The organism is Streptomyces sp. TLI_053 (assembly GCF_900105395.1).
Lineage (GTDB): Bacteria > Actinomycetota > Actinomycetes > Streptomycetales > Streptomycetaceae > Kitasatospora.
In genome coordinates this window covers 7,563,943-7,621,613 of record NZ_LT629775.1, presented here as the reverse complement: position 1 = coordinate 7,621,613, position 57,671 = coordinate 7,563,943, and the positions used below count along the sequence as shown (strand labels likewise).

The 57,671-nt window shown below is 74.8% G+C and carries 37 protein-coding genes and 1 pseudogene (2 of these 38 only partly in view); 12 read left to right on the top strand and 26 right to left on the bottom strand.

Going from position 1 to position 57,671, the window contains the following annotated elements; all coding sequences use genetic code 11:
- The 3 genes from BLU95_RS41705 to BLU95_RS31845 form a co-directional block, all read left to right on the top strand.
- Positions 1-1,050 carry the 3' portion of an NB-ARC domain-containing protein gene (locus BLU95_RS41705; RefSeq protein WP_107452621.1) on the top strand. 672 nt of this gene lie to the left of the window's left edge, so the window shows 1,050 of its 1,722 coding nt (coding positions 673-1,722); its start codon lies beyond the left edge, outside the window; it ends in the stop codon at positions 1,048-1,050.
- On the top strand, positions 933-2,996 hold the full coding sequence (locus tag BLU95_RS31850) for a tetratricopeptide repeat protein (RefSeq protein ID WP_353653592.1): 2,064 nt from the start codon (positions 933-935) through the stop codon (positions 2,994-2,996). The genes BLU95_RS41705 and BLU95_RS31850 overlap by 118 nt, the downstream gene beginning before the upstream one ends.
- A 905-nt stretch (positions 2,997-3,901) precedes the next feature.
- On the top strand, positions 3,902-4,309 hold the full coding sequence (locus tag BLU95_RS31845; protein WP_093863012.1) for a hypothetical protein: 408 nt from the start codon (positions 3,902-3,904) through the stop codon (positions 4,307-4,309).
- On the opposite strand, the gene BLU95_RS45650 is transcribed toward BLU95_RS31845, so the two are convergent.
- The 3 genes from BLU95_RS45650 to BLU95_RS31835 form a co-directional block, all read right to left on the bottom strand.
- The gene (locus tag BLU95_RS45650) at positions 4,233-4,880 is read right to left on the bottom strand and encodes a DUF5958 family protein (protein ID WP_353653517.1); all 648 of its coding nucleotides are present in this window, start codon (positions 4,878-4,880) and stop codon (positions 4,233-4,235) included. The two genes, BLU95_RS31845 and BLU95_RS45650, sit on opposite strands and share 77 nt — an antisense overlap.
- A gap of 75 nt (positions 4,881-4,955) precedes the next feature.
- Entirely contained in the window at positions 4,956-6,290 is a 1,335-nt protein-coding gene (locus BLU95_RS31840; RefSeq protein ID WP_093863011.1) for a hypothetical protein, read from the bottom strand.
- 232 nt (positions 6,291-6,522) lie between these two features.
- A complete protein-coding gene (locus BLU95_RS31835) occupies positions 6,523-7,137 on the bottom strand; it encodes a TetR/AcrR family transcriptional regulator (protein ID WP_173862174.1) in 615 nt (204 codons plus the stop codon).
- A 37-nt stretch (positions 7,138-7,174) separates the two neighbouring features.
- Here BLU95_RS31835 and BLU95_RS31830 point away from each other — a divergent pair, with 37 nt between their 5' ends.
- Together BLU95_RS31830 and BLU95_RS42560 are read left to right on the top strand one after the other, a co-directional pair.
- A complete protein-coding gene (locus BLU95_RS31830; protein ID WP_093863010.1) occupies positions 7,175-7,501 on the top strand; it encodes a rhodanese-like domain-containing protein in 327 nt (108 codons plus the stop codon).
- 266 nt (positions 7,502-7,767) lie between these two features.
- Complete coding sequence (locus tag BLU95_RS42560; protein WP_159425062.1) at positions 7,768-7,920, top strand: hypothetical protein; 153 nt, start codon at positions 7,768-7,770, stop codon at positions 7,918-7,920.
- Positions 7,921-8,146: 226 nt separating this feature from the next.
- Here the strand turns inward: BLU95_RS42560 and BLU95_RS31825 are convergent, their stop codons facing one another.
- Positions 8,147-8,719 (bottom strand): DinB family protein, encoded by a 573-nt coding sequence (locus BLU95_RS31825; protein ID WP_093863009.1) that lies wholly within the window; start codon positions 8,717-8,719, stop codon positions 8,147-8,149.
- Between the two features lie 135 nt (positions 8,720-8,854).
- Complete coding sequence (locus BLU95_RS31820; protein ID WP_093863008.1) at positions 8,855-9,778, bottom strand: quinone oxidoreductase family protein; 924 nt, start codon at positions 9,776-9,778, stop codon at positions 8,855-8,857.
- Positions 9,779-9,868: 90 nt separating this feature from the next.
- On the opposite strand from BLU95_RS31820, the gene BLU95_RS31815 reads away from it, so the two are divergent.
- The 5 genes from BLU95_RS31815 (at position 9,869) to BLU95_RS31795 (ending at position 14,803) form a co-directional block, all read left to right on the top strand.
- Positions 9,869-10,366 (top strand): MarR family winged helix-turn-helix transcriptional regulator, encoded by a 498-nt coding sequence (locus BLU95_RS31815; RefSeq protein WP_093863007.1) that lies wholly within the window; start codon positions 9,869-9,871, stop codon positions 10,364-10,366.
- Positions 10,367-10,639: 273 nt separating this feature from the next.
- Positions 10,640-11,743, top strand: a complete 1,104-nt coding sequence (locus BLU95_RS31810; RefSeq protein ID WP_093865269.1) for a serine hydrolase domain-containing protein — start codon at positions 10,640-10,642, stop codon at positions 11,741-11,743.
- A gap of 64 nt (positions 11,744-11,807) precedes the next feature.
- Entirely contained in the window at positions 11,808-12,977 is a 1,170-nt protein-coding gene (locus BLU95_RS31805; RefSeq protein WP_093863006.1) for a serine hydrolase domain-containing protein, read from the top strand.
- 513 nt (positions 12,978-13,490) lie between these two features.
- On the top strand, positions 13,491-13,889 hold the full coding sequence (locus BLU95_RS31800; protein ID WP_173862172.1) for a transglycosylase family protein: 399 nt from the start codon (positions 13,491-13,493) through the stop codon (positions 13,887-13,889).
- A 155-nt stretch (positions 13,890-14,044) separates the two neighbouring features.
- Positions 14,045-14,803 (top strand): DUF6215 domain-containing protein, encoded by a 759-nt coding sequence (locus BLU95_RS31795; RefSeq protein WP_159425061.1) that lies wholly within the window; start codon positions 14,045-14,047, stop codon positions 14,801-14,803.
- A gap of 41 nt (positions 14,804-14,844) precedes the next feature.
- Here BLU95_RS31795 and BLU95_RS45885 read toward each other — a convergent pair whose 3' ends face one another.
- Entirely contained in the window at positions 14,845-15,006 is a 162-nt protein-coding gene (locus tag BLU95_RS45885; protein ID WP_159425060.1) for a nucleoside phosphorylase-I family protein, read from the bottom strand.
- 65 nt (positions 15,007-15,071) lie between these two features.
- On the opposite strand from BLU95_RS45885, the gene BLU95_RS31790 reads away from it, so the two are divergent.
- Positions 15,072-16,058: a DUF4231 domain-containing protein gene (locus BLU95_RS31790; RefSeq protein WP_093863004.1), complete on the top strand. Its 987-nt coding sequence runs from the start codon at positions 15,072-15,074 to the stop codon at positions 16,056-16,058.
- A 23-nt stretch (positions 16,059-16,081) separates the two neighbouring features.
- On the opposite strand, the gene BLU95_RS31785 is transcribed toward BLU95_RS31790, so the two are convergent.
- The 5 genes from BLU95_RS31785 to BLU95_RS31765 all read right to left on the bottom strand — a co-directional run bounded on the left by BLU95_RS31785 (position 16,082) and on the right by BLU95_RS31765 (position 20,149).
- On the bottom strand, positions 16,082-16,933 hold the full coding sequence (locus BLU95_RS31785) for a hypothetical protein (RefSeq protein WP_093863003.1): 852 nt from the start codon (positions 16,931-16,933) through the stop codon (positions 16,082-16,084).
- Positions 16,934-17,093: 160 nt separating this feature from the next.
- Positions 17,094-17,762 (bottom strand): DUF4097 family beta strand repeat-containing protein, encoded by a 669-nt coding sequence (locus tag BLU95_RS31780; protein WP_093863002.1) that lies wholly within the window; start codon positions 17,760-17,762, stop codon positions 17,094-17,096.
- 228 nt (positions 17,763-17,990) lie between these two features.
- The gene (locus BLU95_RS31775; protein ID WP_093863001.1) at positions 17,991-18,563 is read right to left on the bottom strand and encodes a TetR/AcrR family transcriptional regulator; all 573 of its coding nucleotides are present in this window, start codon (positions 18,561-18,563) and stop codon (positions 17,991-17,993) included.
- Entirely contained in the window at positions 18,560-18,928 is a 369-nt protein-coding gene (locus tag BLU95_RS31770; RefSeq protein WP_093863000.1) for a DUF1304 domain-containing protein, read from the bottom strand. Before BLU95_RS31770 ends, BLU95_RS31775 begins: the two co-directional genes overlap by 4 nt.
- Before the next feature lie 135 nt (positions 18,929-19,063).
- Positions 19,064-20,149 carry a hypothetical protein gene (locus tag BLU95_RS31765; protein ID WP_093862999.1) on the bottom strand — a complete coding sequence of 362 codons (1,086 nt, stop codon included), beginning with the start codon at positions 20,147-20,149 and terminating at the stop codon, positions 19,064-19,066.
- A 297-nt stretch (positions 20,150-20,446) separates the two neighbouring features.
- On the opposite strand from BLU95_RS31765, the gene BLU95_RS41695 reads away from it, so the two are divergent.
- The gene (locus BLU95_RS41695; RefSeq protein WP_353653516.1) at positions 20,447-23,677 is read left to right on the top strand and encodes an AfsR/SARP family transcriptional regulator; all 3,231 of its coding nucleotides are present in this window, start codon (positions 20,447-20,449) and stop codon (positions 23,675-23,677) included.
- A gap of 75 nt (positions 23,678-23,752) precedes the next feature.
- On the opposite strand, the gene BLU95_RS31750 is transcribed toward BLU95_RS41695, so the two are convergent.
- From BLU95_RS31750 to BLU95_RS31685, 15 genes and pseudogenes are all read right to left on the bottom strand, one after another.
- Positions 23,753-23,974: a hypothetical protein gene (locus tag BLU95_RS31750; RefSeq protein WP_093862997.1), complete on the bottom strand. Its 222-nt coding sequence runs from the start codon at positions 23,972-23,974 to the stop codon at positions 23,753-23,755.
- 190 nt (positions 23,975-24,164) lie between these two features.
- Positions 24,165-24,977, bottom strand: coding sequence for a dimethylargininase (ddaH, locus tag BLU95_RS31745; protein ID WP_197698642.1), 813 nt, complete (start codon positions 24,975-24,977; stop codon positions 24,165-24,167).
- 167 nt (positions 24,978-25,144) lie between these two features.
- Positions 25,145-26,440, bottom strand: coding sequence for an MFS transporter (locus tag BLU95_RS31740; RefSeq protein ID WP_093862996.1), 1,296 nt, complete (start codon positions 26,438-26,440; stop codon positions 25,145-25,147).
- Positions 26,437-39,972, bottom strand: coding sequence for a non-ribosomal peptide synthetase (locus BLU95_RS31735; RefSeq protein WP_159425059.1), 13,536 nt, complete (start codon positions 39,970-39,972; stop codon positions 26,437-26,439). Before BLU95_RS31735 ends, BLU95_RS31740 begins: the two co-directional genes overlap by 4 nt.
- Positions 39,973-40,017: 45 nt before the next feature.
- On the bottom strand, positions 40,018-41,016 hold the full coding sequence (locus tag BLU95_RS31730) for a TauD/TfdA family dioxygenase (protein WP_093865267.1): 999 nt from the start codon (positions 41,014-41,016) through the stop codon (positions 40,018-40,020).
- 8 nt (positions 41,017-41,024) lie between these two features.
- Positions 41,025-41,237 (bottom strand): MbtH family protein, encoded by a 213-nt coding sequence (locus tag BLU95_RS31725; protein WP_093862994.1) that lies wholly within the window; start codon positions 41,235-41,237, stop codon positions 41,025-41,027.
- Between the two features lie 273 nt (positions 41,238-41,510).
- Positions 41,511-42,695: a cytochrome P450 gene (locus BLU95_RS31720; protein ID WP_197698641.1), complete on the bottom strand. Its 1,185-nt coding sequence runs from the start codon at positions 42,693-42,695 to the stop codon at positions 41,511-41,513.
- Complete coding sequence (locus BLU95_RS31715) at positions 42,689-43,663, bottom strand: thioesterase II family protein (protein WP_231977927.1); 975 nt, start codon at positions 43,661-43,663, stop codon at positions 42,689-42,691. The genes BLU95_RS31720 and BLU95_RS31715 overlap by 7 nt, the downstream gene beginning before the upstream one ends.
- A gap of 59 nt (positions 43,664-43,722) precedes the next feature.
- On the bottom strand, positions 43,723-45,558 hold the full coding sequence (locus BLU95_RS31710) for a non-ribosomal peptide synthetase (protein ID WP_093862993.1): 1,836 nt from the start codon (positions 45,556-45,558) through the stop codon (positions 43,723-43,725).
- A 196-nt stretch (positions 45,559-45,754) separates the two neighbouring features.
- Positions 45,755-47,260, bottom strand: a complete 1,506-nt coding sequence (locus BLU95_RS44490; RefSeq protein WP_231977925.1) for a condensation domain-containing protein — start codon at positions 47,258-47,260, stop codon at positions 45,755-45,757.
- 179 nt (positions 47,261-47,439) lie between these two features.
- Positions 47,440-50,298, bottom strand: a pseudogene (locus BLU95_RS44485) (non-ribosomal peptide synthetase); the annotation flags it as partial.
- A complete protein-coding gene (locus BLU95_RS31700; RefSeq protein WP_231977924.1) occupies positions 50,298-55,064 on the bottom strand; it encodes a non-ribosomal peptide synthetase in 4,767 nt (1,588 codons plus the stop codon). The pseudogene BLU95_RS44485 and the gene BLU95_RS31700, both read right to left, overlap by 1 nt.
- A gap of 232 nt (positions 55,065-55,296) precedes the next feature.
- The gene (locus tag BLU95_RS31695; RefSeq protein ID WP_093862991.1) at positions 55,297-56,553 is read right to left on the bottom strand and encodes a glutamate synthase-related protein; all 1,257 of its coding nucleotides are present in this window, start codon (positions 56,551-56,553) and stop codon (positions 55,297-55,299) included.
- The gene (locus BLU95_RS31690) at positions 56,550-57,560 is read right to left on the bottom strand and encodes an asparagine synthetase A (protein ID WP_093862990.1); all 1,011 of its coding nucleotides are present in this window, start codon (positions 57,558-57,560) and stop codon (positions 56,550-56,552) included. The genes BLU95_RS31695 and BLU95_RS31690 overlap by 4 nt, the downstream gene beginning before the upstream one ends.
- A protein-coding gene (locus tag BLU95_RS31685; RefSeq protein ID WP_093862989.1) for a methylaspartate mutase crosses the window boundary here: on the bottom strand, positions 57,557-57,671 show its 3' portion. It continues 1,319 nt past the right edge of the window; only the last 115 of its 1,434 coding nucleotides appear in the window; its start codon lies off the right edge, out of view; it ends in the stop codon at positions 57,557-57,559. Before BLU95_RS31685 ends, BLU95_RS31690 begins: the two co-directional genes overlap by 4 nt.

Below are 57,671 nucleotides of genomic sequence, written 5' to 3'. Positions count from 1 at the left end.
TCACCCACCCGCCTCGAACAGTCCCTCGGCGACCTGGCCCTGAAGCTCTTCCCCGCCTGGGCCGGCACCGCCAGCCAGGACCAGCGCTCCGCATGGGCAACCACCTGGCTGCAATGGCACCCCGGCTGGCTCCTGGTCTTCGACAACGTCGAGACCCCCGCAGACCTGCACCCCTACCTCGGCGCCCTCGACGGCGGCCACCACCTGATCACCAGCCGCCGCGCCACCGGATGGCCCCGCACCATCCACACCCAGTTCCTCGGAACCCTTCACCCCGACGAGGCCGCCGACCTCATCTGCACCCACGCCATCACCAACCGCACACCCACCCCCCGCGACCGACAAGCGGCCCACGCCCTGGCCGCCGACCTCGGCCACCTCCCCCTCGCCCTCGAACAGGCCGGCGCCTACCTCGCCCAGAACCCCACCATCAGCATCGACACCTACCGCCACCGCCTGACCACCAAACTCGACAAAGCCGCCGACGGCCTCAACGCCGAACGCACCATCGCCCGCATCTGGACCCAGACCCTCCACGCCCTCACCGCACGCAACCCACTCGCCGTCGACACCCTGCACACCATCGCCTGGCTCGCCCCCGACAACATCCCCATCCTCCTCCTGGAGACCCCTGGCACCGACACCGACGACCTCGCCGAAGCACTCGGCCTCCTCGCCGCCTACAGCATGACCACCCTCACGCCGAACACCATCAGCGTCCACCGCCTCCTCCAGACCGTCCTACGCACCACCGCACCCACCAACCCGGACGGCTCGCCCGCAGGACGCCACGAAGCCGAACAAGCCCTCACCCAAGCCCTCCCCGAACCCACCACCGGCCCCGCCCCCGAATGGGACACCCTCATCCCCCACCTCACCGCCCTCGCCACCACCACACCCCCAACCACCACAACAACACCACCACGCTCTACATCACAGCAGCCGAGTACCTCTCCCGCCAGGGCCACGACGACCGCGCCATCCCCATGTACGAAACCGCTCTCACCCAGCTTGAAGAGGTTCTCGGCGACACCCACCCCAACACCCTGAGCTGCCGCAACAACCTCGGCCTCGCCTACCAAACTGCCAGAGACTTCAACCGCGCAATCTCCCTCCACGAGCGCACCCTCGCCCAGCGTGAGGAACACCTCGGCGACACCCACCCCGACACCCTCACCAGCCGCAACAACCTCGCGTACGCCTACTGGGCCGCTGGAGACCTCGACCGCGCCATCCCCCTCCACGAGCGCACCCTCGCCCAGCATGAGGAACACCTCGGCGACACCCACCCCGACACCCTCACCAGCCGCAACAACCTCGCCAACGCCTACTGGGCCGCCGGAGACCTCGACCGCGCCATCCCCCTCCACGAGACCACTCTCACCCAGTACGAGCAGACCCTCGGCAACACCCACCCCAACACCCTCACCAGCCGCAACAACCTCGCTGGCGCCTACCAGACCGCAGGCGACCTCGACCGCGCCATCCCCCTGTTCCAGCTCACCCTCACCCAACGCGAACAGACCCTCGGCAACACCCACCCCCACACCCTCACCAGCCGCTACAACCTCGCCTACGCCTACCAGGCTGCGGGCGACCTGGACCGCGCCATCCCCCTCTACGAAACCACCCTCACCCAGTATCAGGAGCACCTCGGCGACACCCACCTCTCCACCCTGAACAACCGCAACAATCTCGCCAGCGCCTACTGGGCCGCCGGGGACCTCGACCGCGCCATCCCCCTCTACGAACTCACCCTCACCCAGTATCAGGAGCACCTCGGCAACACCCACCCCAACACCCTGGCCAGCCGCAACAACCTCGCCAACGCCTACCGGGACGCAGGCGACCTCGACCGCGCCATCCCCCTCTACGAAACCACCCTCACCCAGTATCAGGAGCACCTCGGCAACACCCACCCCGACACCCTGGCCAGCCGCTACAACCTCGCCAGCGCCTACCAGGCCGCCGGGAACCTCGACCGCGCCATCCCCCTGTACGAACTCACCCTCACCCAAAGCGAACAGCACCTCGGCCACACCCACCCACAAACCCTCAGCACCCGCAACAACCTCGCCAGCGTCTACCAGGCCGCAGGCGACCTCGACCGCGCCATCCCCCTGTACGAACTCACCCTCACCCAGTACGAACAGACCCTCGGCCACACCCACCCACAAACCCTGAACTGCCGCAACAACCTCGCCAGCGCCTACCACGTCACAGGCGACCTCGACCGCGCCATCCCCCTCTACGAACTCACCCTCACCCAGTACGAACAGACCCTCGGCCACACCCACCCACAAACCCTGAACTGCCGCAACAACCTCGCCTACGCCTACCAGGCCGCAGGCGACCTCGACCGCGCCATCCCCCTCTACGAACTCACCCTCACCCAGCATCAGGAGCACCTCGGCCACACCCACCCACAAACCCTGAACTGCCGCAACAACCTCGCCAGCGCCTACCGGGACGCAGGCGACCTCGACCGCGCCATCCCCCTCTACGAACTCACCCTCACCCAACGCGAACAGACCCTCGGCCACACCCACCCCCACACCCTCACCACCCGCCACAACCTCGCCTACACCTACCGGGACGCAGGCGACCTCGACCGCGCCATCCCCCTCTACGAACTCACCCTCACCCAACGCGAACAGACCCTCGGCCACACCCACCCCGACACCCTGACCAGCCGCAACAACCTCGCCAACGCCTACCAGGACGCCGGGAACCTCAACCGCGCCATCCCCCTCCACGAGACCACCCTCACCCAGTACGAGCAGGCCCTCGGCCACACCCACCCCGACACCCTCATCAGCCGTGGCAACCTCGCCAACGCCTACCGAGCCGCCGGGGACCTGGACCGCGCCATCCCCCTGCACGAGGCCACCCTCACCCAGTGCGAACAGACCCTCGGCCACACCCACCCCCACACCCAGACGGCACGAGCGAACCTGGCCGATGCCCGCGACGCCGCACGACACCGTCAGCAGTGAATGACAGGCACACCCACCGGACAGCCACCCCAGCTGTCCGGTCACTGTCCGGCCGATTTCCCCAGATCAGACCACATGGCCGGACACCCGGACAGCCCGGACACCAGCACACCGCCGCGCTGTCCGGCCCCACACCCAAGACGGCACGCCCACCCGGACAGCGAACCAGCAGGCGCTGGACCCGACCAGCCCGACTGCTCCGCACCAGCCGGTCAAGGCACGTTGACCCACAGCTTTACAGTCTGCTCCCCACGTACGCGGGGCTGATCCCCCGAACCAGCCTCGCGAGTACGCTGACCCGGACCGCTCCCCGCGCAGGCGGACGAGGTCCGCATCCACCGGCTGTTCTCAGACATCGGGTCCGTGGCAGCGGCTCGTTCCGGGTGCAGTACATCCTGGACCACAAGGGAGCCGGAGACCTGACCGCCGAGGTCAGGTCGGCGGCCTGGTCGGCAGCCCTCACTGAGCCCCGCCCAGGTCCTGGCCTACCTCCGCCCGGTCGTCTTCGGGCCGGACGAACTGTGAGCAGCAAGGGAATCCCGTGCATCCCGCTTCGCGCGTGGGAAACGCGGACGGGTCCGGCGCCTGTGTGGCGCCGGACCCGTCCGACTGTGGAGCGCCAGGCCCGGGTTGCACGGACTCTTCCTACTGAAAGTAGGACGTGCTCTGGTAGCACCGCTGACGCCTGGCGAGGGATCATGTCCCTCGCGACATCAGGAAGATTAGCAGCTCAACGCCTATGTTCCGAATCGCGGCCGATTCAGGGCCGGGGCGGCGACGCAGGGCTTCCGGCCTGTCTCCCTTCGAGGTTCGATGCCTGGCACGAGACCGCCGGCGTGCTTCCACTGGCGAAGAACTGATATATCGACCGACGGTCGGTCCGGCCGCGAAACCTGGAAGGCAAGATGACTCGCTCCTCCACTGCTGCCCTCCTGGGTGCGATGGCCCTGATTCTGCTCGAGACGATCGCGATCGTTCTCTTCTTCTGCATTGCCATGCCGCTACTTGCGGGTGGTATCGCCTTCGAGGACGAGACGGCGGCCGCTCCGGCCTACGTGCCCTACGTGTTCCTGGTCGCGGGGATCGTCATGGTCGGGGTCAACGGTTGGGCCGCTCGGGGTCTGTGGGCGATGCAGTCGCCGCACAAGGCGTCACGTGCTTCGTCCGCCCTGGTGGGGGCGGGAGCAGCGCACGTCATGCTGCTCGGCTGCGGTCTGCTGTCGGGAGAGCACCTGTTCACACTTTTCGCGGCGGCGGTGCTGGCCCTGCTTGCCGTGCTCGTGCGGCCGGCGTTCGCGAAGCCGGCCGACTGACAGCAGCTACGTCGGAGTGGGAAGTCGGGCGCTCCGACTTCCCACTCCGACGAGCGCCCGCCTGGGGCTGTGAAGGTGGCCACCCGGCGGAATTCGGAAGACATTCGCCACGGTTGTCCCGTGACAGCCCTGGATCCACCTCTTGCTGGTCGCCCTGGGTGGGGAGGTTGTGCCACGAGTGCCCGCAGCCGCCCTTGCAGTGCGTCTGCCTGCGTCGGGTGTCGGCGACGGAGAAGGCCGCGACCAGGACACGGAACGCGTTGATGTGTTCTTCGGCCGGGAGAGTCGCGAATCCGTAGCGAGGAGGATCCATCCGGATCATCACGGAAGCGTTGGCGGTGGGCTTCACGCCGGACCGAGCCACTCCCGCGCTCCCGTCCGCAGCGGAGATGTGTGCCTGCATCGCATAGCCGGCGACTTCTGCCAGGACGGCCTTCCGCTCCACCGGAGAAAGGAGCGAGAACCAGGAAACCCCGTCCTCCAACGTGCGCAGCCCCTGGGCGACCTCGTTGACGACCCGCTCCGTCGCGGCCCTCGTGCCGCGCCGGTCCTCGCTGCTGCTCTCCGACATCTCCCGATCCTTTCACGCGGGTCCGATCGGTGCCCCTGAACCATGAGGGTGACGGTCCGCCGGCGCGGTTCCGCCCTACCCGAGGGCGTGCACGATGCCGCCCAGCAGGTGTTGGAGGGCCTCGCGCAGGGGCAGGACGAGGGGGCCCGCGAGAACAGCAACGGTCAGGGCGAGGGGCAGGCGTGGGGTCCGGCTGCGGTGCGGGAGGACGCCGAGGGTGAGCACCAGTGCGGCGATCACCAGGGGTGGCACCAGGGCCACCGCCCAGGCGGGCAGCGGGCCCAGGGTCACCGGGGACTCGAGGGCGCCGGACAGGCCCAGCCAGCCGACCGAGAGCAGCAGGCTGAGGTCGATCAGCCGGGGGACGGCCGGCGAGACCCGGACCCGGCCGTCGAGGTTGCGCCGGAACGAGAACACCATCATCAGCACCATGACGGACAGGACGGCGAGTTCGACCCGCAGGACGCCCGGGAGGTCGGGCGGGGGGAAGTGTCCGGTGCTGAAGATCCAGGTGACGGCTGCGGCGGGCACTCCGAGCAGCAGGGCCCAGAGCAGGCACATCCGCAGGACGAGGGCCGGGGCGGGCAGCCAGATGCTGCCGGCCGGCGGCCGCGCGGGCCGGTTCTGCCCCCAGGCGAGCAGTGCGGCGATCAGCTCCTCCTCGGGCCGCCCCTCGGAACCGCGCCCGGGCTCGTCGCCGGGCCTGCGGAAACTGTGCTCCAGGGCCTCGCGGCGTCGGCGCGCGATGTCGGGCCGCTGCTCGTGTCCGCGGCTGACGGCGCTGAGGTAACCGAACAGGAGGAGGACGGCACCGACCGCGAGCACCGCGGGCAGTCGGCCGGCCGGCCCGGGGCCGCTGGGCGGCGCCATCCAGGCAGCGGTGAAGGCCACGACGAAGACCGCGATCAGGGCCATGCCGCGGACCGCGTCGAACGGGGCCGTCAGGTCCGAGCGGCGGACGCCGGCGGACGCGCCGACCACCAGCCAGAGCACGGAGAGCAGCAGCCACTGGGTCGCGACGGCCATCGGCAGCAGGTCAGGCAGTTGCCCGGAGACGATGTCGCCGACGGCGTCGCCGAACGAGCGCGACTGCCCGCCCGTCCCGAAGGCGTAGGCCAGCACGAGCAGCACCAGCTGTGCCACGCCGAGCAGGCGGCCGGTGTCGTCCCAGAAGTCCCGGGAGGTGACGGCGCGTGCGATGGCTCCGGCCTGGACGCCCAGGACGACGAGCGCCAGCAGGACCGGCATCGCGATCACACCGAAGGCGGTGTCCGGGTCCATGGTGGTCAGATGGGCGGGGATGCCGAGCGCGTCGGCGACGTGCTGCCCGCCCCGGATCACCGCCCCCATCCACGCGGGTCGGGATTCGTCCGCCGTCGTGGCGGCGCCGATGGCCGTGACCGCTCCCACCTGTCCCCCTGTGCTCGCGGCCCCGGACCGCCCGGTGCGGTCCGGGATTCAGCCCAAGGATGCTGCTGCCAAGGGCAGTTGGGAACGACGATCGGGTTCCGTTCACCGAGCGGGGACCGACCTGTGACAGTGCGGCGGCATCAGTGACGCACCCGGGTACGGGCGGTGCCGCCGGTACGGGTGGTGCGGGACTCCGGCAAGAGGCCCGACCGGCGCCGCCGAGGGCCGGTCGTCACATCGCGCGCTCCGCGAGCCGGAGCAGGGCGGCGCGCAGGCGCTGTTCGCCGAGCTCGGGGAGCAGGGCCGCGACGTGGTCGGCGGCGGCGGCCGCGAGCAGGGTGTGGGCGGTGGCGTCGGGGTCGGGGCTGGTGGCGAGCAGGATCGCGACGTGGCGGTGCCAGAAGCGGTAGGCGCCGATGCGGTAGCGGGCCCCGGGGGTGGCGGTCTCGGACATCCGGACCAGGGCCAGGTGCTCCAGCAGGTAGTCGAAGTAGGCGTCGAGGAAGGCGGCCAGGCGCTCACCGGCCGGCGCGCCGGGGCCGAGCGGGGGCGGACCGTGCAGGACGGCCTCCTGGAGTACGCGTTCGCGGGTGTCCAGCAGGGCGACGGCCAGCCCCGACTTGTCGCCGAACCGGCGGAACAGGGTGCCCTTGCCGACGCCCGCGGCGGCGGCGACCTGGTCCATGGAGACCGCCTCGACACCGTGTTCGGCGAACAGCCTGGCGGCGGCGTCCAGCACCGCGATCCGGTTCCGCGCCGCGTCGGCGCGCTCCTTCGGCGGCGGCGTGCGCAGGAGTTCCAGGGGCGTTGCATAAACGGACTGCGGTCCGCTACTGTCGTGAGCCATAAGAGGACTGTAGTCCGATTCTTCTGGAGGTGGCACCATGACCGCACTCATCACCCGCGACGAACTGGCCGCGGCGATCGAGGCCGACGCCGTGACCGTCGTCGACACGCTCGGCGGCGACTACTACGCCCAGCAGCACCTTCCCGGCGCGGTGGCGCTGGTCGCGGCCGAGATCGACGCCCGGGTGTCGACCGTGCTCCCCGACCGCGACGCCGCGATCGTCACCTACTGCTCCAACCCGGCCTGCCCGAACAGCGGCCAGGTAGCCGACCGGCTCACCGCCCTCGGCTACAGCAACGTCCGCAAGTACCGCGAGGGGATCCAGGACTGGGTCGAGGCCGGCCTGCCGGTCGAATCCGCCTGACATCCGCCGGGCGGCACGAAGGAAGGGGGCGGGCTCCGACGGGAACCCGCCCCCCGCCGGACCAGCACCGGAAGGCAGGCGGCCACGCCCGGCACACCCAATGCTCACCAACCGACGAACCTTCAAACACCAGGACAACAGCCCGCCTCGACTCCGAAATTACGATCCGGTCTCGAAAAATGGTGTAGAATCGAAAGCGCAAGGGGGCCTTGGGGCTGATGCCGAAGCCATCAGCGGGCTACCCACCGGCAGGGGGAACGACCGTCATGACCTACCACCTCGAAACCGCGCGCGCGATCATCAACGAGCGGATGCGCGAGGCCGAGCAGCACCGCCTCGCCCACGCGCTGCACCTCAAGAACCGCGCCGAGACCAAGACCCGGCGGGCACGCCTGCTCCTCTCCCGCCTCGGCGCGTGAGCACCACCGCGGCAGGCTGCCGCACCCAGCGAACCGGCCGGACACCCGATCGTCCGGCCGGTCGCTGACCGGGGACGCCGCATCGGAAGCGCGACACCGCGCCGCTCGACCGTCCCCACCCCGCAGCACCCCACCTCCGGGCGTCGATCCAGTCCGCCCAGGAGGTCATCCGCCGGCTGGCCACAACCGCCGCGTACGGCCCACGCCCGCACCCGCGCGGGAGCGACTACTGACCGACCCGGCCGTCCACGCACTCGCGCAGGAGATCGGCGTGGCCGCAGTGGCGGGCGTACTCGTCCACCATGTGCAGCATGATCTCGCGGACCGCCAGCCCCTCCCGGCCCACCCGCGCACCGAGGTCGTCGTAGTGGACGGCCAACGCCGCGTCCAGGGAAGCCTGTTCGCGCTCCAGATCGGCGAAGGCGGCGTCCACCACGGCCTGTTCGGCCACGGCGCCGTCGAAGTCCGCGTCCCGCGCGCCGTAGAGCTTGGGCAGCCGCTCGCCGTCGGTGATCCAGTTGTGCCAGTCCCGCTCCACCTCGGCGAGGTGGCGGACCAGGCCGAGCAGCGACATCGTCGACGGTGGCACCGAACGGCGGGCGAGCTGCTCGGCGTCGAGGCCGTCGCACTTGAGGCGCAGGGTGAGCCGGTAGTTGGTGATCGCCTCCCGGAGGGTCGGCAACTCCCCGTCCGGCGAGGGCCCTTCGTTGTCACGGGGGTCGTCGTCGGGGTTCAGCCACATGTCGGGGTAGACGGTGGCCCGGGTCCATCGCTCGGGTTGATCATTCATGCGGGCCATGATCGCCGGTGAGGGCCCCTGCCGCCAGCGCATTTCCCGCGACCGGTCGACCGGTCGACCGGTCGACCGGGCCAGGGCGGGCCGGGCCAGGGCGGGCCGGGCCAGGGCGGGCGGACCGAGCGGACCCGGCCGGACCTACGGGACCAGAACGACCTTGCCGAGGTTGCGGCGCTGCTCGACGGCGGCGTGGGCCCGGACGGCGTCGCGGAGCGGGATCTCCTCGTGCACGGCGGGGCGCAGGCTGCCCGCGTCGCGCAGCTGCCAGAGTTCGTGCAGCCAACGCCGGTAGAGCTCCGGCCTGCCGAGGGCGACGGCCCGCATCTGGAAGCCGATCAACGAGGCTCCGCGGAGCAGGAGTTCGTACGCCTCGACGGTGCCGCCGCCGGAGCTGTAGGCCACCAGCCGGCCGCCCGCGGCCAGCGCCCGGACGGCGGGGCCGAGCAGGTCGCCGCCGACACCGTCGAGGATCACGTCGTACGGCCCGCCCCAGTCGGCGTCCCGGTAGCACACCACCTCGTCGGCGCCGAGCCCCCGGACGAAGCCTGCCTTGTCGAGGCTGCTGACGGCGGCGACGACGCGGGCCGCCCCGCCGGCCACGGCGTACTGAAGGGCGAGCGTACCCACGGCACTGGCCGCGGCCGTGACCAGGACCGATTCACCGGGCTCCGGGCGCGCGGCCTCGTAGGCGCCGCGCGCGACCAGACCGCTGCGGACCAGCGCGACCGCCTCCACGGCGGTCGCGCCGTCCGGGATCCGGGACGCCATGGCGCTGCTCAGGACCGCGAACTCGGCGTAGGCGCCGGTGAAGCAGAGCCCGGTGACGCGGTCCCCGGCGGCGAGGCCGGTGACCCCCGCCCCCAGTGCGACGATCTCCCCCGCGACCTCGCCGCCGAGCGGGACCGGCTCGGTGCTGCCCCGCAGCTTGCGCACGGTGGGCAGGGTCACCCCGATCGCCTCGACCCGGACCAGGACCTCCCCGGCCCCCGGCTCGGGCCGGTCGACCTCCTCGGCGCACAGCACCTCCGGTCCGCCGTCGACCTGATGACGAATACGCAGCACAGGACCTCCCCCGTCCGAATTCATTGGATGCCCCAACGATAAGCCGAATATCATTGGGCTGTCCAACGGTTTCCCGGATAGGCTGCACCCATGACCTCGGACCCGACGCCGGACCTGACCCCGGAACTGACCCCGGACCTGACACCCGCTCCCGCCTCGGCGCTCCGGCACATCCAGTCCCTGCCGACGTGGCTCGTCGGCCGGGTCGCGGCGCGCGGCCGGGGGATGGTCGCCGACGCGATCGCCGCGGAGGGGCTGAAGCTCATGCAGCACGCCGTGCTGGCCGCGACGGCCGACCAGGGTCCCGTCACCCAGGCCGAGCTGGGCCGCCGGCTGTCCGTCGACCCCAAGGACATGGTCGGCATCCTCAACCACCTCCAGGACGAGGGCCTCGTCCTGCGCAGCCCGCACCCCTCCGACCGCCGCAAGAACGCCGTCACCGTCACCCCGGAGGGCACCGCCGTCCTCGCCCGCTGCGGCGCGCTGGCCGAGGCCGCCAACGCCGAACTGCTGGCACCACTCGCCCCGGAGGAGCGGGAGCAGCTGACGGCCTTGCTCACCCGGCTCCACGAAGCGGCGCCGGCGTAGGGACCGGCCCCGCGGGTCCCGGGCCGGCCCCTCGGGCCCCGGGAGCACGGTCCCGTCCCCGGCCCCGACCCGGAGCACGTTCCCGCCCCGCCCCGGAGCACGTTCCCGGCCCGGTATCGTCCCCCGCGCGGACGGATTGACGGCCCGTCCGATGATCCCCTTGAGGGGCGCCGGGAAGAGCTCCGGCGCCCTACCAAGAGGGGCTTTCCCGTGAACGAGCACGCACCGCAGCAGCACCTTCCGAAGCGCTTCCGCGGCAGCCGGCGCAGTGCGATGGCGGCCGCGACCTCGATGGTCGCCGCCGCCGTGGTGGCCGGCGCCCTGTCCCCGGCCACGGCCTCCGCCGCCCCGCGCCCGGACTCCGTGCAGCAGAGCCTCGACGCGCTGGTCAAGAAGAACGGGGTGCCCGCCGCCCTCGCCACCGTCAAGGGCCGCGACGGCCGCACCCGCACCTACACGGCCGGCGTCGGCAACGCCGCCACCAAGGCCAAGGTGCCGATGGACGGACAGGTGCGGATCGGCAGCAACACCAAGGCGTTCACCGCCGTCGTGGTCCTGCAGCTGGTCGCCGAGGGCAAGGTCGGCCTGGACAGCAGCGTGGACACCTACCTGCCCGGACTGGTGCGCGGCGAGGGCATCGACGGCCGGACCATCACCGTCCGCCAGCTGCTCCAGCACACCAGCGGCCTGCCCGAGTACGTGGACCGCGAGGGCATCCTCAAGGACCCCAAGCGCTACTACGAGCCGCGCGAACTCCTCGACGGCGCACTGGCCCAGAAGGCCCACTTCGCGCCCGGCACCGACTGGGAGTACAACAACACCGGCTACCTGCTGGCGGGCCTGATCGTCCAGAAGGTCACCGGCCGCCCGCTCGGCGAGGAGATCACCAAGCGCGTCGTCGACCGGATCGGCCTGCGCCACACCTACTTCCCCGCCCCCGGGGACATGACGATCCACGAGGCCCACCCCAAGGGCTACCAGCGCAACGCGGACGGGACGCTGCGCGACTACACCGAGCTGGACCCGTCCTGGGGCTGGGCCGCCGGTGCGGCCGTCTCGACCAACACCGACGTCACCCGGTTCTACGGCGCGCTGCTGGGCGGCCGGCTGCTGCCCGCCGCCCAGCTCGCCCAGATGCGCACCACCGTCCCCGCCGAGGCGATCGGCACCGGGGTCCGCTACGGGCTCGGCCTGGTGAGCCGCCCGCTCTCCTGCGGCGGCGTCGCCTGGGGCCACGGCGGGACGATCCCGGGCTACGAGAGCGCCGGTGGCACCACCGAGGACGGCCGCGCCGTGAACCTCACCGTGACCACGATCCCGGACGCCGACACCACGAAGCGCGTGGACCAGGTGGTGGACGAGCTGCTCTGCCGCTGATTCCCGGGCGCCCGACACCCGCCCTCCACCCCTTCACCCCTCGCTTCGCAGCAGTGGAGTCCCGATGAACGAACACGCCCCGCAGCGCTGGGCGCACCGCATCCGCCTCGCGCGGTACGCCACCACGGCCACCGCCACCGCCGGGCTCGCCCTGGCCGCCCTCGCCCCGACCGCGACGACGGCCCACGCCGCACCGCGCCCGGACGTCGTGCAGCAGCGCCTCGACGCACTGGTGAAGGCGGACGGCATGCCCGCCGCCCTCGCCACCGTCAAGGGCCGCGACGGCCGCAGCCGCACCTACACCGCCGGTGTCGGCAACCTGGCCACCGGAGCCGGGGTGCCGGTCGACGGGCAGATCCGGGCCGGCAGCAACACCAAGGCCTTCGTCGCCGTCGTCGTCCTGCAACTGGTCGCCGAGGGCAAGGTCGGCCTGGACGCGCCGGTCGACACCTACCTGCCGGGCCTGCTGCGCGGCGACGGCTTCGACGGCCGGACCATCACCGTCCGCCAGCTGCTCCAGCACACCAGCGGCCTGCCCGACTACATGGAGGCTCCCGCACTGGCCGACTGGACCACCATCCAGTTCCGCTGGTTCGAGCCGCGCGAACTGCTCGACGGGGCACTCGCCCAGAAGGCCCGGTTCGCCGCCGGGACGGGCTGGGAGTACAGCAACACCAACTACCTGGTGGCCGGCCTGCTGATCCAGAAGGTCACCGGCCGCCCCTTCGGCGAGGAGGTCACCAAGCGCGTCATCGACCGGATCGGCCTGCGCCGCACCTACGTCCCGGCCGCCGGGGAGACCGCCCTCCGCGAGCCCCACCCGCACGGCTACCTCCGCACCGGCCCGGACGCGCCGCCGGTCGACTACACCGCGATGGACTCCTCGATGGCCTGGGCCGCCGGCGCGGTGGTGTCCACCAACACCGACCTCAACACCTTCTACGGCGCGCTGCTGGCGGGCCGGCTGCTGCCCGCCGCGCAGCTCGCCCAGATGCGCACCACCGTCCCCGCCGAGTTCCTGGGCGCCGGGGTCCGCTACGGCCTGGGGATCCAGAGCAGGCCGCTGAGCTGCGGCGGCCTGGTCTGGGGCCACGGCGGCACCTCCCCGGGCTACCGGACCAGGGGCGGCGTCACGGAGGACGGCCGCGCGGCGAACATCACCGTCACCACCGTCCCGGACGCGCCCACTGCCGGACGCCTGACCGACGCGGTCGACGCGGCCCTCTGCCGCTGAGCCCCGCCCGGGCCCGGAACCCGCCCTCGGGGCGGGTCCGGGTCCGGGTCCGGGTCCTGGCCGGGTCCGGGTCCGGGTCCGGCGGGTCCGGGGCGGGCAGGCCGGTGCGGAGGGCGACGGTTCCCGCACCGGGGGTGAGGGCTGTGGCGGGGGCCACCCGGCCGGGGGCGGCGGCGTCACCGGCGGAGGCCGGGGCGGTCACGGGCTGTCGACGGTGTGCGCGGGCTCACAGGGCCAGGGGTGTGGTGCGGGCCACTTCGGGGTCCGGTTCGATCTTGAAAATCGGGGCATTTGCCTTCAAATCAACCCATTCTCATGATCCATACCCACGGTAACCCCCCGCTGACGTGCCTAAACCTCCGAATCCTTGAAACACCACCCCCACCCCCGTAACTTCGAATGCGTCGCACCGAACGAGCACACCGCTCACCGGGAACACCGTGCGAGCCCCCCGCAACCACAAGCCCCCAGGGCCTGGTTCCGCACGCCCGCACCCCCTCCGAAAGGAACCGCATGACCTTCCGTAACGAGACCACCGCCACCACCGCCGTCACCGCCACCCCGAAGCGCCGCAACCGCGTCCGGACGGCACTGATGGCCGGGGCGGTCCTCGCCCTGCCGGTGGCCGGACTCGTCACGGCCAACAGCGCCTCCGCCGCCCCCGCCGGCGTCTGGGACAAGGTCGCCGCCTGCGAGGCCACCGGCAACTGGGCCATCAACTCCGGCAACGGCTTCTACGGCGGCCTGCAGTTCACCAGCTCCACCTGGGCCGCCTTCGGCGGCACCGCCTACGCCCCCCAGGCCCACCAGGCCACCAAGGCCCAGCAGATCTCCGTCGGCGAGAAGGTCCTCGCCGCCCAGGGCCCCGGCGCCTGGCCCGTCTGCTCCGTCAAGGCCGGCCTCACCAAGTAACACCCCCGCCCCCACCACCACCGGGGGCCGCACCACGACACACGCCGCTGACACCCGACCACCCCCACCACAGGGAACGGTCCGGTATCAGCGGCGTCGTGCGTTCCCCGGACCGGAGATCGACCACCGTCCGTGCAGCGCAGTAAGGTCCCTGCGTGAACGATCATGATGTGCGCAGCAGACCCGCGGCCCCCGACGAACACGACGACGAGCACGACGACGAGCCCGACGGGATACCCCAGCGCCCGCGGGCGGAGGTCGTGCGGAGGAGCGGCCGCCGAGCGGCGACCGGCGTAGTGCTGCTGCTGGTCCTGCTGGTGGCCGGCGCCGTGGTGGCGGTGCTCGACGACCGCCCGGCCACGGACCTGGACACGAACGTGGACGCGAGCGGAAACGCGAAGTGCGCACCACCGCAGTCCGACGACGCACCCGGATACCCCGCGCTGTGCGCCGCACTGAACCGCCCCGACCTGCCGGAGCTCGCCGGCGTCCCCGGCGGGCAGGTGTCCCTCGCCGGGTCCCACCTCGTCCTGCGGCTGGACGGAGACGGGAAGGAGCCACCCGTCGCCACCGCGCAGGTGCAGATCGGAAGCGTCCAGGTCAGCGTCACCGATCAGCCGGACCTGGCGCCCAAGGACTTCCTGATCTTCTCCGACCTGCCGCGCGCCCAGGCACCGGTGCTCGGCCACCCCGTGAGCGCCTACCGGATGCGCACCATCGGCGGCACGGGGGCCACCGGCACCCCGGGGCCCGGCGGCTACAGCCGTCACCTGGTCGTGGCCAAGAGTGCCGACGGGAGCGGTGGTTCGTTCGACCTGTCGTACTGGCGCCGGGACGCCACGACGGACGACGACACGGCCCTGCGCCGGATAGCGGAGGCGGTGCTCCCGACCCTCCAGGGCTGGGCGCCGTAGCCCTCCGGGGCCGGGGCGGGCGGGCCGCCCCGGCCCCAGGGTCACTCCCCCGGGACGCGGCCGGCACGGCGGCGTCCCGGCGGGCCGTACGGGTCCGCCATCGGTGCGTGCACCACGCCCGGCAGAGAGCCGTCGGGCAGCGACTCGCCGTCGTAGAGGTTCTGCGCCCGCACCGTCGGCCTCAACGACCAGTCACCCGTCATGTCGTCGGCCCTCGCAGGAGGTTGCCCCACCAGCGGCCGGCGCACGGTCCCCGTCGCGCCAGTGATTGACCGGCTTCACCTGCCGGAGCCGGCCGACGCCGCTAAGGTGGCGGATCGACCGCTCATCCCATCCGAGGAGCACCATTGCCACTCCTCCGCACGAGGCGTTCAGCTGGCACCAACTACCGCCGTTCTTCCAGGATGCTGACGCAGAGTCCGTTCGGTCCAAGCGACGCTATTTCGGACAGTTGCGCCTGAACCTGATCCTTCTCTTCCTCGCGGCGGCCGCCGGCGTGGTCACCCTCCGCACCAGCGACAGCGGGATCGACTGGGCAGGCTTCGCCGCCGCGCTCGCCTTCATCTCGTCGATCCTGCTCCGGCTGTACATCGTCGAGCAACGCGACGAACGGCGCTGGTACGAGTGCCGGGCCGCTGCCGAGTCCTGCAAAACACTTGCATGGCGGTATGCGGTGTGTGGCGATCCGTTTCCGGAATCCATGTCCGCCGACGAAGCGCGACGCCTGTTCATCTCCCGGCTGCGCGAGATCAGCCTCGGCCTGGACGTCGTCGACGTGTCGTTCGGGCTCGACATCAACGAGGCGATGGAACGCTGCCGAACTTCCGGCAGGAGCGCGCGGATCGAGACCTATCGGACCCACCGCCTCGCCGAACAGGTCGCGTGGTACGCACGGATGGCCAAACTGCGGGACCGGCAGTCCCGAATCTGGCGTCGGTTGGCTCTGCTGGGAGAAATGATCGGGATCGTGGCGGGCGTACTGAAGGCGTACAACGTGCTCGCCATCGACCTCCTGGGAGTGGTGAGCGCCGGAGTCGCGGGCGTTACGGCGTGGGCACAGGCTCAGCGCCTCGAGACCGAGGCTTCGGCCTACAGTCTCACCGCGCGGGAGATTCGGCACATCCTCTCCGTCACGGACTCCGGGGCCGACGCGGAAGCCTGGGGAACCTTTGTCGATCAGGCGGAAGCCGCGATATCCCGTGAGCACACGATGTGGGCTTCCGGGCGCAGCGGAAAGGTCGGACTGGCAGGCTGACGACCGGAACGCGGCCGGCCCGACTACGCCCGGGCCTCCGTCAGCCGCAGGTCGGCGGGGGTGGGGTGCGGGTGGGCGGCGGGGTCGGCGGGTGGGCGGACCAGGCAGCGGTGGCGCAGCAGGTCGCGGTGCTCCGTCGGGGACAGGCCCTGGTCCGGGCCGAGGGTGTCGGCGTCCGCCGTCCCGTCGACGTTGTAGTGGTACGCGGTCGCGGTGCGGTAGTCCCGGCGGAAGTCGGTCTTCCACTGGGAGTTGAAGCCGAAGAACTCGGAGCCGTCGCTGGCTCCGCGGTGGCGGCGGAGGAACACCCGGTGCAGCGTCGAGCGGTCCGCGACGCCCGCCGTCGCGTGCCGCGAGCCCGCGCGGACCCGTACCCCGGACCGGCTGAACATCAGCTCGCCGAGCATCAGGCCGGGCCAGACGGTGTCGGTGACGGTGATCGGCGCGTCCGCGTCCTCGGCCTGCTCGACCGAGACGATCTCGTGGTGGAACGGCGTGAACGCGCTCTCCTCGACGGGCGTCATGCCCAGCCCGGTGAAGAGCGTCAGGTACTGGTCGAGGGTGATCCGGGGCCACTCGTGGTCCAGGTGCAGCAGGTGCTTGAGCACCTCCCCGCTCCCCGGCGGCAGCCCGGGCTGGAAGCCGAGCAGCAACACGTCGTTCAGCCGCTGGAGGGCGTAGGCGCGCTCCAGCGGGTCGCCGAACGCGTAGGCCTCCCGGCGCCACTCCCCGTACCGCGCCAGCGGCGCCACGCCGTCCGCCGCGGCCGCGCCGGAGTGCCGCAGCCAGGGTGCGACCAGGGCCGCGAAGGCGTCGTCGCCCCGGTGGGACTCCAGGGCGTGGAACAGCCGGCGTGGTGTCTCGATCCCCGTCATGCGGGTCAGGGTATTCCCGGATGCTCCCCTGCGGCACCCGGAATTACCCTCCCCCTTCCGGCCGGTCGGGGCACGTCCGGATGCTCCCCTGCGGCACCCGGACGCGCCCTCCCCGTCGTACCGGCCGGCGCGGTGCGCCCGCCGGAGCCGTCGGCCGCCGTCAGAGGCTGCGTGCCGTGATGTCGCCGTAGGCGGTGGTGGCGTGGATACTGAGCTCGGGAGTGCCCTCACCGTTCTTCAGCGCGTTGTCGATCCGGCCGTAGGTGGTGCCGGCGTCCAGGGCCGCGGAGACACCGCGGGCCGCGCCGATGGACAGGTTCCCGGCCTCGGTACGCAGGGCCACCGCGCCCCGCACGGCCTCGACGACGGTGATGTCGCCCTTCTGGGTGGCGAGCCGGGCGGCCCCGTCGAGGCGGCCGACCCGGATGTCGCCGGCCTGGAGGGTGAGGTGGGCGCTCGCGGTCTCGTCGAGTTCGACCGAGCCGTGGGCGAGTTCGAGGGTGACGTCGCCGAGCCGTCCGACGCCCCGCACGTCGGCGCCGGCGGCCCTCGCCTCGACGCGGGAGCCGGCGGGCAGGTGGACGGTGACCTCGACGGCGCCGGAGTCGCCGAGGATCCCGCTCCTCGCCGCGGGCGTGCCGATCCGCAGGAGGCCGCCCTCGCAGTCGACGGTGATCTGCTCCGCGGCCTCCACGTCACGACCCTTCGAGGCGTCCGCCGGCCGGACCTCGACCGTGGTGTCCGCCCGGTCCGCGGCGACGAGCCGGACCCGTCCGGCCGGGATGTCCAGCACGGCGGTGACCGGAGCGGGGGTGGCGAACTTCTGCATCGTGCGTTCCTTCGACTCGTCCGCTCGGACGTGCACCGCTCCCGTCGTCCCGGCCGGACGCGGTGCGGCGGCCGATCGGGCCCCGGGCCCACCGGTCCGGGCGGGGCCCGGACGAGAACGATCACGACGCTAACCGCCGCGGAGCGCCTCCGCGGAGGACCGCGCACGCCAGCAGGGGGACTTCGCGCGCCGCTGCACGGGTGAGCGGTCCCCGGACCGGACGGGGCCCTACAGACCCGGGGTGCGGTGGAGGGAGATCAGCAGGCGCCAGGTGCGGGCGGCGAGGTCGGCGGGGGTGGCGTCGATCGAGCCGTGGAGCCAGTCGGCGAGGAGGGCGGTGAAGGCGCCGGCCACCACGGAGGCGACGAGTTCGGGCTGCGGGGCGCCGGCGAGGGTGCGTTCGGTGCGGCTGCGTTCGCGGAGTTCGCGGTGGAGGACCTGGCCGAGCGGGCCGCCGCCGCCCGGGGCGAGCAGGGAGCGGTAGAGGTCGGCGTGCGGGAGCAGGGCGGCCAGGAACGCGGCCAGGGCGGGCGGCGGGGCGGCCGGGTCGGGGATGCCGCGCCAGGCGTGCAGGGCGTCGACGGCCTCGCGCACGACGTCGGCGCAGGCGTCGACCGCGAGGGCCTCCAGGTCGGCGTAGTGGACGTAGAAGGTGGCCCGGCCGACACCGGCGCGGCGGACCACGGCGGCGACGCCGATCGCGGCGAGGGGCTGCTCGGCGCACTCGGCCAGCAGGGCCTGCCGGAGCCGGGTCCTGGTGCGGGCGGCCCGGGGGTCCTCCGGCGAGGGGTCCGGGCTCATCGGGCGGCCAGGACGGCGCCGAGGGCCAGTGCGCCGGGCAGGGCCTGGGCGAACAGGATCCGCCGGTTGGCGGTGGCGGCGCCGAACACGCCCGCGACGACCACGCAGGACAGGAAGAAGACCTGGGCCTGGAAGCCGGTCGTGTTCGAGCCGCCGGCGATCAGGCCCCAGACCAGTCCGGCGGCGAGGAAGCCGTTGTAGAGGCCCTGGTTGGCGGCGAGCGGGGCGGTCGTCCGGGCGAGTTCGGCGTCGAAGCCGGACAGCTCGCGGCCGGGCCGCCGCTGCCACAGGAACATCTCCAGGACCAGGAAGTACAGGTGCAGGGCGGCCACCAGGACCACCAGGACGTTCGCGGCCGTACGCACGGTCGACCTCCCATTCTCTTGGACAGGTGTCCAGCATACATGGACACCTGTCCAGGACAGCGGCGCGGCCCCGTGAGCGGGACGGCGGAAGTCCCGCAGGCCGTGGAGGTGGACCGGCGCAGCTCCGACGCACCGTCAGCAGCGGGTGTCCCAGCGGTGCAGGGCGTCCAGCGCGGTGCTGCGGTCGGCGAGGGTGGGGGACTCCTCGGGGGCGCCGAGCAGGTAGTCGGCGACGGGCGTGAGCAGCAGGGCCCCGCCCTGGGGGCCGCCGCCCTCGGGGGAGTCGCCCGCACCCAGCAGCCGGGCCTCGTCCCAGTCGTGGCGGATGACGGTGCGGCGCAGCAGGGTGCCGTGCCGGACGGGCAGCCGGGGGGCGGCGGCGGCCTCGGCGCGGCGGCGGCGCTCGGGGGCGAGTTCGGGGGTGAGCGCGGTGCGGACGGCGGCCAGGGTGCCGAGCGGCAGCAGCGGGGCGGCGAGGTCGAGCAGGGCGGCGGCCTCGGGGGCGAGGCGGTAGGCGGCCAGGACGGCGGCGGTCTCGGCGGGTTCGAAGGGCTGGGAGGTGAGACAGGAGAGGTCGAGCAGGGTGAGCGGGTCGGGGGCGGCGGGCGGCGCCCCGGCCTCGGGGTGCCGGCCGTTCACCAGCTGGGACTCGGCGAGCGCGATCAGGCATTCGACGTGCTCGTCCGCGACCAGGTAGGGGCGGACCGGCACGGTGACGCAGTTGCCGGGGAGCGCCGCGGTGGCGAGGCGGACCCGGTACCAGGGGTCGAGCAGCGGGTCCTCGGCGGGCCAGCGGAGGGTGACGGCGGTGTGGTGGGGGCGGTCGCCGAGCAGGGTGACGTCGACGGTCTCCACCGGGTGGTCGGTGACCAGGCGGACGACGGCCTGCCAGAGCGCGGCCTCGCCGGGGGCGACCAGGTCGAGCGCGGCCTGGGGCCGGAGCAGGTCGGCGGGGTAGTAACCGGCGAGCGGGAGGCCGTGGATGGCGCGGACGCCGGTGGACCGGGCCAGGTCGAGGGCGAGGCCGGCGTAGCGGTCGGCGCGGACGCGGGCGCGGCGCAGTTCGGCGCGGGCGGGTTCGCCCATCCGGACGTCCTCGCGGGCCAGGGCGGAGAGCACGAGGTGGGGCAGGTGGCGGCTGCCGCGGGCGCGGTGGAGCAGTTCGGCCGGCCCGTCGGCCGGGTCGACGTCGAGCAGGTGGTACAGCAGAGCGGTGTTCACGGACGTCCGCCTCCGAAGGTATGGTCATGGCGCCCCACGCCGCCGACGGCCGGGGGCGGGGGCGATCACGACCGGGCACAGGGGGTACCCGGTCGCGGGAGGTGAAGGAGGGGCGCGGACCGGACCGTCTCCGGAAGGCCCCGGCAGGGTGATTCTTGCCGGTGGGGTTCAACGCCCGGTCACCACAGGCTCAACGGAGTCTCGACACCGGGCTCGACCTTGAGGTTGACAACTCTCATATCATATGACATGTGCACGAACGGGGCGGGCACTGTCCTTGGGGCAGCAGGGGGCAGTATGAGCGATCTCCGTTTTTCCGTACTGGGTCTGATGCGGGCTCACCGCGGCGCGACGGCGCTCAAGGTGGGCAGCCCACAGCAGCAGGCCATGCTGGCCGTACTGCTACTGAGGCCCGGCCACTCGGCCAGCGCCACGGACCTGATCGCGGCGCTGTGGGGCGAGGAGCCGCCGGGTGCGGCGATGACCACCGTGCGGACGTACGCGTGGCGGTGGCGGAAGGTGCTGGACGCCGTGGCGGCCGGGGAGGAGAACCCCGGCGAGAAGGCCGCGGGCAGCGTCCTGATGTCGATGGGGGACGGGTACCGGCTCGTCCTGCCGAAGCTCGCGGTCGACGCGGAGCAGGCGGAGGCTCTGGCGGCCGAGGCGGAGCGGACCGCCCGGGCCGATCCGCTGCGCGCCCGCGACCTGCTCAACCAGGCGCTGGAACTCTGGCAGGGCGAGCCGCTGGCCGGGATCCCCGGCCCGTTCGCGGAGCGGCACCGGCAGCGGCTGGAGGAGCTGCGGCTGACCCTGCTGGAGGAGCGGATCGGCCTGGACCTGACGCTCGGCCGCTACTCGCGCTGCATTCCGGAGCTGACCGCGCTCACCACCGAGCACCCGCTGCACGAGCGGGCCTACGGGCTGCTGATGCGGGCGCTGTACCAGGCCGGGCGGCAGGCGGACGCGCTGGCGGTGTTCCGCGGCGTCCGGCAGCTGTTCCTCACCGAACTGGGGGTCGGGCCGGGGGCCGAGCTGGAACAGCTGCACCGGCGGATCCTGGAGGGCGACGCGACACTGGCCGCGCCGCAGCCGCCGGGCACCGCGGCGGGCGGGCCGGCCGCGGACCCGGCCGGACCGTCCGGCGCCGGGCCGGGCAGCCCCCGCGCCGGACGGGCGGACGCCGCCCCGGAAGCGGCGGACCGGCCCGGGACGGCCGAGGAACCGGGCGGCGGGGCGGAGCCGGCCGGGCGCGACGCCAGGGCGACGGGCGCCCCGCCGCGGCCCGCGCAGCTGCCGCCGGACGCCGCCGACTTCACCGGCCGGGCGGCGCCCGTCCGGGTGCTGCACACGGCCCTGGCCGCCGCCCCGCCGGACGCCGGGGGCGGCGCCCCCGCACAGCCGCACGCGCTGGTGGTCGCGACCGTGGTCGGCATGGGCGGGGTCGGCAAGACCGCGCTGGCGCTGCACGTCGCGCACCGGGTCAGGGACGGCTACCCGGACGGCCAGCTGTACGTGGACCTGCGCGGCTCGGACCCGGTCCCGGCCGATCCGGAGGCGGTGCTGAGCGGCTTCCTGGTGGCGCTCGGGGTCCCGGCGGACGGCGTGCCGGACGGACTGGACGCGCGCTCGGCGCTGTTCCGCTCGGTGGTGGACGGCCGGCGGCTGCTCCTCCTCCTGGACAACGCCAAGGACGCGGCGCAGATCCGGCCGCTGCTGCCCGGGGCGGTCGGCTGCGCGGTGCTGACCACCGGCCGCACCCGACCGGCCGGCCTGCCTGCGACGGTCCAGGTGGACCTGGACGTGTTCCAGCCGGAGGAGGCGCTCGACCTGCTCGGGCGCACCATCGGCGCGGAGCGGCTGGCGGCCGAACCGGCGGCCGCCCGCGAGCTGGTGGTGGCCTGCGGGCACCTGCCGCTGGCGGTACGGATCGTGGCCGCCCGGCTGGCCGCCCGTCCGGGCTGGACGGTGGAGACGCTCAGCCGCCGCCTCCAGGTGGAACGGCGCCGGATCGACGAGCTGCGGATCGGTGACCTCGCGGTGGCGGCGGCCTTCGAACTGAGCTACCGGCAGCTGACCGGGGACCAGGCCCGGGCGTTCCGGCTGGTCGCCTCGGTCGACGGCCCGGACATCGGCCTGGCGGCCGCCGCCGCGCTGCTCGACCTCGACGAGTACGACGCCGAGGACCTGCTGGAGGCGCTGGTGGACGTGGCGATGGTGGAATCGCCCTTCCCCGGCCGGTACCGGTACCACGACCTGCTCCGCGCGTTCGCCCGGCGACGACCGGGCGGCGGGAGCGGCACCGGCGGCGGGAGCGGCGCCGGCAGCGGGAGCGGCGCCGGCAGCGGGAGCGGCGCCGGCGGCTGGGACAACGGGGCCGAGCAGGACGGCGGGGAGGCCCTCGCCGCCCGGGACCGGCTGCTGGACCACCTGCTGGCCACCGCGTGCAGCGCGTTCCAGCACGCGGTGCCGGGTGATCCGGCCGCGGGCGCGCTCGGCCCGGCCCACTCCCCCGGCGTCCCGCTGTCCGGCCGGGAGGCCGCCCGCGAGTGGGCGGCGGCCGAGCGGGCGGGCGCGGTCGCGCTGGCGGCCCAGGTGGCCGCCGACCCGGCCGCCGGGTCCGGCACGGCCCTGCGCGCGGCGACCGATCTGTTGATCGCGCTCACCCCGTTCGTCCTCACCCCGCCGAGCCGTCAGCTCGCCGCGACCGCCGATGCGCTGGCCGAGGCCGCCGCCCGGCACGGCGACGTCCGGGCGGAGGGGCGGGCGCACTTCCTGCGCGGCAACGTCGCCCTGGCCGCCACCCGGCTGGACGCGGCCGAGGCGGCGTCCCGGCGGGCGGTGGAGGCCGCGCGGGCGGCCGGGGACTCGGTGATCCTGCGCCAGGCGCTCAACGACCTCGGGCTGATCTGCCAGTTCCTGAGCCGCTACGACGAGGCGGTGGACCACTACGACGAGGCGCTGCTGCTGGCCAACCGGCTCGGGCACCGCTCCGGCGCGCTGGTGACGACGGTCAACGCGGCACTGGCGCGGGTGCGCAGCGGCCGGGCCGACGAGGCGGTGACGATCTGCCACGAGGCGCTGGCCGAGCTGCGGACCCGGCAGGACGACCCGGGCCGGGCGTACACGCTGTACGTGCTGGGGCTGGCGCACCACGCGCTGGGGCGCCACGAGGAGGCGGTGACCTGGTTCGGCGAGTGCCTGGCGGTCTCGGTGGCCGCCGGTCTGCGGGACCGCGCCGCGCACGCGCGCTACCGGCTGGCGGACAGTCTGCGCGAGCTGGGCCGGGCCGACGAGGCGCTCGGCCACGCGGAACAGGCGCTGCGGCTCTGCGAGGAGCTGGGGGCGGAACGGGACCAGGCGCAGGCGCTGGTGGTGCTCGGCTGCGCGCTGGCGGATCTCGGCCGCGGGGCCGAGGCGGGGACGCGGCTGCGGGAGGCCCACGCGATCTTCCGGCGGCTGGGGCTGCCGGAGGCCGCCGAGGTGGCGGGGCTGCTCGCGGAGCCGGCGTTCGCGCTGGTGGATCCCTGATCAGGGCGGTGTGACGGGGCGGCAGAAACGGTTCTGCGCGCGGTTCTCCGGTGGATCCCGACGGTCGGACCGGGCTCAGGAACCGGTGCTGTTCCAGTCCCCGTGGGCGTTGCCGTTGGTCGGCGTGGCGGTCGGGGTCGGGGTGGCGGTCGGCGCGGTGGTCCCGCCCTGGGCGGGGCCGGCCGCGCCGTCCGCCATGGCGGTGCCGGCCACGCCGAGGGCGAGCAGGGTGCCGAGGCCGAGGCCCGCGACGGCCAGGCGGATCCGGGCGGTGCCGTTCGTCGAGTTCTTCGCCATGACTGCTCCCTGGGTCGTCTTCCCTGGCGGGAAGGAGTGTTCCGGGCTCTTCCCGGGGGGCTCCCCGGGCTGACGTGATCAGCATGGCAAGGGGCGTTCAACGGCAGATCGACGCACAAGCACCGTGCGTCGACCACCGTCGTTGATCGGGGTGCGGACCGTCCGCGGCCAGGGATTTCCCCGGCCGCCGTCAGGCCGCCTCGCGGATCTCCAGGGTGCAGCACTTCACACTGCCGCCGCCCTTGAGCAGTTCGGAGAGGTCCACCCCGATCGGGCGGAAGCCGTGCTCCCGCAGCCGGGCCGCCACCCCGGTGGCCGGCTCCGGCAGCACCACGTTCAGCCCGTCGCTGGCCACGTTGAGGCCGAACGCCGCCGCGTCCTCCTCCGCCACCAGCACCGCGTCCGGGAACAGCCTGGCCAGCACCGCCCGGCTGCCCTCCGAGAACGCCCCCGGGTAGTACATGATCCGGTCGCCGTCGAGCACGCTGAGCGCGGTGTCCAGGTGGTAGAAGCGCGGGTCGACCAGGTCCAGGCCGACCACCGGGCGGCCGAGGAACTCCTGCGCCTCGGCGTGCCCGGCGGAGACGCTGCGGAAGCCCCGGCCCGCCAGCAGGTAGCGGTCCGTCAGCAGCAGGTCGCCCTCGCCCTCGTTGACGTGCGCCGGGTCGTGGGTGGTGAAGCCGTGCTCCCGGAACCAGTCCAGGTACGCCGGGCCCTCGGCGGCGCGCTCGGTGTTGCGGAACCGGGCGCCGAGCACCCGGCCGTCCACCACGGTGGCGCCGTTCGCCGCGTACACCATGTCCGGCAGGCCCGGGATCGGGTCGATCAGGTCGACCCGGTGGCCGAGCTCGAGGTAGAGCTCGTACAGCCGCTCCCACTGGGCGACGGCGAGGGCGGTGTCGACCGGCTTGGCCGGGTCCATCCAGGGGTTGATGGCGTAGCTGACGTCGAAGTGGGTCGGACGGCACATCAGGTAGCGGCGCGGGCGGGCGGTGCGGGTCATGGCGGGGCTCCGAGGGTGAGGACGGACGGTACGCGGGGGGCGGACGGTACGCGGGGACGGGCAGGTGCACGAGGGGCGGGCGGTGCGCGAGAGCGGGCGGTGCTCCGGGCCGGCGATCGGTACGTGACGACGGGATGGAGCGCAGGACCGGGCGGCGGGGCGGACGATCAGGCGGCGGCCGGGCGCTCGGGGAAGTCCCGGCGGGCCCGCAGCGGGCCGGCCAGCAGCACGGCGCCGGCCGAGAGCAGCACCCCCGCCATGATCCAGATGGTGGTGCGGGCGCCGAGCACCTCGCCCAGCCAGCCGCCGAGCAGGGCGCCGACCGGGATCGCGCTGAAGTTGACGGTCGAGGCACTGGCCCGGATCCGGCCGATCATGTCGGGCGGGCAGTAGGACTGGTAGAAGCTGCCGGCCAGGACGTTCCCGGCGACCACCCCGCAGACCGCGACCGACCAGGCGACGGCACTGACCGCGAGCGGCAGCCGGGAGCCGGCCAGCGGCAGCAGCAGGATGAACGGCGCGGCGACCAGCTCGCAGAGCAGCAGCCCGCGGGCGGTGCCGAAGCGGCGGGCGATCCGCCCGGCCAGGGCGGCGCCGGCCAGGCCGCCGACCGAGACCACCGCGAAGACCGCGCCGATGCCGCCGGGCGAGACCCCGACGCTGCGGACCAGGAAGACCGTCTGCACGGCCTGGATGCCGTTGAGGCCGAGGTTGCCGACCGCGCCGAACAGGGCCAGGTTGCGCAGGAACGGGTCCCCGGCCAGGAAGCGCACGCCCTCGCCGATCTCCCGCAGGATGCCGCGCCGCTCGGCCACCGGCGGCGGCGTCTCCTTCACCTTGATGCCGCCGAGGCAGACCGCCGACACCAGGTAGGTGATCGCGTCGGCCAGCAGTCCGCTGGCCGCGCCGAAGACCTGGGAGAGCAGGCCGGCCAGGCCGGGGCCGGCGATCTCCGCCGCCGAGTCCCCGGAGCGCAGCTTGACGTTGGCCTCCAGCAGGTCGTCCTTGGCGACCAGGGCCGGCAGCACGGCCCCGTACGCGGTGGAGAAGAACACCTTCACCGCGCCTGCCAGCAGCGCCACCAGGATCAGCTGGACCATCGTCAGCGCGTCGAACCAGCCGGCCACCGGCACGCTGCCGAACAGCACCAGCAGCAGCAGGTCGCAGACCAGCATCACCTTCAGCCGGGGCCAGCGGTCCACCCAGGCGCCGGCCAGCAGGCCGAGGAACAGCCACGGCACCCACGCGGAGGCGGTCAGCACGCCGACCATGAACGGCGAGGCGTCCAGGGTCACCACCGCCACCAGGGCGAGGGCGACATTGCCGACGGCGGTGCCGAGACCGCTGGCCGTCTCGCCGATCCAGAGCTTGCGGAAGTTCCCCTGGGCCCAGAGGCCCCAGCGGCTGCGGCGGGGGCCCTCGTCCACCGCGGGCGGTTCGACCGGGACGGTACTCGTGCTCATCGGGGGTCACTCTCCAGCGTCTCGGCCAGCACGGCGGCGATCCGTGCGAGGGGCTCGGGTTGGGTCAGGGCGCCGTGCGCGCAGTCGATCCGGTGGGCGGAGATCCCGCCGGTGAGGTACGGGGCCCAGGCGGCCTCGTAGGGCCAGTCGGCGGGCTTGTCGGCGGTGGCGCCGACGTAGACGGCCGCGCCCCGGTAGTGGCCGGGCACGTGCTCGGCCATCAGCTTGCGGTGGTGCTCGAAGACGTCCGGCAGCAGCGCCGCCGCCTCGCCCAGCAGGGCGGTCAGTTCGGCCTGCCCGCGCCCGTCGGCCGGGTCGTAGCCGAGCGAGGCGAGCAGTTCGGCCAGGGTCTCCACCGGGTCGTCGGAGGCCGGCGGCTCCTCGGTGGCCGGGCCGGCCGGGAGGCCGTCGAGGAGGGCGAGCAGGCCCACCTCCTGGCCGGCCGCCCGGAGCTGGACGGCCATCTCCTGGGCGACCACCGCTCCGAACGACCAGCCGAGCAGGTGGTAGGGGCCCTGCGGGCGGACGGCGCGGATCTCCCGCACGTAGTCCGCGGCGATCCCGGTCACGGAGTCCGGGGAGCCGCCGCGCAGGCCCCGGGCCTGGAGGCCGAACACCGGCCGGTCCGGGTCGAGGTGGCGCAGCAGGCCCGAGTAGACCCAGCTGATGCCGGCGGCGGGGTGGACGCAGAACAGCGGGGCCGTGCCGCCGCCGGTCCGCAGCGGGAGCAGCACGTCCAGGGCGTCGGACCCGCCCGGGCCGTCGGAGCCCCGGTCGTCCGCGGCCTCCAGCCGGCGGGCCAGGCCGGCCGGCGTCGGGGCCTCGAACAGGGCCCGCATGCCGAGGTCGGCGCGCTCGCCGAGCTCGGGCGCCAGGGCGGCGCGGATCCGGCCGAGCAGCTTCATCGCCAGCAGCGAGTGGCCGCCGAGGTCGAAGAAGCCGTCGTCGATCGAGACCCGGTCCACCCCCAGCACCTCGGCGAAGAGGCCGCAGAGCAGCTCCTCGCGCGGGGTGCGCGGCGCGCGTCCGGTGGGCGAGGCGGCCGGGTCGGGGGCGGGCAGGGCCCGCCGGTCGACCTTGCCGCTGGCGGTGAGCGGCAGGGCGGTGAGCGGGACGAAGGCCGTCGGGAGCATGTAGCCGGGCAGCGACTCGGCCGCGAAGGCCCGCAGGTCGGCCGGGTCCGGCCGCCCGGCCGCGCCCCCGCCCGCGCCGTCGGGGACGACGTAGGCGACCAGTCGGGGGCCGGTGGCACCGTCCTCGCGGACGGTCACGGTGGCGGCCCGGACCCCGGGGTGGCGGGTCAGCACGTGCTCGATCTCGCCGAGTTCGATCCGGAAGCCGCGGATCTTGACCTGGTCGTCGGTGCGGCCGAGGTAGTCGATCCCGCCGTCCCCGGTGCGCCGCACCAGGTCGCCGGTGCGGTACATCCGGCCCCCGGGCGTGAACGGGTCGGCGACGAAGCGCTCGGCGGTCAGCGTCGGGCGGCCGAGGTAGCCCCGGGCCAGGCCGGTCCCGGCGAGGTACAGCTCGCCGGGCACACCCACCGGGGCCGGTGCCAGCCGCTCGTCCAGGACCAGGGCCCGGGTGCCGAGCACCGGGTGCCCCAGGGACGGGCGTCCGGAGTCGGCGAGGGGCTGGACCAGCGCGTCGACGGTGGACTCGGTCGGGCCGTAGAGGTTGTGGGCGGTGGTGTGCGGGGCCTCGCGCAGCCTGGTCCAGAGGGACTGGCCGACGGCCTCGCCGCCGAGCAGCACCGTGGCCGGGGCCGGGCCCTGCGGCGCGGCGGGGTCGAGCAGGCCCTCGTCGAGCAGCTGTTCGGCGTAGGAGGGGGTGACCTCCAGGACGTCGATCCGCTCGGTGCGCAGGTGTCGGACGAGCGCGGCGGCGTCGCGCCGGACCTCGTCGCCGACCAGGTGCAGTTCGTGTCCGGCGACCAGCCAGAGCAGTCCGTCCCAGGAGGCGTCGAAGCAGAGCGAGGCGGTCAGCGCGACCCGGCGGCGCCCGCCGTCCCGTTCGCCCGCGCCGATCGGGCCGGTGGGCGCGCGGTGCGAGGCGAGCAGGGCGGCGATCGAACCGTGGCCGACCACCACGCCCTTGGGGCGGCCGGTGGAGCCGGAGGTGTAGACGACGTAGGCGGCGTCCGCCCGGTCCGGGGCGGCGGCCGGGGCGCCCGCCGGGGCCGGGGCGGCCTCCGGGCGGGGGCCGCGCACCGGGAGGACGGGCAGTCCCGCCAGGAGTTCCGGCAGCGGCCAGCCCTCGTCGGTGAGGACGAGCCCGGGCGCGGCGTCGGCGAGCATCGCCGCCGTCCGGTCGGCCGGGTACTCGGCGTCCAGCGGGAGCGAGGCGGCGCCGGAGCGCAGCACGGCCAGCAGGGCGGTCACGGTCTCCGCCGAGCGGGGCAGGGCCAGCGCGACCACGGTGCCGGGACCGGCCCCGGCCGCCCGCAGCCGCTCGGCGAGCAGCGCGGCGCGGGCGTCCAGTTCGGCGAAGCTCAGCCGCTGCTCGCCGCAGACCAGCGCCGTGGCGTCCGGGGTGGCGGCCACCTGGGCGGCGAACGCGGCGGGCAGCAGCGGGACGTCGGCGGGCAGCGCGGCGGCGGGGGCCAGCAGCGCGGCACGCTCGGCGCCGTCCAGCAGCTCCACCCCGCCGATCGGCGCCGCCGGGTCCGCCACCACCCCGGCCAGCAGCCGGCCGAAGCGGACCGCGATCGCCTGCACCGTCTCCCGGTCGAACAGGTCGGTGGCGTAGTCGATCGCGCACTCCAGGCCGGCCGGGGCGCCCTCGGTGTCGAAGGACTCCCCCATGCCGACGGAGAGGTCGAACTTGGCGACGTGACCGCCGACCGGTTCGACCGCGGCCGGCAGCCCGGCCAGGTCCAGCGGGGCGTCACCGCCGGTCGCGCCCTGGCTCGCGCCCTCCAGCAGCAGCATCACCTGGAACAGCGGGTGCCGGGCCAGCGAGCGGGCCGGGTTGAGCTCCTCGACCAGCCGCTCGAACGGCACGTCCTGATGGGCGTGGGCGTCCAGCTGGGTCTCCCGGACCCGCCCCAGCAGCTCGGCGAAGGCCGGGTCCCCCGAAGTGTCGGTGCGCAGCACCAGGGTGTTGACGAAGAACCCGACCAGCTCGTCCAGCGCCTCGTCCGTGCGGCCCGCGACCACCGAGCCGATCGGCACGTCGGTACCGGCGCCGAGGCGGGTGAGCAGCGCGGCCAGGCCGGCCTGGAGGGTCATGAACATCGTCACCCGGTGCTCGCGCGCCAGGGCGGTCAGCCCGCGGTGGAGCTCGGCGCCGAGCGGGAGCACGACCCGGTCGCCGCGGTGGGAGCTGTCGGCCCGCCGGGGGCGGTCCACCGGCAGCGCGATCTCCTCCGGCAGGTCGGCCAGCGTCTCGCGCCAGTGGGCGAGTTGGCGGGCGGCCGGGCTCTGCGGGTCGGTCTCGTCACCGAGCAGCTCCCGCTGCCAGAGCGCGTAGTCGGCGTACTGGACCGGCAGCGGGCGCAGTGCGGGGGCGGTGCCGTCGCGGCGGGCCGCGTAGGCGGCGGCGAGGTCGCGCAGCAGCGGCTCCATCGAGCGGCCGTCACCGGCGATGTGGTGCAGGACGAGGACGAGCAGGTGCTCCTGCGAAGCGTCCTCGGAGGGCAGCAGCAGGGCCCGCAGCGGCAGGTCGGCGGCGAGGTCGAAGGGCAGGTCGGCGAAGGCCGCCACCTCCGCGGCCGGGTCGCCCGCCGGGGCGGTGCGGTGCTCGAACGGGACGCGCGCCTCGGCGGCCGGGACGATCCGCTGGTACGGCTCGCCGTCCTGCTCGGCGATCAGGGTGCGCAGGCTCTCGTGCCGGCCCACCACGTCGGTCAGGGCGGCGGCCAGCACGACGGGGTCGAGCGGTCCGCCGATCCGCAGCGCGAGCGGCAGGTTGTAGAGGCCGGAGGGGCCCTCCATCCGGTCGATCAGCCAGAGCCGGCGCTGCGCGGAGGAGAGCGGCAGCCGCTCCGGGCGCGGGCCGGCGGTCGGCGCGGGCCTGGCCTCGGCGCCGCCGTCCAGCCGCAGGGCGAGGCCGGCCACGGTCGGGGCCTCGAAGACGTCCCGGATGCCGAGTTCGGTGCCGAGGACGGCGCGGACCCGGGCGGCCAGCTTCATCGCGAGCAGCGAGTGGCCGCCCAGGGCGAAGAAGTCGTCGTCGATCGAGACCCGGTCGACGCCGAGGACCTCGCCGAACAGGCCGCAGAGGATCTCCTCGTGAGCGGTGCGGGCCGCCCGACCGCCGCCGAAGAGGGCGAAGTCGGGGGCGGGCAGGGCCCGCCGGTCGACCTTGCCGCTGCCGGTGAGCGGCAGCGCGTCGAGCGGGACGACGGCGGCCGGGACCATGTGGGCGGGCAGCCATTCGGCGGCGAACCGGCGCAGCTCCTGGGCGAGTTCGGCGCCGGGAGCGGTGGTGCCGGTGGCGCAGTGGGCGACCAGTCGGCGATCGCCGTCGGCGCCCTCGTGCAGGGTCACCACGGTCTGCCGGACGGCCTCGTGGCGGGTCAGCGCCTGCTCGATCTCCCCGAGTTCGATCCGGAAGCCGCGCAGCTTGACCTGGTCGTCGGTGCGGCCGAGGTAGTCGATCCCGCCGTCCCCGGTGCGCCGCACCAGGTCGCCGGTGCGGTACATCCGGCCCCCGGGGGTGAACGGGTCGGCGACGAAGCGCTCGGCGGTCAGCGCCGGGCGGCCGAGGTAGCCGCGGGCCAGGCTGTGGCCGGAGAGGTACAGCTCGCCGGGCACGCCGACCGGGACCGGCGCCAGGTACTCGTCCAGGACGTGGGCGCGGGTGCCGAGCACGGGGTGGCCGAGCGAGGGGCGCTCGGAGTCCGCGAAGGACTGGACCAGGGTGTCGACGGTGGCCTCGGTGGGGCCGTACAGGTTGTGGCCGGTGAGCCGCGGGGTGTCCCGCAGCCTGGTCCAGAGGGACCGGCCGACGGCCTCGCCGCCGAGCAGCAGCACCCGCGGGGCGTTGCCGTCCTCGCCGTCCGCGTCCAACAGGCCCTCGGCGAGGAGTTGTTCGGCGTAGGAGGGGGTGACGTTGACGACGCCGATGCCGGTGCCGGTGCCGCGCACATGGCGCACCAGGGCGGCCGCGTCGCGGCGCAACTCGTCGCCGATCAGGTGCAGTTCGTGTCCGGCGACCAGCCAGAGCAGACTGTCCCAGGAGGCGTCGAAGCAGAGCGAGGCGGTCAGGGCGACGCTCAGCCGGCCGTGCTGCCGCTCCGGCCCGGCGAAGGTCTCGGCCCGGTGCTGGGCCAGCAGGGCGGCGATCGAACCGTGGCTCACCAGGACGCCCTTGGGGCGGCCGGTGGAGCCGGAGGTGTAGATGACGTAGGCGGCGTGGGCCGCCCCGATCCGCAGCGGCGGGGCTTCGGCGGGCTGCTCCGACCAGGCGTCGGCGTCGGCGGGCAGGACGGTCAGACCGGCCAGCACCTCGGGCAGCGGCCAGGCGTCGGTGCTGAGCACGGCCGCCGGGCGGGCGTCGGCCAGCATGTGGGCGGTGCGCTCCCGCGGGTACTCGGCGTCCAGCGGCAGGAAGGCGGCACCGGCCTTGAGCACGGCGAGCTGGGCGACGACCGTCTCCGCCGAGCGGGGCAGGGCGAGCGCGACCACCGACTCCGGGCCGATGCCGGCGGCCAGCAGGCCGTGCGCGAGCCGGTTCGCCCGGGCGTCCAACTCCGCGTAGCCGAGCCGGAGTTCGCCGAACACCAGGGCAGTGGCGTCCGGGGTGGCGGCCGCCTGGGCGGCGAACGCGGCCGGGACGAGCGGGACGTCGGCGGGCAGCGCGGCGGCGGGGGCCAGCAGGGCGGCGCGCTCGGCGCCGTCCAGCAGCTCCACCCGGCCGATGGGCGCCGCCGGGTCCGCCACCACGGCGGCCAGCAACCGGCCGAAGCGGGCGGCGATCGCCTCCACCGTCTCCCGGTCGAACAGGTCGGTGGCGAAGTCGATCGCGCAGTCCAGACCGGCGGGCGCGCCGTCCGGGCCGAAGAACTCCTCCAGGGTGACGTTGAGGTCGAACTTGGCGACCCCGGTGTCCGAGGCCAGTGCCTCGACCTCCAGGCCGGGCAGCTCCAACTCCCCCTCGTCGGTGGACTGGAGCACCATCGCGACCTGGAACAGCGGGTGCCGGGCCAGCGAGCGGGCCGGGTTGAGCTCCTCGACCAGCCGCTCGAACGGCACGTCCTGGTGGGCGAAGGCGCCGAGGCCGGTCTCACGGACCCGGCCGAGCAGGTCGGCGAAGGCCGGGTCCCCGGAGGTGTCGGTGCGCAGCACCAGGGTGTTGACGAAGAAGCCGACCAGCTCGTCCAGCGCCTCGTCGGAGCGGCCCGCGACCACCGAGCCGATCGGCACGTCCGTACCGGCGCCGAGGCGGGTCAGCAGCGCGGCCAGCGCGGCCTGGAGGGTCATGAACATCGTCACCCGGTGCTCGCGGGACAGCGCGACCAGTCCGGCGTGGAGTCCGGCGTCGATCGGCAGCGCGACCCGGTCGCCGCGGTGGTCGGCCCGGGCGCCGCGCGGGCGGTCCGCCGGCAGCGCGATCTCCTCCGGCAGGTCGGCCAGCGTCTCGCGCCAGTAGGCGAGTTGGCGGGAGACCAGGCTCTGCGGGTCGGCCTCGTCGCCGAGCAGCCCGCGCTGCCAGAGCGCGTAGTCCGCGTACTGGACGACGAGCGGCTCCGACAGCGGCGGCTCGCCGCCGAGGCGCAGGGTGTAGGCCTCGGTGAGGTCGCGCAGCAGCGGGCCCATCGACCAGCCGTCACCGGCGATGTGGTGCAGCGCGACGACCAGGACGTGTTCGTACTCCGACACCCGGAGCAGGGTGACCCGGACCGGCGGCTCGGCGGCCAGGTCGAACGGGCGGCGGCCCGCGCGGTCGACCTCGGCCGCGACGGACTCCGGTGCGCAGTCAAGGAGTTCGACCGGGACGGTGGCCTCGGCCGGGGCCAGGATCCGCTGGTACGGCTCGCCCTCGTGCTCGGCGACCACGGTGCGCAGGCTCTCGTGCCGGGCGACCAGGTCGGCCAGGGCGGCGGTGAGCGCGTCCCGGTCGAGCAGGCCGGTCAGGCGCAGCGCGAAGGGCATGTTGTAGAGGGCGGAGGGGCCCTCCATCCGGTCGATCAGCCAGAGCCGGCGCTGCGCGGAGGAGAGCGGCAGCCGCTCCGGGCGCGGGCCGGCGGTCAGTGCCGGGCGGGCGTCCGCGCCGTCGAGGCGCTCGACCAGGCCGGCCACGGTCGGGGCCTCGAAGACGTCCCGGATGCCGAGCTCGGCGCCGAGGGTGGCGCGGACCCGGCTGAGCAGCTTGGTGGCGAGCAGCGAGTGGCCGCCGAGGGCGAAGAAGTCGTCGTCGATCGAGACCTCCGGCACGCCCAGGATCTCGCCGAAGAGGCCGCAGAGGATCTCCTCGCGCGGGGTGCGCGGGGCGCGGCCGGCTCCGGCGGCGGCGGTGAAGTCGGGGGCGGGCAGGGCGGCGCGGTCGATCTTGCCGTTGACGTTGAGCGGCAGCGCGGCCAGAACGGTGAAGGCCGCCGGGACCATGTAGTCGGGCAGCGCGGCGGCGGCGTGGGCGCGCACCGAGGCGAGGTCGAGCGCGGCCGGGTCGGCGCCGGCCGCGACGGCCAGGTGGGCGACCAGCCGGGTGCCGGCGGTGCCGTCCTGGTGCGGCAGCACGGCGGCCTGCACGACGGCCGGGTGGGCGGTCAGCACGGCCTCGATCTCGCCGGGTTCGATCCGGAAGCCGCGCACCTTGACCTGGTGGTCGGTGCGGCCGAGGTACTCCACGGTGCCGTCGGAGCGGCGCCGGGCGAGGTCCCCGGTGCGGTACATGCGGGCGCCGGTGCCGTACGGGTCGGCGACGAAGCGCTCGGCGCTCAGCCCCGGGCGGCCGAGGTAGCCGCGGGCCAGGCCGGGGCCGCTCAGGTACAGCTCGCCGGGCACGCCGACCGGCACCGGGCGCAGCCGGGCGTCCAGCAGGTGGGCGCGCAGGCCGGGCAGCGGGCGGCCGATCACCGGGCGGGCGACGGCGCCGTCCAGGCGGTGGTGCAGGGCGTCGACGGTGCACTCGGTCGGCCCGTACAGGTTGAACACGACGGTGTCGGGGGCGGCGCTCAGGGTGGTCCAGAGCTGCTGGCCGCAGGCCTCGCCGCCGATCATCAGCACGGCGGGCGGGGCGACGGTGAGCAGCCCCTCCTCGACCAGGCGTTCGGCCAGCGCGGGGGTGACGTCGAGGGTGTCGGCGCCGGTGCGGGCCAGGTAGCCGACGATGCCGGCCGCGTCGCGGCGCAGGTCGTCGTCGAGCAGGTGGAGTTCCTGCCCGGCGACCATCCAGAGCACCGCCTCGAGGGAGGTGTCGAAGGACAGCGAGGCGGTCGCGGCGAAGGCGAACCGGCGCCCGGGGTGCGCCTGCTGGGCGGGTGCGAGGGTTCCGGCGCGGTGGAAGGCGAGCAGGTGGGCGAGGCCGCCGTGGCGGACCACGACGCCCTTGGGGCGGCCGGTGGAGCCGGAGGTGTAGATGACGTAGGCGGCGTGCTCGGGGCCGATCGCCGCCTCCGGCTCGTCGGCGGGCAGCTCGGCCCAGGTCGCGGCGCCGGCGGGCAGCACGGTGTGGCCGGCCAGCACCTCGGGCAGCGGCCAGGCGTCGGTGCTGAGCACGGCCGCCGGGCGGGCGTCGGCCAGCATGCCCGCCAGCCGGTCGCGCGGGTAGTCGGAGTCCAGCGGCAGGTAGGCGGCGCCGGCCTTGAGCACGGCGAGCAGGGCGACGATCGACTCGGCGGAGCGGGGCACGGCGAGCGCGACCAGCGACTCGGGGCCGATCCCGGCGCCGGCCAGGCCGTGGGCGAGCCGGTTGGCGCGGGCGTTCAGCTCGGCGAAGCTGAGCCGCTGCTCGCCGAAGACCAGGGCGGTGGCGTCGGGGGTGGCGGCCGCCTGGGCGGCGAACGCGGCCGGGACGAGCAGCCCGTCGCCGGGGCCGTCGGTGCCGTGCCAGCGGGCGAGGTCCTCGCGGCCCTCGGCGCCGAGCACGTCCAGTTCGGCGACCGGGCGGCCGGGCTGTTCGGCGACCTGGTCGAGCAGTCCGGCCAGCGCCGCGGCGAGCCGCTCGGCGGTGCCCCGGTCGAACAGGTCGACGGCGAACTCCAGTCCGCCGGAGAGGCCGGCCGGGGTGCCGTCCGGGTCCAGCCGCTCGGACAGGTTGAGGGTCAGGTCGAACGGGGTGGTGGGCAGGCCCAGCGGCTCGTAGGAGGCGCGGGTGCCGGGGAACTCCGGTCCGCCGCCGGTGGTGTTGTCGAAGGCGATCATCACCTGGAACAGCGGGTGCCGGGCCAGCGTGCGGGCCGGGTTGAGCTCCTCGACCAGCCGCTCGAACGGCACGTCCTGGTGGGCGTAGGCGGCCAGGTCGGCCTCCCGGACCCGGCCCAGCAGTTCGGCGAAGGTGGGCGAGCCGGCCAGGTCGGTGCGCAGCACCAGGGTGTTGGCGAAGAAGCCGACCAGCTCGTCCAGGGCGGGGTCGAGCCGGCCCGCCAGCGGGGTGCCCATCGGGATGTCGTCCCCGGCGCCGAAGCGGTGCAGCAGGGTGGCCCAGGCGGCCTGGAGCACCATGAACAGGGTGACCCCGTGCCGGCCGGCCAGCTCGGCGAGCCGGGCGTGCAGCGCGGCGTCGAGGTCCAGTTCGACGACGTCGCCGCGGTGCGTGGGCACCGGCGGGCGGGGGCGGTCCAGCGGCAGCGGCAGCTCGTCCGGCAGTCCGGACAGGGCCTCGCGCCAGTGGTCGAGCTGACGGGACAGCAGGGAGCGCGGGTCGGTGTCGGCGCCGAGCAGCCGGTACTGCCACAGGGTGTAGTCGGCGTACTGGACGGGCAGCGGACGCGGTGCGGGGGCGGTGCCGTCGCGGTGGGCGGTGTAGGCCTCGGCGAGGTCGCGGAACAGCGGGCGCAGCGACCAGCCGTCGCCGGCGATGTGGTGCAGCACCAGGGTGAGCACGTGCTCCTCGGGCCCCTCCGGGCACAGGTACGCGTGCAGCGGGACGTCCTCGGCCAGGTCGAAGAGGTGGCCGACGAGGTCCTGCGCGGGGCGGTCGGTGACGGTGAGCAGCGGCCCGGGCGGGCCGTCGAGGACCCGCTGGTGCGGGACGCCGTCGAGTTCGGTGAAGACGGTGCGCAGCGACTCGTGCCGGGCGACCACGTCGCCGAGGGCGCGCTCCAGGGCGGCGGTGTCGAGCGGGCCGGACAGCCGCAGGGCGAGGGTGACGTTGTAGGTGGCGGCGGGGCCCTCGGCCTTGCCGAGGAACCACAGGCGGCGCTGGGCGAAGGAGACCGGCAGGTGCTCGGGGCGCGGCTCGGGGAGCAGCGCCGGGCGGGCCGGGCCGTCGGCGAGCCGGGCGGCGAGGGCGGCCACGGTCGGGGCCTGGAAGAGGTCGCCGATGGCGAGTTCGGCGCCGAGGTCGGCGCGGACCCGGCCGACCAGGCGGGTGGCGAGCAGCGAGTGGCCGCCGAGGGCGAAGAAGTCGTCGTCGACGGTGATGTCCGCGATGCCGAGGATCTCGCCGAACAGGGCGCACAGGGCCCGCTCGCGCTCGTCGCGCGGGGCGCGGCCGCCCTCGGAGGCGGTGAGGTCGGGGGCGGGCAGGGCGCGCCGGTCGACCTTGCCGTTGGCGTTCAGCGGCAGTGCGTCCAGCACCAGCACGGCGGAGGGCACCATGTAGCCGGGCAGCCCGGCGGCGGCGAACTCCTTGATCTCGGCGGCGAGTTCCGGGCGCTCCTCGAGGGCCTCCGGCGGCACGGCGCAGTAGCCGACGAGGCGGGTGTCACCGGGGCGGTCCTCGCGGGCGACCACGATGACCTGGCGGACGGCGGGGTGGCGGGAGAGCGCCGCCTCGATCTCGCCGAGCTCGATCCGGAAGCCGCGCAGCTTGACCTGGCCGTCGATCCGGCCGAGGAACTCGATCGCGCCGTCCGCGCGGCGGCGCACCAGGTCGCCGGTGCGGTACATGCGGCCGCCGTGCCCCTGCGGGTCGTACGGGTCGGCGACGAAGCGTTCGGCGGTCAGCGCGGCGCGGCGCCAGTAGCCGCGGGCCAGGCCGGCCCCGGCGATGTACAGCTCGCCGGGCACGCCGGGCGGCACCGGCTGGAGGCGGGCGTCCAGGACGTGGGTGCGCATGTTGTCCAGCGGGCCGCCGATCGGGGCCCGGGCGCCGTCCAGGTCGGCCGGGAGGAGGTGGTGGTGGGTGGCGAAGGTGGTCGCCTCGGTGGGGCCGTAGACGTGGGCGAGCAGCAGCTCGGGGCAGTGCTCCAGGACCCGGCGCATCAGGGTGCCGGAGGCCGCCTCGCCGCCGGTGCAGACCGTGCGCAGGGCGCGGAAGGTCTCCGGGGCCTGCTCGGCGACCAGGTCGAACAGCGCCTTGGTGAGGAAGACGGCGGTGACGCCGTGCCGGGTGGTGACGGTACGCAGGGCGTCCGCGTCCATGGTGCCGGGCGGGGCGACGACGACGGTGCCGCCGTGCAGCAGCGGCGTCCACAGCTCGTAGGTGGCGGCGTCGAAGGCGTGCGGGGAGTGCAGCAGGATCCGCTCGTGCCGGCCGTCGCGCCAGCGGCGGTCGTCGGCGAGGTCGACCACGTCGCGGTGGCGGATCGCGACGCCCTTGGGGGTGCCGGTGGAGCCCGAGGTGAACATCATGTAGGCGAGCCGGTCCGGGTGGACGGGCAGGCCGGGGTCGTGGTCGGGGGCGCCCGCCTCGTCGCCGGGGCGGACCACGACGGCGTCGTGGGCGAAGCCCGGCTCGGCGCGGTCGGTGACCAGGACGGGCGCGGCGGTGTCGGCGAGCAGCGCGGTCATCCGCTCGGGCGGCAGGCTCGCGTGCATCGGCACGTAGCAGCCGCCGGCCTTGAGCACGGCGAGGGTGGCGACGACCAGGTCCACCGAGCGCTCCATCAGCAGCGCGACCGGGGACTCCGGGCCGACACCGGCGGCGATCAGGTGGTGGGCGAGCCGGTTGGCGCGGGCGTCGAGCTCGGCGTAGCCGACCTCGCCGCCGTCGTGGGCGAGGGCGACCGCGTCGGGGGTGCGGGCGGCCTGGGCCGCGAACAGCTCCGGCAGCGAGCCGGTGCGGACCGGGGCGGCGGTGGCGTTCCAGTCCCCGGCGAGCCGGGCGCGCTCCTCGGGGGCGAGGATGTCCAGGGTGCCGATCGGCGCCCCCGGGTCGGCGGCCGCGGCGGCCAGCAGCCGGCCGAAGCGCTCGAACAGGGTGTCGACGGTGGCCCGGTCGTAGAGGTCGGCGGAGTACTCGACCGAGCCCTCGAGCCCGGCCGGGGCGCCGTCCTCGGCGTGCCGTTCGGTGATGCCGATGTTGAGGTCGAACTTGGCGACCCGCAGGCCCAGCGGTTCCGGTGCCGACTCCAGTCCGGGCAGGCCGAGTTCGCCCTCCTCGTGGTTCTGCAGCACCAGCAGGGTCTGGAACAGCGGGTGGCGGCCGAGCGCGCGGGCCGGGTTGACCTCCTCGACCAGCCGCTCGAACGGCACGTCCTGCTGGGCGAAGGCGTCCAGCTGGACTTCCCGGACCCGGCCCAGCAGTTCGGCGAAGGACGGGTCGCCGGACGTGTCGGTGCGCAGCACCAGGGTGTTGACGAAGAAGCCGACCAGGTCGTTCAGGGCCTCGTCGGAGCGGCCCGCCACACCGGTGCCGAGCGGGATGTCGGTGCCGGCGCCGAGCCGGGTGAACAGCGCGGCCAGACCGGCCTGGAGGACGGCGAACAGGGTGGACCGGTGGCGGCGGGCCAGGTCGGCCAGCGCGGAGTGCAGTTCGGGGCCGAGGACGAACGGGGCGGCGTCGGCGGCACCGGTGGGCACCGGCGGCCGGGGGCGGTCCACCGGCAGCTCCAGCTCCTCCGGCAGACCGGCCAGGACTCCTCTCCAGTGGTCGAGCTGACGGCTCATCAGGCTGGACGGGTCGGACTCCTCGCCGAGCAGCTCGCGCTGCCACAGGGCGTAGTCGGCGTACTGGACCGGCAGCGGCTCCCAGTCCGGTTCGGCGCCGGCGAGGCGGGCGGTGTAGGCGGCGGCGAGGTCGCGCAGCAGCGGGCCGAGCGACCAGCCGTCGCCGACGATGTGGTGGAGCACGACGAGCAGCACGTGCTCGGGGACGGCGTCCGCGGCGGCGGCGTCGTCGGTCGGGGTGAGCGAGAAGACCGTGACCCGGACGGGCGTTTCGGCACTCAGGTCGAAGGTGTGGGCGGCGGCCCGGTCCCGCAGGGCGGCGTAGTCGGCCGGCGCGCACTCCACCGTCGTGAAGGCGGTGCCCGCCTCCGCCGACGGCAGGATGTGCTGCACCGGCACGCCCTCGCCGTCCACCGGGAACACCGTGCGCAGGGCCTCGTGCCGGGCCACCACGTCCGCCGTCGCGGCGCGCAGCGCGTCGAGGTCGAGCGCGCCGCGCAGGCGGACCGCGAACGGCAGGTTGTAGAGCGCGGTCGGCCCTTCGATCTGGTCGATCAGCCAGAGACGCTGTTGTGCGTACGAAACCGGGATCACGGTGCTTCCTCTGCTCACGTCACGGGCGTGTGGTGGTGGACGCCGTCACGCGGGGACGGCGGTGGTCGGGAGGACGGACGGCTCGCAGTCGAGGACGTCGACCGGGCGGCCCATCGCGACGGCGATCTTCCGGTCGCCGCGGTACGGGTCGCGGCCGTGCGCGCAGAGCACGTTGTCGACCAGCATCACGTCGCCGACCTGCCAGGTCTCCCGCACGGTGGCGGCCTCGTAGGCGGCGTTCAGCGCCTCGACGTCCTCGCGGGTGACCGGCTCGCGGTCGCCGAAGCCGGTGTTGAACGGCAGGCCGTCCGGGCCGAACTCCTCGACCATGGCCTCCCGGATGTCCGGGTCCAGCGACCACTCGTTCCAGAAGGCCAGGTGGTTGAACCAGACCTCCTCGCCGGTGTGCGGGTGGCGGATGGTGGCCGGCCGCAGCTGGTCGGTGCGCAGGGTGCCGTCCTCCAGCCACTCCCAGGTGATGCCGTTCTCCCGGCAGTACTGCTCGACCTCGGCGGGCTCCTCGGTGCCGAAGGCGGTCCGCCACGGCAGCGAGACGTACTCCGAGTAGCTGCGGCCGAGCGTCCAGCCGGAGCGGCGGCCGCGCTCGGCCAGGTGCGGCGGCAGCGCGGCGAGGACCTTGCGGACGTCCGCGGTCGGGGTCGCGCCGCCCTCCTCCGGGGCGATCAGGCAGGCGAACAGCAGCCGGCCGGGGAAGGTCAGGGTGTAGCTGTTCTCGTTGTGCATCCGGATCGGCAGCGCGGCCGCCAGGTCGGTGGACGAGAACACGCCGTTGCCGAAGTCGCTGCGCGGGGTGGCCTTCTCCCGGTACGGGGTGGGCTCCGGGATCAGCACGTCGCGGACGGCGGCGACGTCCTCGGTGGCCGCGACCGGCAGCCCGCGCAGGAAGACCGTGCCGTGCTCGTGCAGCGCGGCGGTCAGCTCGTCCTCGTGCTCGCGGAGCCAGGCGCAGCCCTCGGCGAGGTCGGCGGCGGCCGGGACGTGGAGGAGGGCCGGACGGCCGGGGTTCAGCTCCCAGGTCAGCATGGCGACGCTCACCGGTTCCCGAGGCCGGCGACCAGCGAGGCCGGGCGGATGTCGGTCCAGTTGGTCTCGATCCAGTCCAGGCACTCCTGGCGGGGCGCCTCGCCGTGGACGGTGGTCCAGCCGGCCGGCACGTCGATCCAGACCGGCCACAGCGAGTGCTGGTTCTCGTCGTTGACCAGGACCAGGTAGCCGGCGTTGTCGTCCTCGAACGGGTTGCTCACGGTGCTCTCCTCGGTGAGGTGGTGGCGCGGTGCGGTGTGATTCGAAGGTAGGTGCGGGCCGGGGCAGGAAGCGGCACAAGGCCCGGCAGGTGAGCGGCAGTTCCGGGACTGCCGTCCTCCTGCGCGGGCCTCGGGCGCACGGGGTGGGAACGGGGGGTGGAGCGGGGCTGGGGCGAGGGTGCGGTGGGGCTGGGGCGGGGCTGCGGCTCGGGCGGGAACGGGGCTGGTCGGAGGGGCCGGCGCGGGATCGCGGCGCGCGGTCCCGGCGGGTCGTCAGCGCGGGGTCAGCCGGACCGGGAAGCGGTCCAGGCCGAAGTTGATGATCGACCGGTTGTACTCGACCGGACCGGCCGGTTCGATCGTCGCCGCCTTCTCCAGCGCCGCCGAGAACAGCGCGCTCAGCTCGGCCTTCGCCAGCGGCGCGCCGATGCAGTAGTGGGCGCCCAGGCCCAGCGCCAGGTGCTTGTTGGGCGAGCGGTCGAGCCTGATCTCCTCCGGCGCCTCGAACGCCTCCGGGTCCCGGTTCGCCGACCACACCCAGACCGCGACCCGGTCGCCGCGCCGGATCTGCCGCCCGGCCAGCTCGATGTCCCGGGTGGCGGTGCGCAGCGTGTGCAGCCCGACCGAGGTCCAGCGCAGCAGCTCGTCCACGGCGGAGTCCATGTCCACCTCGCCGCGCTGCAGCGCCTGCCACAGGTCCGGCCGGTTGACCAGGGTGTGCAGGCCCATCGCGGCGGTGTGGCGGACCGTCTGGACGCCGCCGACGACGATGTTGTCCAGGTTGAGCACGACGTCCTCGACCGGCATCAGCCGTCCGTTGACCTTGTAGGTCGCCATCATCGAGATGAGGTCGTCCTTGGGGTCGGTGCGCCGCAGCATCACCTGGTGCATCAGGTAGGGGATCAACTGCTGGTGACCGGCCCGGCGTTCCTCCGGAGTGGCGCCGAGGAAGGCCACGTCGCAGACCCGGACCATCATGTCGCGGTCCTTCTCCGGGACGTCCAGCAGGTCGCACATCACGGCCAGCGGCAGCGCGGAGACCACGTCGACGAGGTCGGCCTCGCCCTGCTCGACGGCCCGGTCGAACAGCTCGCCGGCCCGCTCGGCGATCGAGCGGGAGGCTCCGCGGACGCCGTTCTTGGAGAAGAACGGGTTGGCGGGCGCCCGCAGTTCGCGGTGCTTGGGCGGGTCGGTGAGGGCCATCATCCGGCCCGAGCCGACCGGGACGTTGCCGACGCCGGCGCCCAGCAGCGAGCCGGACTCGGAGCTGAACACGGCCGCGTTGCGCAGTACGTCGGCCGACTCCTTGTAGGTCATCACCGACCAGATCGGGCCGTCGTCCAGGCTGTCGGTGCGGTGCACGGGCGCCTCGCGGCGCAGCTCGGCGACCAGCGCCGGGGTCTCCGGGTCCGCCCACAGGGCGGGGTCGGTGAGATCGACGGAGGTGGTGGTCACCATGACGGCTGCTCCTCGGAAGCGGTGGCGGTGGCGGTGGCGGTGGCGGTGCTGGAGGTGGGGTCGGCCGCCGCGCGGCCGGTGGGGAGGGAGTGCAGGAGGGAGGTCAGGAGGTCGACCGGACCGGGCCGGTCGACGGTGGCGAGCAGGTGCCCGCCGGGCAGCACCGACTGGCCGAAGGCGCCCCGGGTGTGGGCCGCCCAGCCGGAGAGGTCGGTGGTGGCGAGCATCGGGTCGTCGGCCCCGGCCAGCGCGTACAGCGCGGAGGCGAGCGGCGGGTGCGGGTGGTGGCGGTAGGTGGCACTGACCGCGAGATCGGTGCGGATACCGCCGAGGGCGAGTTCCACCAGCTCGGGGTCGGCGCTGACCAGCTCCTCCAGGCCGGTCAGCCGCAGGAGTTCGGCCGCGTCGAGGTCCTTGGACTCCCGCTCGGTCCACTCGGCCGGGCTGGGCGCGCCGGCCACCACCACGAGTTCGGGGCGGCGGTCGGCGGGCAGGGCCCGGGCCACCTCGTGGGCGAGCAGGGCGCCGAAGCTCTGCCCGTAGAAGGCGGCCCGGCGGCCGGGGGCGAGGTGCGGGGCGATCTCCCGGGCGACCTCGGCCGTCAGCGCGGCGAAGTCGGCGGGCATCGGGTCGCGGCTGCGGCCGCCCCGGGCCGGCGGGCGCAGTGCCCACACCTCGGCGGCGGGACCGAGGGCCCGGGCCAGCGGGGTGAAGGCGGTGGCGTCGCCGCCGGCGTGCGGGAAGCAGAACAGCCGGACGGGGGCCTCGGGCCGGGGCGCGGGGAGGAGGAACCAGTCCCCCTCGATCCGCGGCCGGGTGGCGGGGACGGCGGACGGAGCGACAGCCGTGGCACCAGGGGCGGCCGAGGCACGACGGACGGCCGGGGTGGTGGGCAGCGGCGCGGCGGCCGGGCGCGGACGGGCGGTGATGGGCGGCCTGGCGGCGGGACCGGGACCCGTCGGGGTCATCGCGGTTGCCGGGGCCGTCGGGGTCACCGGGGTCACCGGGGTCGTCGGGGTCGTCGGGCTCATCGGACGGCCGGCCGGCGGGCGGTGAGGGCCGGACGGGCGGCGGCCGGTCCGGCCTCGGCGGCCCGCTGCACGGCCTCGGTGAAGGCGGCCAGGTCGGCGGCGTCCAGCAGGTGCCGCAGCTGCAGCTCGACGTTCAGCTTGCGGCGCAGCAGGTGGACGACGCGCAGCGCGGCGAGCGAGTGGCCGCCGAGCGAGAGGAAGTCGTCGGCGGGCAGCACCTCGGGGACGCCGAGCACGGTCCGCCACACCTCGGCGACCTGCTCCGCCACTCCCCCGCCGGCCGCCTCCGGCGCCGCCTCGGCGGCCGGAACGGGCAGCGCCCGGTGGTCGGTCTTGCCGTTCGGGGTGAGCGGCATCGCCTCCAGCACGGTCACGGTGGACGGCACCAGGTGCGCGGGCAGGGTCCGGCGCAGTTCGGCCAGCAGTTCGGCGGGGGCGGCGCCCGGGCCGGTGACGTACGCGGCCAGGCGGGTGTCGCCGGGGGCGGGCTCGTGCACGGTCACCGCGGCGGCCGTGACGCCGTCCAGTGCCGCCAGCGCGTGCTCGACCTCGCCGAGCTCGATCCGGAAGCCGCGCAGCTTGACCTGCCGGTCGACCCGGCCGACGTACTCCAGCAGGCCCTCGGCGGAGCGGCGGGCCTGGTCGCCGGTGCGGTACATCCGGGCGCCGGGCGCGGCCGCGAACGGGTCGGCGACGAAACGGCCCGCGGTCAGCCCCGGCTGCCCGGCGTAGCCGTGCGCGAGGCCGGGCCCGGCGAGGTACAGCTCGCCGACCTCACCGGCCCCGGTGACCGGCCGCAGCCGCTCGTCCAGCAGGTGCACCCGCACACCGGGCAGCGGCTCGCCCAGGTGCGGGCCGGGGCCGGTGATCCTGGCGGTGATCGCGTCGACCGTGCACTCGGTCGGCCCGTACAGGTTGAAGGCGTCGATGCCGCCGTCCGCCAGCTCGCGCCAGGTGCGCCCGGGCACGGGCTCGCCGCCCATGAACAGGCGCGGCACGGCGGCGCCGGTCAGCTGCTCGCGCAGCAGCTGCCAGTGCGAGGGCGTCAGGTCGAGGTCGGTGACGGCGTGCTCGGCGAGCAGCGCGGCCAGCCGGGCCGGGTCGGCGCGCCGGGCGTCGTCGACGACCACCAGGGTGTCGCCCCGGCAGATCCGGATCCACTGCTGGACGGAGGCGTCGAAGGAGACGCTGGCGTTCCAGGCGACGACGGACGGCTCGGGCCGGTAGGCGCCGGCCTGCTCCAGTCCGGCCGCCAGGTCGGCGACGGCGCCGTGCGGCACCTCGACGCCCTTGGGGCGGCCGGTGGAACCGGAGGTGTAGATGACGTAGGCGGAGTCCAGCGGGTCCGGGACGAAGGCGCCCTCGGCCTCCGCGTCCTCGCACGCCGCGTCGGGGCGCAGCACCGGGACGCCGGCCGGGACGGGCGGGGCCGCCTCGGCGCTGACCACGGCGGCGAGGCGGGCGTCGGCGGCCATGAAGGAGATCCGCTCGGCGGGGTAGGCCGGGTCCAGCGGGACGTACGCGGCGCCGGCCCGCCAGACGGCGAGCAGCGCGACCGGCAGGTCCAGGGTGCGGGCCAGGTGGACGCCGACCTTGTCGCCGCGGCGCACGCCGGTGGCCCGGAGGGCCGCGGCGAGGGCGGCGGTGCGGCGGTCCAGGGCGGCGAAGTCGAGGCTGCCGTCGGCGGCGTGCACGGCGGGCCGCGCCGGGTGGGCGGCGACGGCGGCGCGCAGCCGGGCCAGCAGGTCGGCGGGGGCGGGGGCGCCGGTGGAGGCGGTACCGGTGGAGGCGCCGGTGGAGGTGGTGGCGGCCGGCTCGGCGAAGGTGGTCATGGCGGGGTACTCCTCGATCTCGATGAGGTCGGACGGGGCGGGGCGGGACGGCGTGCGGTCGGGCGGTGGTGCGAAGTCATGGGGGCGCGGCGGGGCGCGGCGCCGGGAGGGGCGGGGAGGGGCGGGGAGGGGTGGGGCCGGGCCCGGACAGCTGCCCGCGGTCGGGCACCGGCGCCACCCCTGCTCGCGGGCCCGGTCAGACCTCCCCGGCCAGGCGGGCCAGGGCCCCGGCGTAGGTGTCGATGAACTCCTCCGCGGTGGCGTCGTCCACCAGCGCCCGCTGGTGGTCCACCGCGAGCAGCACCCGCTGCGAGGCCGGGTCCTGGATCAGCGAGGCGCCGAAGGTGAAGCTGTTGGGCTCGTGCCGGTAGGTGGGTTCGCTGCCGATCCGGCCGTCCTCGATCCGGGCCGCGCTGAGCCGGCCCAGGGCGTGGAAGCGCAGGTAGCCGAACTGGCTGTCGAGCGCGGTGTCGGCCATCATCCGGGCCAGCCGGGCGAACGGGACCCGGCGGTGCGGCATCATGTCGAGCTCCTCCCGGTGCACGTGCCGCACCAGCGCCGCGAGGTCCTCGCCCGGTTCGGCGACCAGCGGCACGGTGTTGAGGAACAGCCCGTAGACCTCGGTGCCGCCGAGCCGTTCGAGCCGGCCGTTCATCGCCAGCCCGGTGGTGACCCGCTGCCGCCCGGTGATCCGGGCGAGGGCGTACAGGTGGGCGGCGAGGGCGACGGACTTGACCGGGACGGAGAGCGCGTCGGCGACGGCGCGCAGCTGGCCCGGCGCGTCCGGCAGCACCCGTTCGACGGTGCGCGGCAGCTCGTGCACGTCCTCGCTGCCGGGCCAGAGCTGGCCGGTGGCGCCGTCGAGCCGCTGGTGCCAGTAGGCGAGGGAGTCCGGGTCGGTGGAGGCGGCGCGTTCGACGGCCACGAAGTCGCGGAAGGCGGTGCGCGGCGGCGCGGCGGGAGCGGAGACCGGGTCGGCGGTGAGCGCCGTGTGCCGTTCGAGGATCTCGGTGAGCAGGGAGGTGAAGCTCCAGCCGTCCAGGATCGCGTGGTGCTCGGAGACGGTGAGCTGGAACGCCCGGTCGGCGAGCCGCTGCACGGTGATCCGGAACAGCGGGGGTTCGGCGAGGTCGAACGGCCGGTCGCGGTGGTCCTCGAAGACGGCGCGGACCTCGGGGTCCTGCTGCGCCTCGGGCCGGTCGCGCAGGTCGGCGAACTCGACCGGGGCGGGCAGGGTGCCGTGCACCAGCTGGAGCGGTTCGCCGTAGCCGGAGAGGTCGAGGCCGGTGCGCAGCACGGCGTGGCGGGCCATCGCCTCGTTGACCGAGCGGCGGAACGCGGTCTCGTCGAGGTCGCCGCTGATCCGGTAGGAGTTGACGTTGTGGTAGCTGTCGGTGCCGCCGGCGACCTCCATGTGGAAGACCATCGACAGCTGCATCGACACCATGGGGTAGGCATCGACGATCCCGGGCGGCAGCTCGGCGCGGTCCTCCTCGTCGATCAGCGCGAACGGCAGATCGGCGCCGGGGGCGGCCTCGACCGGCCGGGCGAGCGGCAGCAGGGCCGCGACGGTGGGTGCGTTGAAGACGTCCCGCAGCGAGACCTGCCAGCCCCGGTCGTGCAGGGCTCCGGCGAGCTGGACGGCCCGGATGGAGTCGCCGCCGAGGTGGAAGAAGTCGTCGTGGACGCCGATCCCGGGCACCCCGAGCACCTCGGTCCAGACGGCCGCGAACAGCTCCTCCTCCGGACTGCGGGCCTCGGTGTGCCGGCCGGCCCGGGTGGGCGCGGCGCGGCCGGGGCCGGCAGCGCGGCCCGGTCGACCTTGCCGTTGACGGTCAGCGGCAGGGCGTCGAGCACGGTGACGCTCGCCGGGACCATGTAGGCGGGCAGGGACCGGCCGAGGAACTCGTGCGCGTCCGCCGGGGCGCGGCCGGTGACGTAGGCGGCGAGCCGGTCCTCGTGGAGGGTCACCACGCAGGCGTCGACGTCGGGGTGGGCGGCCAGGGCGTTCTCGATCTCGCCGAGTTCGATCCGGAAGCCGCGCAGCTTGACCTGGAAGTCGGCGCGGCCGACGTACTCCAGGCCGCCGTCCGGCAGCCGCCGGGCGACGTCGCCGGTGCGGTAGAGGCGGGCGCCGGGCGGTCCGGCCGGGTCGGCGACGAAGCGTCCCGCGGTGAGTCCGGGGCGCCCCCAGTAACCGTGGGCGAGGCTGCCGCCGCCGATGTACAGCTCGCCGGGCACCCCGGGCGGGCAGGGCCGCAGCCAGTCGTCCAGGACGGCGGCGGTCAGGTGCGGCATCGGGTCGCCGATCAGGCTGCGTTCGAAGCCGGCACCGCCCTCGGCCACGTCGTGGATCGTGACGTGCACGGTGGTCTCGGTGATGCCGTACAGGTTGCACAGCCGGGCGGGCGGCAGCGGGTCGAGGTCGTGCCAGCGCTGGACCACGCCCGGGTCGAGCGCCTCGCCGCCGAGCATGATCCAGCGCAGGGCGGGCAGGGCGCGGGGGCGGCGGCGCAGGGCCGGTTCGAGCTGGCGCAGCGCGGACGGGGTGAGGCACAGGTGGGTGACCCGCTCGGTGTCGAGGAGTTCGGCGAACTCGTCCGGCGAGCGGCTGGTCAGGTAGGGCACGACGAGCAGCCGGGCGCCGTGCAGCAGGGCGCCCCAGAGCTCCCAGACGGTCCAGTCGAAGGCGTAGCTGTGGAACAGCGTCCAGGTGGTGTCCGGGCCGAAGCCGAAGTGCTCGCGGCCGGAGTCCAGCAGCCGGCTGACGTGCTCGTGGGCAACGGCGACGCCCTTGGGGCGGCCGGTGGAGCCCGAGGTGAAGATCAGGTAGGCGAGGTCGCCGGGGCGGCCGACCGCGGGCGGGCGGGTGTCGGGGCGGGCGGCGACCTCGGCGGCACCGGCGCCGCCGACGGTGAGGTCGAGGGTCGGCCAGGGGCCGTCCGGGGCGCGGTCGGGGCGGTCGGTGAGGACGGCCCGCACGGCGGTGTCGCCGAAGACCAGGGCGGCCCGGTCGGCGGGGGCGACGAGGTCGACCGGCACGTAGGCGGCGCCGGCCTTGAGCACGGCGAGGATCGCGACCGGCACGGTGGCGGTGCGTTCCAGCAGCAGGCCGACCCGGTCGCCGGGGCGGACGCCGCGCTCGATCAGGGTGTGCGCCAACCGGTTGGCGCGGCGGTCGAGTTCGGCGTAGTCGAGGCGTTCCCGCCCGTCCTCGACGGCGGGGCGGTCGCCGTGCGCGTCGGCGGCCCGCTCGAAGAGGTGGTGCAGGCAGTGGCCCTCGTCGAGCCGGGCCGGGCGGGACCGGGCCCCGGCCGCGGGGGCGGCGGTGAGCCGCAGCACGGTGGCGTCCGGGTCGGCGAGGGCGGCGTCCAGCAGGACCGCGTAGTCGGCGGCCAGCCGCCGGATCGTACCGGGGTCGAAGAGGTCGCCGTTGTACTCGGCCTCGCCACGCATCTCGCCGCCGCCGTCGCCGACGGGTTCGAAGACCGACCAGGTGAGGTCGAACTTGCTGGTGCCGTTGGCGCGGACGGTGCGCCGGGCGGTGGCCGGGCCGAGCGCGAGCGGGGTGCTGTCCTCGCCGTGGGCGCCGAACACCACCTGGACCAGCGGCGGGTGCTGCGGGGTGCGGGCGGTGCCGAGACGGTCGACCAGCTGGTCGAAGGGCAGGTCGAGGTAGCCGAAGGCGTCGAAGGCGCCGTCCTGGATGTCGGCCAGCAGCGTCCGGAAGGCGGTGTCCGGCGCGAGCCGGATCCGCAGCGGCAGCAGATTGACGAAGTAGCCGAGCAGATCGGCGAGTTCGGGCCGGTTGCGGGTGGTGACCGGGGTGCCGACGAGCAGGTCGTCGGCACCGGTCCAGCGGTTCAGCAGCAGGGCGAAGGCGGCGAGCTGGACGGTGAAGGGGGTGACGCCCTCCTGCTCGGCCAGCTCCCGGACCCGGGCGTCGCTGCCGGGGGCGAGACCGAAGTGCTCGGTTCCGCCGCGCTCCCCGCGCTCGGCCGGCCGGGGCCGGTCGCCGGGCAGGTCGAGCAGGGTCGGGGCGCCGTCCAGCCGGTCCTTCCAGTAGGCCAGGTGCTCCTCGTAGGAGGTGTGCCGCTCCTCCTCCGCCCAGTCGGCGTACTGGGTGCCGAGGGCGGGCGCGTCCGGGGTCCGCCCTTCGAGGAACGCCCGGTAGTGGTCGGTGAGTTCACGTTCGAAGAGGTCGGCCGACCAGCCGTCCCAGATGATGTGGTGGACGACGAACAGCAGGGTGGTGCGCTCGTCGTCGAGCCGGAGCGCCTCGGCGCGCAGCAGCGGGCCGGCCGCGAGGTCGAACGGCAGTGCGGACCGTTCGGCGATCAACTCCTCGGCCCGGGCGTCGCGTTCGTCCGTGGGCAGGGTTCGCAGGTCGGTGACGGCGAGCGGCACCGCGAGCCCGGGGTGGACGTGCTGGCGGGGGCCGTCGGGGTGCAGGGCGAAGGTGGTGCGCAGCGCCTCGTGCCGGGCGGTGACGGCGTCCAGGGCCTTGGCCAGCAGGTCGAGGTCGAGCGGGCCGGTGACCTCGTACGTCCAGGGCGTGGTGTAGGTGACGGCGTCCGGGTCGAGGCGGTCGAGGAACCAGAGTCCGCGCTGGAGGCCGGAGGCGGGCGCGGTGCGGACGGCGTCGGCAGGAGGAGCGGGGGTCGGGGGGTCGGACGGGCGCACGGCCTCGTTCCCTTCGGTGCGAGCGTCGGTGCGAGCGGTGTCGGGGCGGCCCGTCATCACGAGGCCAGCCGTTCGGCGATGGCGCCCACGGTGCGGCCGCGGAACACCACGTGCGGCGGGACCTTGGTGCCGGTCTCCTGCGAGAGCCGCATGGCCACCCGCACGGCGGCCAGCGAATTGCCGCCGATCCGGAAGAAGTTGTCGTCCGGGCCGAGGTCGCCCGGCAGTTCCAGCACCGCCCGCACGGCGTCCGCCACCAGCCGCTGACCGGGCGTGAGCGGGTCGGGGGTGAGCGGGTCGGCCGGGGCCCCGGCGCGGCGCTCGGCGGGCGCGGGCAGCGCCTTGCGGTCGACCTTGCCGTTGGGGTTGAGCGGCAGCGCGTCCAGCACGTCGACCGTCGCGGGCACCATGTGCTCGGGCAGCAGCGCCGCCAGGTGGTCGAGCAGCGCCTCCGGTCCGGCCGGGCCGGCCGCGCCGTCGAGGGTCACGTAGGCGGCGAGCCGGTGGTCGCCGGGGGCGGGCTGGTGCACGGTGACGACGGCCTCCCGGACGGCGGGGTGGCGGGTCAGCGCGTCCTCGATCTCGCCGGGCTCGACCCGGAAGCCCCGGATCTTCACCTGGTCGTCGATCCGCCCGGTGATCTCCAGCAGCCCGTCCGACCGCCGGTGGCCGAGGTCGCCGGTGCGGTAGAGGCGTTCGCCGGGCGCGCCGAAGGGGGCGGCGACGAAGCGTTCCGCGGTCAGCGCCGGGCGGCCGAGGTAGCCGTGGGCGAGGCCGCCGCCGGCCGCGTACAGCTCGCCGGTGGTGCCGTCGGGGACGGGTTCCAGCCGCTCGTCCAGGATGTGGATCGCCTTGCCGTGCAGCGGGCGGCCGATCGGGATCGTGGCCCCGGCGGCGTCCTCGGCGGTGGCACGGTGGCAGGTGGTCAGGCCGAGGCTCTCCACCGGGCCGTAGCCGTTGGCGACCACCAGCCCCGGATACTGGTCGAGCGCCTTGCCGACATGGGTGACCGAGGCCCGCTCACCGGCCGTGAACGCCACCTTGAGGTCGTCGTAGGTCGCCGGGAACTCCTCCAGCAGGAAGTTGAACAGGCTCGCCGACAACTGGAGCTGGGTGACGCCGTGGCGCCGGGTGAGCTCGGCGATCGCCTGCGGGTCGGGCCGCTGACCGGGCTGGAGCACGCACACCCCGCCGAAGGCCAGCGCGCCGTACAGCTCCAGGGCGAAGGCGTCCCAGGAGACCGGGGAGCACTGCAGCCAGACCTCCTCGGGGCCGAAGCGGGCGTAGTCCTGGCCGAGGTAGGTGGTGGTGAGCGCGCGGTGCGGCACGGCGACGCCCTTGGGGCGGCCGGTGGAGCCGGAGGTGAACATCACGCAGGCGAGGTCCTCGCCGGTCACCGGCAGACCCGGGTCGTGGCCGGGACGGGCGGCGATCGCGGCGGCCTCGGCGTCCAGGTCGAGGTGGCGCCCGACCGGGAACGGCGGGCTCGCGCGGCGGTGGGTGACCAGCAGCGCGGCGCCGCTGTCGGCGACCGCCCCGGCCAGCCGCTCGGCCGGGAAGTCCGGGTCGAGCAGGGTGTAGGCGGCGCCGGTCTTGAGCGCCGCCAGCAGCGCCACCACCAGGTCCGGGCCGCGCTCGACCAGGACGGCGACGGTGTCGCCGCGGCCGGTGCCGGCCTCGGCCAGGTGGTGGGCGAGCCGGTTGGCCCGGGTGTTCAGCTCGCCGTAGCCGATCCGCTGCTCGCCGGAGACCACGGCGAGGGCCTGCGGGGCGGCGGCCGCCCGGGCCTCGACCAGGGCGTGCACGGGCGTCTCCACGACGGTGGCGAGGGTGCCGAGCCAGGCGTCGCACAGCTCCGCCATGGTGGCGGCGTCGAACAGGTCGGAGTCGTACTCGAACCGGCCGGTGAAGTCGGTGCCCCGGTCGTCGACGGAGATCGACAGGTCGAACCGGGAGACCGGGTTGGAGTGCAGCTCGCGGGTCACCTCGATGCCACCGACGGTCAGCGGGCGGGAGTCCAGCGGGTGCAGCTCCAGCAGCACCTGGCAGAGCGGGTTGCGGTTCTCGGCCCGGTCGTCCGGGCGGTCCTCCAGGACGGTGGCCGCGATGTCGTCGAACGGCGCCTCCTGGTGGCGGTAGCCGGCGATCGCCACCTCGCGGACGTGCCGGACCAGGTCGCGGAAGTCCGCGCCCTCCTCCAGTCGCACCCGCAGCGGCAGCAGGTTGACGAAGTAGCCGACCAGGGCGTCCAGTTCGGGCCGTCCACCGCGGACGCTGACCGGCGAGCCGAGCACGAGGTCGCGCTGCCCGGTCCGGCGGTGCAGGGTCAGCGCCAGGGCGGCCAGCAGCACCATGAACGGGGTGGCGTCCTCGCTGCGGGCCAGCGCGCGGACGGCCTCGGCGACCGGGCGCGGCATCGCGAAGCGGTGGAAGTCGCCGCGGAACTCCGGGACTTCGGGCCGGGGGCGGTCGGTCGGCAGCACCGGCTCGGTCGGGGCGTCGGCCAGGTGTTCGCGCCAGTGCGCGAGTTGGCGCTCGGCGCTCTCCCGGTCCTGGTACTGCCAGGCGCTGTGGTCGGCGTACTGGACCTCGAGCCCGGGCAGCGCGGCCGGGCGGCCGGTGGCCGACTCCTCGTACAGCGCGACGAGTTCGCCCTCCAGAACCGGCAGCGAGCCCTCGTCCCAGACGATGTGGTGGCAGAGCAGCAGCAGGGTGGCGGTGTCGCCGGTGCGGTAGAGGTGGGCGCGCAGCAGCGGGCCGGTCTCCAGGTCGAAGGGGACCAGCGCGGCCTCGGCGACCAGCCCGTCCACCCGCCCGGGCTCGGTGTCGGTGACGGTGAACGGCACCTCGACGGCGGGGTGGACCACCTGCCGGGGGCCGTCCTCGGTCAGCTCGAAGGTGGTGCGCAGCGCCTCGTGCCGGGCCGCGACGCCCGCCAGCGCCCGGTGCAGCCGCTCCGGGTCGACCGGTCCGGCGAAGCGGAACACCCAGGGCACGATGTAGGTCGGCGCGCCCGGGTTCATTTGGTCGAGGAACCACAGCCCGCGCTGGTACCTGGACAGCGGCGCCGAGGTGGCGCCGGCCCGGGTCAGCGGCGGGCGCTCGCCGCCCGCGGAGGCGGTGACGGCGGCGGCGAACCCGGCCAGGGTCGGGGCGTCGAAGATGGCGTACGGGGAGATCATGCCGAAGGCGTCGAAGACCCGGCCGACCACCCGCACGGCGGTGAGCGAATCGCCCCCGAGGTGGAAGAAGTTGTCCTCGGCACCGACCTCGGGCACCCCCAGGACGTCCGCCCAGACGGCGGCGATCAGTTGTTCGGCGGGGGTGCGCAGCGGGCGCCCGGCGGGGGCGGCGGCGGGCGGCTCGGCCTGCGGCTCGGGCAGGGCGGCGCGGTCGACCTTGCCGCCGGCGGTCAGCGGGAAGGCGTCCAGCGCGGTGACGGTGGCCGGGACCATGTGCTCGGGCAGCCGCTCGGCCAGGTGGGCGCGGAGCGCGCCGGGGTCCGGCGCGGCGCCGGTGACGTAGGCGGCGAGCCGGCCCTCGTGGGCGACCACCACGGCGCCGGCCACGTCCGGGTGGGCGGCCAGGACCTGTTCGATCTCACCGGGCTCGACCCGGAAGCCGCGGATCTTCACCTGGTGGTCGGCGCGGCCGACGAACTCCAGCGGGGCGTCCGGGGCCTCGCGCCGGACGACGTCGCCGGTGCGGTACATCCGGGCGCCCGGCTCGGGCGCGAAGGGGTCGGCGACGAAGCGGCCGGCCGTCTGGCCGGGGCGGCCGTGGTAGCCGGCGGCGAGCAGCGGGCCGCCGAGGTAGAGCTCGCCGGCCTCGCCGGGGGCGGTGACGGGCCGCAGCCGGTCGTCCAGCAGGTAGGTGCGGCGGTCGCCGAGCGGGATGCCGATCGGGACGGACCCGGCGCCGTGCGCGGTGGGGCCGGCCAGCCGGTGGGTGGTGGCGGTGACGACCGTCTCGGTCGGGCCGTAGGCGTTGAGCAGCGGCACTCCGGTGGCGTCCCACCAGGTGGCGGCGGCGTCCGGGTGGAGCCGGTCGCTGCCGGAGATCATCAGCCGCAGGGTGCGGGGCGCCCGCTCGCGGCCCCGGTCGCGCACGGCCGGCACGACCTCCTGGAAGTAGCCGGCGGGCAGGTTGGCGACGGTCACGCCCTCGGTGTCCAGGAGGTCCAGCAGGGCGTCCGGGGCGAGCAGTTGCTGTTCCGGGACGACCAGGCAGGCGCCCGCGGAGAGCGCGGTGAGCACCTGCTCGACGGCGACGTCGACGGTGGGGCGGGCGAGGTGCAGCACCACGTCCTCGGCGGTGAGGCCGAAGCGTTCGACGGCGGCGGCCAGGTGGCCGGCCAGGGCGGCGAGCGGCACGTGCACGCCCTTGGGGCGGCCGGTGGTGCCGGAGGTGTAGATGAGGTAGCCGGCGGTGGCGGGCGGCTCGTCCGGCAGGTCCGCGGCCGCCTCACCCGTGGGTTCTCCGGTCAGGTCGCCGGCCGGCTCGCCGGTCAGCTCGCCGTCCGTGAGGGCGAGGGTGGCGCTGGCGTCCTCGCGGATCCAGCGGTTGCGCTCCTCCGGGGCGTCCCGGTCCAGCGGCAGGTAGGTGGCACCGGCGCGGAGCGCGGCGAGCAGGCCGACCAGGTGGTCGAGCCGGTCGCGACCGGTGACGGCGACCGTGCGGCCGGGGGCGATCCGGGCGGCGAGAGCGCCGCTCAGCTCGTCCAGCTCCCGGTAGCGGACGGTCCGCCCGCCGAGCCGGACGGCCGGGCGGTCCGGGAACCGGCGCGCGACGGATATGAAGGGGAAACCGCGAGATTCCATCATCCAACCCCGATGAATTAACGATGCTGCGGGCAGTGGTCTCGACGATAGGCCCGCCTTCCGGGGCCGATCGGCAGAATTCCCGGAAGACCATCGGCAGTTTCAACTGCCGCTCACCACAACAGAGTTGCCGCACACGCAGACAGCCCGCCGGGGCGCACGGAGGCGCCGCGACGGGCTCGCGGGAACACGGTCTGCGATTGTCGTGGAGACGGTGGTGAGGTGGGGGCGGGAATTACTGGGGAAAGTCCGGGGACCACACGTCCGCGCGCTCCAGCGCGGCCGGCGTGTACTTGCCGAGCGCGCTGATCAGCAGCCGCAGTTCCAGGGCGAGACAGTCGGCGAAGCGGATCAGCCCGTCCTCCGGGTCCTCGGCGGCGGCGAGCAGGGCCGCCCGGCCCAGGCCGACCGCCCGGGCGCCCAGGGCCAGGCTCTTGACCGCCCGGCCGCCCTCCCACATCCGCCCCGAGACCAGCAGGCAGGGCGGCGGCCCGGCGGCGGCCAGCCGGCGCAGGCACTCCGCCAGCGGCAGGCCGACCTGGGTCGGGAACACCCCGGGCGCCCAACCGGTGCCGCCCTCCGCACCGTCCACGGTGACGGCGTCCGCGCCCGCCTCGGCGGCCACCCGGGCGGCCTCGGCGACGTCCCGGCCGGGGTGCAGCTTCACCCAGATCCGGGCCCGCGGGAAGTTGTTGCGCATCAGCCGGACCTGCTGGCGCAGGATCTCCGCCGTGAAGGTGCCGGGCGTACTGGCGCGCAGGACCCGTCCGTCGTCGCCGAAGACCGGGTCGATGCCGTAGCGGTCGCCGAGCCGCTCGGCGTCCGCGGCGTCCAGCACGGTCATCCCGCCCAGGCCCGGCTTGGCGCCCTGGCCGACCTTCAACTCGAAGGCCAGCCGCCCGGATTCGAGCAGCGGCAGGGCCGCCGGATCGCTGTAGACGAGGTTCCACACCTCGGCGTCGGCGTCCTCGGTGGACTGCTGGACGGCCACCCCGCCCAGCCCGTCCGGGAGTTCCTCCGCGTAGGCGCGCAGCCGGCCGAGCAGGGCCCGGTCGGCGGCCTCGCCGAGCCGGCCGTAGCCGTTCACCGGGACGACGTTCTCGCCGATCACCATCGGCAGGCCGAGCGCGCCCGCCTGCCGGCTCAGCGCCAGGCCGATGTCACCGCCGGCCGCCCGGGTGGAGCCGGTCGCGGACACGTACACCGGCAGTGCGGAGGTGAACCCGCCGATGGCCGTCGTGAGTTCGACGTCCCGGTAGTCCGGCTCGCGGCCCAGGTCGATCAGCCGGGCGAGGCGCTGCGGTACAAACACCGGCGGCACGATCCGCAGGGCGTCCAGCGCGTCCCCGGCCGTCCGCCCCTCCGCCGGGGGTTCGGCCCCGAGCAGGACCTGCCCGTAGCTGCCGGGCGGCGGGAAGGCGGCGGCCGTCCCGGCCCGGGCCCGGTGCCGGACCTCCTCCTCCGGGAAGCCGGGTGCCGAGAGGTCGCTCACGGCGACACCACCCCCGCCAGCTTCGGGAAGGCGCTGGCCTGCCAGACCGCGTCCAGCCCGGCGACGTAGCGGGTCAGCCGCTCCACCCCGATGCCGAAGCCGGCGCTGCCGGGCACGCCCTCGCGGACCAGGTCCAGGTACCAGCGGTACTTCTGCGGGTTCTCGCCGGTCTCGCGCATCCGGGTGATGATCTCGGCGTAGTCGTTGGTGCGCTGGCTGCCGCTGCACAGCTCGCCGAAGCCCTCGGCCGCGATCAGGTCGAAGTTCCGCAGCAGGCCCGGGTCCTCGGGGTTCTCCCGGTCGTAGAAGCCGCGCGAGCCCTTGGGGTAGTCGGTGACGAAGAACGGCCGGTCGCGCCGGGCGGAGAGCAGCGCCTCGCCGGCCCAGTCGAGTTCGGCGTCCGGGCTCTGCGGGTGGCCGAGGCCCTGGAGCTCCGCCACCGCCTCGGCGTGCCGCATCCGGCCGAAGGAGCCCTTCAGCAGTTCGGCGAACGCGTCGGTGTCGCGGCCGAGTTCGGCGAACTCCTTGGGCAGCTCGCGGACCGCGCTGCCGACGATGTGCGCCACCAGCTCCTCCACCAGCTGCACCGCGTCGTCCCGGGTGGCGCCCGCCACCTCCACGTCCAGCTGGTGGAACTCGGCCAGGTGGCGGTTGGTGCCGGCGGTCTCCAGCGGCTCCAGCCGGACGTTCGGCGCGATGCAGAAGATCTTGTCGAAGGCCAGCAGCGAAGCCTGCTTGTAGAGGATCGCGCTGGTCATCAGCTTGTAGCGGTGACCGTAGAAGTCGATGTCGACCTGCTTGGAACCGCGCGAACCGGGATCGGTGACCGGGCCGATGATCGGCGGCAGCAGCTCGGTGAAGCCCCGGGCGCGCAGGAACTCGCGGGCGGCGAACAGCAGCTGGTGCTGGATCCGCAGGGCGGCCCGGGTGGTCGGGGAGGTCAGGTGGCGGCCGGGCTCGGGGAGCGTCGCGGCGGCGGTCGCGGGGGTGGGCCCGTCGGTGGTCATGGCGTGGTGTGTCCCAACTCTCGTGGTGCGGCGGGTGTTCGGTCGAGATCGAAGGAGGTCCGGGCGGAGTCGGCGGGTGTCCGGTCGGAGTCGGCGGATGTCCGGTCGGAG

Bases quoted from the DNA above. Each gene is read 5' to 3' on its own strand.
- BLU95_RS31700 (WP_231977924.1), bottom strand. From the start codon at position 55,064: ATGATGGAATCTCGCGGTTTCCCCTTCATATCCGTCGCGCGCCGGTTC.
- BLU95_RS31805 (WP_093863006.1), top strand. From the start codon at position 11,808: ATGAACGAACACGCCCCGCAGCGCTGGGCGCACCGCATCCGCCTCGCG.
- BLU95_RS31720 (WP_197698641.1), bottom strand. From the start codon at position 42,695: ATGGTGACCACCACCTCCGTCGATCTCACCGACCCCGCCCTGTGGGCG.
- ddaH (WP_197698642.1), bottom strand. From the start codon at position 24,977: ATGACCCGCACCGCCCGCCCGCGCCGCTACCTGATGTGCCGTCCGACC.
- BLU95_RS31845 (WP_093863012.1), top strand. From the start codon at position 3,902: ATGACTCGCTCCTCCACTGCTGCCCTCCTGGGTGCGATGGCCCTGATT.
- BLU95_RS31775 (WP_093863001.1), bottom strand. From the start codon at position 18,563: ATGAGCCCGGACCCCTCGCCGGAGGACCCCCGGGCCGCCCGCACCAGG.
- BLU95_RS31740 (WP_093862996.1), bottom strand. From the start codon at position 26,440: ATGAGCACGAGTACCGTCCCGGTCGAACCGCCCGCGGTGGACGAGGGC.
- BLU95_RS31710 (WP_093862993.1), bottom strand. From the start codon at position 45,558: ATGACCACCTTCGCCGAGCCGGCCGCCACCACCTCCACCGGCGCCTCC.
- BLU95_RS42560 (WP_159425062.1), top strand. From the start codon at position 7,768: ATGACCTACCACCTCGAAACCGCGCGCGCGATCATCAACGAGCGGATG.
- BLU95_RS31835 (WP_173862174.1), bottom strand. From the start codon at position 7,137: ATGGCTCACGACAGTAGCGGACCGCAGTCCGTTTATGCAACGCCCCTG.
- BLU95_RS31690 (WP_093862990.1), bottom strand. From the start codon at position 57,560: ATGACCACCGACGGGCCCACCCCCGCGACCGCCGCCGCGACGCTCCCC.
- BLU95_RS31830 (WP_093863010.1), top strand. From the start codon at position 7,175: ATGACCGCACTCATCACCCGCGACGAACTGGCCGCGGCGATCGAGGCC.
- BLU95_RS31815 (WP_093863007.1), top strand. From the start codon at position 9,869: ATGACCTCGGACCCGACGCCGGACCTGACCCCGGAACTGACCCCGGAC.
- BLU95_RS31785 (WP_093863003.1), bottom strand. From the start codon at position 16,933: ATGACGGGGATCGAGACACCACGCCGGCTGTTCCACGCCCTGGAGTCC.
- BLU95_RS31750 (WP_093862997.1), bottom strand. From the start codon at position 23,974: ATGGCGAAGAACTCGACGAACGGCACCGCCCGGATCCGCCTGGCCGTC.
- BLU95_RS31715 (WP_231977927.1), bottom strand. From the start codon at position 43,663: ATGACCCCGACGGGTCCCGGTCCCGCCGCCAGGCCGCCCATCACCGCC.
- BLU95_RS31730 (WP_093865267.1), bottom strand. From the start codon at position 41,016: ATGCTGACCTGGGAGCTGAACCCCGGCCGTCCGGCCCTCCTCCACGTC.
- BLU95_RS31780 (WP_093863002.1), bottom strand. From the start codon at position 17,762: ATGCAGAAGTTCGCCACCCCCGCTCCGGTCACCGCCGTGCTGGACATC.
- BLU95_RS31810 (WP_093865269.1), top strand. From the start codon at position 10,640: ATGGCGGCCGCGACCTCGATGGTCGCCGCCGCCGTGGTGGCCGGCGCC.
- BLU95_RS45885 (WP_159425060.1), bottom strand. From the start codon at position 15,006: ATGACGGGTGACTGGTCGTTGAGGCCGACGGTGCGGGCGCAGAACCTC.
- BLU95_RS41695 (WP_353653516.1), top strand. From the start codon at position 20,447: ATGAGCGATCTCCGTTTTTCCGTACTGGGTCTGATGCGGGCTCACCGC.
- BLU95_RS31800 (WP_173862172.1), top strand. From the start codon at position 13,491: ATGACCTTCCGTAACGAGACCACCGCCACCACCGCCGTCACCGCCACC.
- BLU95_RS45650 (WP_353653517.1), bottom strand. From the start codon at position 4,880: ATGTCGGAGAGCAGCAGCGAGGACCGGCGCGGCACGAGGGCCGCGACG.
- BLU95_RS31825 (WP_093863009.1), bottom strand. From the start codon at position 8,719: ATGGCCCGCATGAATGATCAACCCGAGCGATGGACCCGGGCCACCGTC.